This is a genomic window from Streptomyces chrestomyceticus JCM 4735, from assembly GCF_003865135.1.
Taxonomy (GTDB): Bacteria; Actinomycetota; Actinomycetes; order Streptomycetales; family Streptomycetaceae; genus Streptomyces; species Streptomyces chrestomyceticus.
This window is the reverse complement of the sequence record NZ_BHZC01000001.1, coordinates 2,235,287-2,292,957: the sequence shown is the minus strand read 5'-3', so window position 1 is coordinate 2,292,957 and position 57,671 is coordinate 2,235,287. Positions and strand designations below refer to the sequence as shown.

The 57,671-nt window shown below is 73.6% G+C and carries 42 protein-coding genes and 3 pseudogenes (1 of these 45 cut by a window edge); 27 read left to right on the top strand and 18 right to left on the bottom strand.

From position 1 onward, the window contains the following. Window positions 1-326: 326 nt before the first annotated feature. The 3 genes from EJG53_RS09440 (at window position 327) to EJG53_RS09430 (ending at window position 1,622) form a co-directional block, all read left to right on the top strand. Window positions 327-680 (top strand): nucleotide pyrophosphohydrolase, encoded by a 354-nt coding sequence (locus EJG53_RS09440; protein ID WP_030021704.1) that lies wholly within the window; start codon window positions 327-329, stop codon window positions 678-680. Window positions 681-814: 134 nt separating this feature from the next. After that, a complete protein-coding gene (locus tag EJG53_RS09435) occupies window positions 815-1,270 on the top strand; it encodes a DUF6099 family protein (RefSeq protein ID WP_125044490.1) in 456 nt (151 codons plus the stop codon). Between the two features lie 142 nt (window positions 1,271-1,412). After that, window positions 1,413-1,622, top strand: coding sequence for a hypothetical protein (locus EJG53_RS09430; RefSeq protein WP_125044489.1), 210 nt, complete (start codon window positions 1,413-1,415; stop codon window positions 1,620-1,622). 4 nt (window positions 1,623-1,626) lie between these two features. On the opposite strand, the gene EJG53_RS09425 is transcribed toward EJG53_RS09430, so the two are convergent. The 4 genes and pseudogenes from EJG53_RS09425 to EJG53_RS09415 all read right to left on the bottom strand — a co-directional run bounded on the left by EJG53_RS09425 (window position 1,627) and on the right by EJG53_RS09415 (window position 4,884). Next, window positions 1,627-3,198 (bottom strand): FAD-dependent oxidoreductase, encoded by a 1,572-nt coding sequence (locus EJG53_RS09425; protein ID WP_244955069.1) that lies wholly within the window; start codon window positions 3,196-3,198, stop codon window positions 1,627-1,629. An 88-nt stretch (window positions 3,199-3,286) separates the two neighbouring features. After that, window positions 3,287-3,445 (bottom strand): annotated as a pseudogene (locus EJG53_RS43845) (site-specific integrase); the annotation flags it as partial. A 160-nt stretch (window positions 3,446-3,605) separates the two neighbouring features. Then, complete coding sequence (locus tag EJG53_RS09420) at window positions 3,606-4,046, bottom strand: Ig-like domain-containing protein (RefSeq protein WP_125044488.1); 441 nt, start codon at window positions 4,044-4,046, stop codon at window positions 3,606-3,608. Window positions 4,047-4,398: 352 nt separating this feature from the next. After that, window positions 4,399-4,884 carry a MarR family winged helix-turn-helix transcriptional regulator gene (locus tag EJG53_RS09415; RefSeq protein ID WP_125044487.1) on the bottom strand — a complete coding sequence of 162 codons (486 nt, stop codon included), beginning with the start codon at window positions 4,882-4,884 and terminating at the stop codon, window positions 4,399-4,401. Between the two features lie 132 nt (window positions 4,885-5,016). Here EJG53_RS09415 and EJG53_RS09410 point away from each other — a divergent pair, with 132 nt between their 5' ends. Next, entirely contained in the window at window positions 5,017-5,574 is a 558-nt protein-coding gene (locus EJG53_RS09410; RefSeq protein ID WP_125044486.1) for a quercetin 2,3-dioxygenase, read from the top strand. A 129-nt stretch (window positions 5,575-5,703) separates the two neighbouring features. Beyond that, window positions 5,704-6,945, top strand: a complete 1,242-nt coding sequence (locus EJG53_RS09405; protein WP_125044485.1) for a PP2C family protein-serine/threonine phosphatase — start codon at window positions 5,704-5,706, stop codon at window positions 6,943-6,945. Between the two features lie 109 nt (window positions 6,946-7,054). Here the strand turns inward: EJG53_RS09405 and EJG53_RS09400 are convergent, their stop codons facing one another. Then, window positions 7,055-7,978, bottom strand: a complete 924-nt coding sequence (locus tag EJG53_RS09400) for an LLM class F420-dependent oxidoreductase (RefSeq protein ID WP_125049274.1) — start codon at window positions 7,976-7,978, stop codon at window positions 7,055-7,057. Between the two features lie 169 nt (window positions 7,979-8,147). Between EJG53_RS09400 and EJG53_RS09395 the strand changes: the two genes are divergently transcribed. Both EJG53_RS09395 and EJG53_RS09390 read left to right on the top strand, forming a co-directional pair. After that, on the top strand, window positions 8,148-9,656 hold the full coding sequence (locus EJG53_RS09395; protein WP_125044484.1) for a 3' terminal RNA ribose 2'-O-methyltransferase Hen1: 1,509 nt from the start codon (window positions 8,148-8,150) through the stop codon (window positions 9,654-9,656). Next, entirely contained in the window at window positions 9,653-12,256 is a 2,604-nt protein-coding gene (locus EJG53_RS09390) for a polynucleotide kinase-phosphatase (RefSeq protein ID WP_125044483.1), read from the top strand. Before EJG53_RS09395 ends, EJG53_RS09390 begins: the two co-directional genes overlap by 4 nt. Before the next feature lie 64 nt (window positions 12,257-12,320). Here EJG53_RS09390 and EJG53_RS09385 read toward each other — a convergent pair whose 3' ends face one another. Both EJG53_RS09385 and EJG53_RS09380 read right to left on the bottom strand, forming a co-directional pair. Continuing rightward, entirely contained in the window at window positions 12,321-13,457 is a 1,137-nt protein-coding gene (locus EJG53_RS09385; protein WP_125044482.1) for an aminotransferase, read from the bottom strand. After that, window positions 13,457-14,365: an NAD(P)-dependent oxidoreductase gene (locus tag EJG53_RS09380; RefSeq protein WP_125044481.1), complete on the bottom strand. Its 909-nt coding sequence runs from the start codon at window positions 14,363-14,365 to the stop codon at window positions 13,457-13,459. The genes EJG53_RS09385 and EJG53_RS09380 overlap by 1 nt, the downstream gene beginning before the upstream one ends. 62 nt (window positions 14,366-14,427) lie before the next feature. Here EJG53_RS09380 and EJG53_RS09375 point away from each other — a divergent pair, with 62 nt between their 5' ends. The 15 genes from EJG53_RS09375 (at window position 14,428) to EJG53_RS09300 (ending at window position 39,199) form a co-directional block, all read left to right on the top strand. Continuing rightward, complete coding sequence (locus EJG53_RS09375; RefSeq protein WP_125044480.1) at window positions 14,428-15,015, top strand: helix-turn-helix domain-containing protein; 588 nt, start codon at window positions 14,428-14,430, stop codon at window positions 15,013-15,015. A gap of 654 nt (window positions 15,016-15,669) precedes the next feature. Next, window positions 15,670-16,416 carry a Crp/Fnr family transcriptional regulator gene (locus EJG53_RS09370; RefSeq protein WP_125044479.1) on the top strand — a complete coding sequence of 249 codons (747 nt, stop codon included), beginning with the start codon at window positions 15,670-15,672 and terminating at the stop codon, window positions 16,414-16,416. A 66-nt stretch (window positions 16,417-16,482) separates the two neighbouring features. Then, window positions 16,483-17,460, top strand: a complete 978-nt coding sequence (locus EJG53_RS09365; protein WP_174856387.1) for a type III secretion system chaperone family protein — start codon at window positions 16,483-16,485, stop codon at window positions 17,458-17,460. Then, entirely contained in the window at window positions 17,457-19,784 is a 2,328-nt protein-coding gene (locus tag EJG53_RS09360; RefSeq protein ID WP_125044478.1) for a hypothetical protein, read from the top strand. The genes EJG53_RS09365 and EJG53_RS09360 overlap by 4 nt, the downstream gene beginning before the upstream one ends. Further along, window positions 19,781-21,430 (top strand): hypothetical protein, encoded by a 1,650-nt coding sequence (locus EJG53_RS09355; protein ID WP_125044477.1) that lies wholly within the window; start codon window positions 19,781-19,783, stop codon window positions 21,428-21,430. Before EJG53_RS09360 ends, EJG53_RS09355 begins: the two co-directional genes overlap by 4 nt. Before the next feature lie 217 nt (window positions 21,431-21,647). Next, window positions 21,648-22,034: a Pycsar system effector family protein gene (locus tag EJG53_RS09345; RefSeq protein ID WP_244955068.1), complete on the top strand. Its 387-nt coding sequence runs from the start codon at window positions 21,648-21,650 to the stop codon at window positions 22,032-22,034. After that, window positions 22,031-24,499, top strand: a complete 2,469-nt coding sequence (locus EJG53_RS09340; protein WP_167515083.1) for a vWA domain-containing protein — start codon at window positions 22,031-22,033, stop codon at window positions 24,497-24,499. The genes EJG53_RS09345 and EJG53_RS09340 overlap by 4 nt, the downstream gene beginning before the upstream one ends. Window positions 24,500-24,610: 111 nt before the next feature. Continuing rightward, window positions 24,611-28,087, top strand: coding sequence for a tubulin-like doman-containing protein (locus EJG53_RS09335; RefSeq protein ID WP_125044474.1), 3,477 nt, complete (start codon window positions 24,611-24,613; stop codon window positions 28,085-28,087). After that, on the top strand, window positions 28,084-30,744 hold the full coding sequence (locus EJG53_RS09330; protein WP_125044473.1) for a hypothetical protein: 2,661 nt from the start codon (window positions 28,084-28,086) through the stop codon (window positions 30,742-30,744). Before EJG53_RS09335 ends, EJG53_RS09330 begins: the two co-directional genes overlap by 4 nt. A 9-nt stretch (window positions 30,745-30,753) precedes the next feature. Beyond that, complete coding sequence (locus EJG53_RS09325) at window positions 30,754-31,863, top strand: protein kinase family protein (protein ID WP_125044472.1); 1,110 nt, start codon at window positions 30,754-30,756, stop codon at window positions 31,861-31,863. Next, window positions 31,860-32,957: a TRAFAC clade GTPase domain-containing protein gene (locus tag EJG53_RS09320; RefSeq protein WP_125044471.1), complete on the top strand. Its 1,098-nt coding sequence runs from the start codon at window positions 31,860-31,862 to the stop codon at window positions 32,955-32,957. Before EJG53_RS09325 ends, EJG53_RS09320 begins: the two co-directional genes overlap by 4 nt. Then, window positions 32,954-35,017 carry a hypothetical protein gene (locus EJG53_RS09315; protein WP_125044470.1) on the top strand — a complete coding sequence of 688 codons (2,064 nt, stop codon included), beginning with the start codon at window positions 32,954-32,956 and terminating at the stop codon, window positions 35,015-35,017. Before EJG53_RS09320 ends, EJG53_RS09315 begins: the two co-directional genes overlap by 4 nt. Window positions 35,018-35,132: 115 nt before the next feature. Continuing rightward, a complete protein-coding gene (locus tag EJG53_RS09310) occupies window positions 35,133-36,356 on the top strand; it encodes an arginine deiminase (RefSeq protein ID WP_125044469.1) in 1,224 nt (407 codons plus the stop codon). 143 nt (window positions 36,357-36,499) lie between these two features. Continuing rightward, entirely contained in the window at window positions 36,500-37,501 is a 1,002-nt protein-coding gene (gene argF, locus EJG53_RS09305; RefSeq protein WP_125044468.1) for an ornithine carbamoyltransferase, read from the top strand. Between the two features lie 222 nt (window positions 37,502-37,723). Beyond that, window positions 37,724-39,199, top strand: a complete 1,476-nt coding sequence (locus EJG53_RS09300) for an amino acid permease (RefSeq protein ID WP_125044467.1) — start codon at window positions 37,724-37,726, stop codon at window positions 39,197-39,199. Here the strand turns inward: EJG53_RS09300 and rox are convergent. Continuing rightward, window positions 39,192-40,646 (bottom strand): rifampin monooxygenase, encoded by a 1,455-nt coding sequence (gene rox, locus EJG53_RS09295; RefSeq protein ID WP_125044466.1) that lies wholly within the window; start codon window positions 40,644-40,646, stop codon window positions 39,192-39,194. The two genes, EJG53_RS09300 and rox, sit on opposite strands and share 8 nt — an antisense overlap. Before the next feature lie 355 nt (window positions 40,647-41,001). Here rox and EJG53_RS09290 point away from each other — a divergent pair, with 355 nt between their 5' ends. Both EJG53_RS09290 and EJG53_RS09285 read left to right on the top strand, forming a co-directional pair. Next, a complete protein-coding gene (locus EJG53_RS09290) occupies window positions 41,002-41,829 on the top strand; it encodes an enoyl-CoA hydratase family protein (protein WP_125044465.1) in 828 nt (275 codons plus the stop codon). A 2-nt stretch (window positions 41,830-41,831) separates the two neighbouring features. Continuing rightward, entirely contained in the window at window positions 41,832-44,138 is a 2,307-nt protein-coding gene (locus EJG53_RS09285) for a bifunctional salicylyl-CoA 5-hydroxylase/oxidoreductase (protein ID WP_125044464.1), read from the top strand. Window positions 44,139-44,142: 4 nt separating this feature from the next. On the opposite strand, the gene EJG53_RS09280 is transcribed toward EJG53_RS09285, so the two are convergent. Next, entirely contained in the window at window positions 44,143-45,132 is a 990-nt protein-coding gene (locus EJG53_RS09280) for a ScbA/BarX family gamma-butyrolactone biosynthesis protein (protein ID WP_125044463.1), read from the bottom strand. Between the two features lie 213 nt (window positions 45,133-45,345). Continuing rightward, a complete protein-coding gene (locus tag EJG53_RS09275; RefSeq protein ID WP_244955067.1) occupies window positions 45,346-45,942 on the bottom strand; it encodes a ScbR family autoregulator-binding transcription factor in 597 nt (198 codons plus the stop codon). A gap of 209 nt (window positions 45,943-46,151) precedes the next feature. Here EJG53_RS09275 and EJG53_RS09270 point away from each other — a divergent pair, with 209 nt between their 5' ends. Next, on the top strand, window positions 46,152-47,270 hold the full coding sequence (locus EJG53_RS09270; protein WP_244955066.1) for an MDR family NADP-dependent oxidoreductase: 1,119 nt from the start codon (window positions 46,152-46,154) through the stop codon (window positions 47,268-47,270). 22 nt (window positions 47,271-47,292) lie between these two features. Here EJG53_RS09270 and EJG53_RS09265 read toward each other — a convergent pair whose 3' ends face one another. Then, complete coding sequence (locus EJG53_RS09265; protein ID WP_275126406.1) at window positions 47,293-47,946, bottom strand: TetR/AcrR family transcriptional regulator; 654 nt, start codon at window positions 47,944-47,946, stop codon at window positions 47,293-47,295. Between the two features lie 424 nt (window positions 47,947-48,370). On the opposite strand from EJG53_RS09265, the gene EJG53_RS09260 reads away from it, so the two are divergent. After that, window positions 48,371-49,135 carry an HAD family hydrolase gene (locus EJG53_RS09260; RefSeq protein ID WP_125044460.1) on the top strand — a complete coding sequence of 255 codons (765 nt, stop codon included), beginning with the start codon at window positions 48,371-48,373 and terminating at the stop codon, window positions 49,133-49,135. Window positions 49,136-49,148: 13 nt separating this feature from the next. Here the strand turns inward: EJG53_RS09260 and EJG53_RS09255 are convergent, their stop codons facing one another. Next, the gene (locus tag EJG53_RS09255; protein ID WP_125044459.1) at window positions 49,149-50,030 is read right to left on the bottom strand and encodes a PaaX family transcriptional regulator; all 882 of its coding nucleotides are present in this window, start codon (window positions 50,028-50,030) and stop codon (window positions 49,149-49,151) included. A 196-nt stretch (window positions 50,031-50,226) separates the two neighbouring features. Then, entirely contained in the window at window positions 50,227-51,891 is a 1,665-nt protein-coding gene (locus EJG53_RS09250; RefSeq protein WP_244955064.1) for an AMP-binding protein, read from the bottom strand. A gap of 276 nt (window positions 51,892-52,167) precedes the next feature. Between EJG53_RS09250 and EJG53_RS09245 the strand changes: the two genes are divergently transcribed. Then, complete coding sequence (locus EJG53_RS09245) at window positions 52,168-53,307, top strand: acyl-CoA dehydrogenase family protein (protein WP_125044458.1); 1,140 nt, start codon at window positions 52,168-52,170, stop codon at window positions 53,305-53,307. 76 nt (window positions 53,308-53,383) lie between these two features. Here EJG53_RS09245 and EJG53_RS09240 read toward each other — a convergent pair. The 5 genes and pseudogenes from EJG53_RS09240 to EJG53_RS09220 all read right to left on the bottom strand — a co-directional run. Continuing rightward, window positions 53,384-53,635, bottom strand: a pseudogene (locus tag EJG53_RS09240) (hypothetical protein); the annotation flags it as partial. Between the two features lie 285 nt (window positions 53,636-53,920). Further along, window positions 53,921-54,424, bottom strand: a complete 504-nt coding sequence (locus EJG53_RS09235; RefSeq protein WP_174856386.1) for a hypothetical protein — start codon at window positions 54,422-54,424, stop codon at window positions 53,921-53,923. Between the two features lie 170 nt (window positions 54,425-54,594). Then, a pseudogene (locus EJG53_RS09230) lies at window positions 54,595-55,730 on the bottom strand (bifunctional 2-methylcitrate synthase/citrate synthase). A gap of 18 nt (window positions 55,731-55,748) precedes the next feature. Beyond that, window positions 55,749-56,654 (bottom strand): methylisocitrate lyase, encoded by a 906-nt coding sequence (prpB, locus tag EJG53_RS09225; protein ID WP_125044457.1) that lies wholly within the window; start codon window positions 56,652-56,654, stop codon window positions 55,749-55,751. Then, window positions 56,654-57,671, bottom strand: partial view of an MmgE/PrpD family protein gene (locus EJG53_RS09220; RefSeq protein ID WP_125044456.1) — the 3' portion only. 500 nt of this gene lie beyond the right edge of the window; the window shows 1,018 of its 1,518 coding nt (coding positions 501-1,518); its start codon lies beyond the right edge, outside the window — the gene reads right to left on this strand; its stop codon occupies window positions 56,654-56,656. Before EJG53_RS09220 ends, prpB begins: the two co-directional genes overlap by 1 nt.

Sequence of the window (57,671 nt, the reverse complement as noted above, 5' to 3'; positions counted from 1 at the left end):
GCACTGGTCGAGCGCGGCGGGCTGCCGGCGACGCCGCTGGAGCAGCTCGGGGACGGCGAGCTCCGGTACGTCGCGCTCGCGCTGGTGCTCCTCACGGGCCCGGAGGTGCTGGCCATGGACCCGGCGGGCGAGGTGCTCGCCGCGCGTCAGGTGCTGGGGCTGATGGCGGACGGGCTGGACCGGAGCCTCGACGACCGGCAGGCACGGGCGCTGCTGGAACTCGCCGTACGGATGGTCGGGCGCGGGCACGTCCGGCTGCTCGGGACGGTACGGGACGCGTCGGCCGCCGAAGGGCTGCCCGAGGTGCAGGTGCTACACCTAGGAGCATGAGTGAAGATCTCCATGCCTTGCAGAAGCGGCTCGCCGAGTTCGCCGCGGCCCGCGACTGGAAGCAGTACCACACCCCCAAGAACCTGGCCGCGGCGCTCAGCGTCGAGGCCGCCGAACTCGTCGAGATCTTTCAGTGGTTGACGCCGGAGGAGTCGGCACGGGTCATGAGTGACGCGACGGCTGCCGGGCGGGTCGAGGACGAGGTCGCCGACGTACTGGCGTACCTCCTGCAGTTCTGCGACGCCCTGGGCATCGATGTGCTGCAGGCGCTGGCCGCGAAGATCGAACGTAATGAGACACGATTTCCCGTGAAGGGGGCCGAACGAGCCAATCGTCACTCTATGGAGTGAAGGATCTTTCCACATCGTCTTGGTTGTCCACAGATTTGCGAATTCCTCTGGCCTTTTGGGCCTTTCAAGTTCACGCTGGGTAGTGGCAGGTAGGTGCGGCGAAGCTGACAGTGGTCTGAGGGAGGGGGTCGCGGATGGACGCGGTGCGCATCATCGCGGCCAGTCGGCGCGGTCTGGCGCAGGCGCAGACGGTCCAGGAGATCGTCGTCGAGGCGTGGCAGGCACAGGCATTGGCCGAGGCGGTGGGCAGCCATCTCGCGATATCCGGGCCGCACGAAGTGCGGTCCCGGGCGCGGGGATTGGGTGATGCGGGAGGAAGGACGAGCGCGGTACTGCTGATCCCCGCGCCGAGGATCGGCGGGCCGCGGGCGGCCCAGCTCTCCGAAGTACGGGACACCCTGGCGGCCCTGCGAGGGCTGAACTGGCTGCTCGGCGAGGTGTGCGAAGCATTGGTGGGCGTGGTCTGCGCGGCGGACGAGGAGGGGATGTACTGGACCTGCGTGGAGGCGATGGACGTGGCCGACGAGTCCCGCGACCGGGTCACCGGCATACTGAAGCACCTCGCCGTACGCTCCCCGGGCACCCTCTGAGGGCGCACGCACCGGCGCGAGCTACTGCGGGGGCCGGTGCGAGCTGTTCCGGGCGCCGGGGGAGCTGCTCAGGGGCGCGGGGGTGTGTGCTGGAGCAGCTACAGACGGATGCTGCCGTGAGGGTCGCCACGCGCTCGCCCGGATGATCTTCCTCGGCGCGGCTGGGCAACAGCTCCTCTTCGATGCCCGCGACAAGGAGATGGCCCGTCTCGCCCCGTTCGTGCGCCACCGCGTCAACATGCTTGGCCGGTACTTGTTTCAGTTTCCCGAACTGCCGGGCGGCCGCCGCACCGGGCTGGTACGGCGGCCGTGGGTGGGGTCGGCTCGTGGTTCGAGTCCGTCGGCAGAGTGACGGATCAGCCCGGTGTCACCGCGCCCTCTGGCACTCCGAACCATTCCTCCAGTGCCTCCGCCAGCCCGGCCGTCGGCGTCAGTGCGTGTGCCTCCGCGTCGGCTGCCCAGGCCGTGAAGCCGTCCGGACGGACGAGGACCGCCGCCAGTTCCGGGCGGGACGGGCAGCCGGCCGTCAGGATGTCGACGCGGTCGGAATACCCCGCAGCGAGGGCCCGCAGCTCCCGGTCGTCGGTGAGGTCGAGCAGGAGCGCCCGGCCGCCGTGGAGGTGGTCCGCGAGGCGGCTGCCGTTGGTGAGTTCGAGGTCCGGGGTGCTACGGCCGGTCAGCGGGTGGTCGCCGGGCAGCTCGTACCGTACCCCGCCGCCGTTGAGCCGCGAGGTGAGGTACGTGGTGCCCGCGACCGTCTCCGCCAGGTCGCTGACGATCTTGCGCAAGGCCCGGGACTGCGGATCCGGGCGCATGGCCGCGACCTGGGACCGGGTCCAGTCCAGGACCCACGCGCCGACCGGATGCCGCTCGGAGGTGTACGTGTCCAGCAGCCCTTCCGGCGCCCGGCCTGCGATCACCGCGGCGAGCTTCCAGCCGAGGTTCATCGCGTCCCCGATCCCCAGGCTCAGCCCCTGGCTCCCGAACGCGGAGTGCACGTGCGCCGCGTCGCCCGCCAGCAGCACCCGGCCCTTGCGGTACTCGGTGACCTGACGGGCGTGGTCGGTGAAGCGGGTCGCGGTCCGCACCTCGGTGATCGTGACGTCCACGCCGGACACACGGCGCAGCCGCGCCTGGAGGTCCTCGGCTGTGACCGGCGCGTCCCGGTCGGCCGGCGGGCCGTCGAACTCCACGGTGACGATGCGGCCCGGCATCGGCCCGTGGGCGTACACCCCGGTGTCCGTGGCGGCCCAGCCGACCTTCAGGTCCTCGGCGCCGGTCATCTCCACGACCGCCTGGTGACAGGTGATCTCCGGGTCGGTACCGGGAAATGCGAAGCCCGCGAGCTTGCGGACCGTGCTGCGACCGCCGTCGCAGCCCACGAGCCAGCCGGCCCGTACGGCCCCGTGGCTGGTCCGCACGGTGACGCCCCCGTCGTCCGCGGCGAAGCCGGTCAGCTCCACTCCCCGGCGCACGTCGACGCCGAGCTCGTCCGCCCGCCCGCAGAGCAGCCGCTCGATGTCCTGCTGCGCCACAAAAGCGATCTCGGCGGCGGGTCCGGCGTCGCCGAGGCCCGGTTCCGTACGGTCGACCAGGTCGGCGCGCAGCATGATTCCGGCGAAGTGCCCGACGATCCCGAGCCCTTGGCCCTCGGTAACGCCTGCGTCCCCGCCGGCCCGTTCGCGTATGAATGCCTGGAAGCGGTCCATCGCCTGCCGCTGCACCTCGGCCAGCGCGGGGAGCATGCCCCGGCGGTAGAGCGCCTCGGCGCTGGGCGTGGTGATCGCCCCGCCCTTGATCGTCGGGTTCACTTCGGTGAGGCGCTCCAGGACGGCCACTCGCGCGCCCCCGAGGCGGAGCTCGCAGGCCAGCATCAGTCCGACGGGGCCGCCTCCGGCCACCACTACGTCATAGTCCAGATAGTCCATGGCGCTGACTATGACCCACCACCCAAAAAGCCAAAAAGGCGCTGCGGTGTCAAGGGCTTGGCCCATGAGGAAAATGGGGCCGGCACCGTCAACGGACGGAGGCTCTTCGGCTGTTGTCGCCGGGAGCGAGCAGGCTTGTGAGCTCGGCGATCGCCTCTGGGGACGGTTTGACGTAGCGGCGGACATTCTCCGGCTTCTTGTGCCGGGACTTTGCCATGAGTATCAGAAGCGACCTCCGCTGCCGCCCGGACGGTCAACGCCTTCCCGGCCGGCAGCTTTACGACAGTGGGCGCCACTTCCCCTTTGACTTCAGACCGGTCCTGCGGTCGATGCCCCGTTCGCTACCGACCAGGAGCGACGAAGGTATAAGGGACGAGTGTCTTGGCGGTAATGCTCGGCCGGGGTGTTCAGCGCATGTCCACGGCGACGGAATTGTGGGTGGAGACGGGGGCGTACCGGGAGTTGCCGTCGAAAGTGGTGTCGTAACCGCCGGTCAGCAGTTTGACGGCGGACGCGAGGAACGCGGGGAGGCGGGATTTCTTGCACTCGGCGTAACCGTCGGTGTCCGTGACGGCCTCGCAGAGGAGGGCTTTCTCGCCGGCCACGGTGAACTTGACCGGCAGGCCCGCCACCGGTGTGCCGTCGGCTTCGCTGAGCTTCGCCTTCAGTCCGCTGGTCTGGCGGGCCAGTACGTCGAACGACGCGTCGTAGGACCGGGCGTTGAGGCGCTTGGGGGGTGCGGGCTGGTCGTTGTGGTCGAGTGCGGACGCCGCGGTGACGGTGAGGGCGCTGGCCAGGGTCAGCGCCGTGGTGGAGATCGCGGTCGCACGGGAGGTGGGACAGGGCACGTCATACCTCTTTCAGTAAGTCCTATCTCCGACTTACTGATCAACGTTCCGGAGCGCGGGAGGGGTGCGGGGACGCGCGTTGTTGAGCCGAAAGGGTGAGGCGGGGGAATGCGGGCGGTGGGGCGGGGAACCCAGGGGGTGTCGACTTCAGTGGTGGGCGCGCCGGAGAATAAGGGCGTGTTATCGCACCATCGGATTTTCGTTCCGTGTGGGCTGGGAATCCGGGCTGAGGGAGTTTTCCGGCGCGGGCGCGGACTCGGGTGTGGGAGCGGTCGCGGAATGGTGAGGGGCGGCGGAAAATGCGGGCGATGCTGGGCCCGTCGATGCTGGCCCCGGTTTGCCCCGCTGTCTGTCAGGTGGTTGGGGTTGAGGGTGTAGCTGGGGCCGGAACCGGCCCCCAAGGAGCTTCCAAGGCAGCACGGAGGGCGTTGACCGCGTCGTGGCCGATGCGTGCGGCGAGTTGGCGTTCCAGGTCCTGGAGGAGCCGTTCGGCCTGGTGGTGTGCGCGCTCGCCCGCCGGGGTGCGGCGGATCAGCCGTTGCCGGGCGGAGGCGGGGTCGGGTACCTGCTCCAGCAGTCCGGCCGACACCAGGCCGTGTACGGCTTGGTGTGCGGTCTGCCGGGTCACGCCCATGCGCCGGGCGAGTGCGGCGACCGTGGTGCCTTCCGCGTCCAGTACGGCGAAGAGCTGGACCTGTGTCGAGGTCACCGGAGGGCCGTCGGCCGCGTTCATGGCGGTCAGGAGGGCTTCCTCGAACCAGCGCCGGGCGTCGCCGAGCAGTTGGGGGAGGTTGCGGCGGGGGGAGGACGGCGGTGACGGGGGCGGGGAGGTCGGCATGGCTGCGCCTTGGGGGAGGGGGAAGAGGGCGGCGGGGCGGGTGGGGTTGCTTCCTGGACACCCGGGCTGTCAGGGTACCTGACACGCATATGTCAGGCCGCCTGACGTCAGGTGTCCGTGCCAGGAGGGACCATGACCATCGAGTTCGCCACGCGTTACCGCCGGACCTCACGCATCCCGCCGGAACCGGGGCGGCCGTACTTCGTCGAGAAGGGCGAAGGGGACCGTGCCCACCTGTTCGGCGATCTGATCACCGTCTACGCGGGCGGCGAGCAGACCGGGAACGCCTTCAACTTCTTCACCGTCGAGGGCCCCAAGGGCGACCTCATCCCGGCCCACCTGCACACCGACACGTACGAGGTCTTCTACGTCACCCAGGGCGCCGTCCGGCTGTTCGTCGAGGACACCGAGGGCCGACAGCAGGAGAAGCTGCTGACCCCCGGCGACTTCGGCTTCGTCCCCGTGAACTGTCCGCACGCCTACCGCATGGAACGTCACCACAGCCAGGTCGTGGGCGTCGCCGCAGGCCCCGGCGGTACGTTCGAGCGGTTCTTCGAGAACCTCGGCGTCCCCACCGAGCAGCTCGGCCTGCCGCGGGAGCCGGTCGTCCCGGAGGGCGGCAAGTTCGGGACGGTTCCCGGGCAGTACGACGTGCGTTTTCTGCCGGGGCACGAGTGGCGTACGAGCTGAGGCGTACGGACTGATCGCGGGGCGGCCGCAGGTGGCCGCGACCCGAGTGGAGGAACGTCCGGCGCCGCCGGGTCGCCCGGACGGCGGGGGTGCGGGCGCGGTGCGAGACTGCGGTAGGAGGTGATCACGATGGCCGGCGAAGCCTTTGCGGATGCCTATCCGGGCGCCGAGGGCTACGGGATGCTCGAAGCGTTGCTGGAGCAGGCCCAGCGCGCGGCCCCCACGGACATGCCCGACCTGGTGAACCGGCACGCCACGGCCCTGGGCCTGCGGCACGTCGGCCTCTACCTGGTCGACATCCAGCAGCGGCAACTGTGCCCGCTGGGCGTGGGACAGCGTGCGCTCCCCGTCGACTCCACCCTCGCCGGCTGGACCTACCGCACACTGGCCATGCGGGTGGAGGACGCCGACGATCCGGAGGGCGGCATCCGGGTCTGGCTGCCGCTGGTCGACGGGGTGGAGCGGCTCGGCGTCCTGGAGGTACGCACCGATCTGCTGGACGGCGAGCGGATGCGCCGCTGCCGTGCGCTGGCGGCCCTGCTGGCTCCCATCATCACCTCGAAACGGGCCTACAGCGACACGTTCGTACGCCAGGCGCGTACGCAGCCGATGCAGCTCCCCGCGGAAATGGTGCGTGCCTTCCTGCCGCCGCGCACGATCGGCAACGAGCAGGCGGTGTCCACGGCGGTGCTGGAACCCGCCTACGAGCTGGGCGGCGACGCGTTCGACCACTCCATGACGCAGGACACGCTGCACGCCGTCATCATCGACTCGATGGGCCACGACCTGGCCGCCGGCCTGGCGACCTCCGTCGCCCTGGCCGGCTGCCGCAGCGGCCGCCGGGCCGGTGCCGACCTGCGCGAGACGGTGGACACCGTCGACCAGGCGCTGTTCCAGTGGCTGCCGGACCGCTTCGCCACCGGTGTCTTCCTTCAGCTCGACCTCGCCGACGGCCGGCTCCGCTGGATCAACTGCGGCCATCCGCCACCGCTCCTCATCCGGCGGCACGCGGTCCTCGACCGTGCGCTGGAGCGGGCCGGCCAACTGCCGCTGGGCCTGCCCGCGGCGCTGAGCCCGGAGCCGCGTACCGTCCACGTCGCGGACCTGGAGCCGGGCGACCGGGTGCTGCTCTACACGGACGGCGTGACCGAGGCGCGTGACGCCAATGGCGCCCTGTTCGGGCTGGAACGGTTCACGGACACGATCATCCGGGCCACGGCGGGCGGCGAGCTGGCCTTCGAGACGCTGCGCCGCCTGATCCACTTCATCGTCGACGACCAGGCCAACGAGTTGCGGGACGACGCCACGCTGCTGCTCGTGGAGTGGTGCCCGGGGCCGTGGGGGCCGGGCGGGGTGGCGCCGGCGGTGTGAGGCCGGGCGGGCGAGGCCGCGGGGGTACGGAACCCCGTCCCGCCCCGTACCCGTCGCTCCGTACCCCGCCCTCGTACCCCGCCCCCACGCCCCCAGCTCAGGCCCCCGTTCAGGCCACCTGCGGCATGACCTCGGACGCGATCAGTTCCATCTGGTCGAGGTCGGTCAGGTCGAGCATCTGCAGATAGACGCGCTGCGAGCCGACGCCCGCGAAGCGGCCGAGCCGCTCGACGACCTCGGCGGGGGAGCCCGCCAGCCCGTTGGCCTTCAGCTCGTCGACCTCGCGGCCGATGGCGTCGGCGCGGCGCTTGACCTCCGCGTCGTTCCGGCCGACACAGGCGACCAGGGCATTGGAGTAGACGAGTTCGTCGGCGTCCCGGCCGCGCTGCTCGGCTGCCGCCCGTACCCGCTTGAACTGCTGCTCGGTGTCGTCCACCGAGGCGAAGGGGATGTTGAACTCGTCCGCGTACTCGGCGGCGAGCGCGGGGGTGCGCTTGGCGCCGTGCCCGCCGATGAGGACCGGCACCTTCGGCTGGGCCGGCTTGGGCAGCGCGGGCGAGTCCGTGAGCTGGTAGAACTTCCCGTCGAAGGTGAAGCGTTCGCCGGTGGGCGTCTTCCACAGTCCGGTGATGATCGCGAGCTGCTCCTCCAGCCGGCCGAACTTCTCCTTCGGGAAGGGGATGCCGTACGCCTTGTGCTCGTCCTCGTACCAGCCGGAGCCCAGGCCGAAGTCGATCCGGCCGCCCGACATCTGGTCGACCTGGGCGACCTGGATGGCCAGCACGCCGGGGAGGCGGAAGGTGCCCGCGGTCATCAGGGTGCCGAGCCGGATGCTTTTGGTCTCCCGGGCCAGGCCGGCCAGGGTGATCCAGGCGTCCGTCGGGCCGGGCAGCCCGTCGGTGCTGCCCATGTGGAGGTAATGGTCGGAACGGAAGAACGCGCCGTAGTTCAGGTCCTCGGCGGCTCGGGCGACGCGGAGAAGGGTGTCGTAGGTGGCCCCCTGCTGGGGCTCGGTGAAGATCCGGAGTTCCATGCCGACCATCTTGCCCTGCGGGTGCCGGGAGCCGGGAACAGGCACGGCAGCGTACGGGAGGGGCCGGTGCGACGAGGGGCGGGGCAGCGGCCGTCCCTCGGCCCACTCCCGTTCCCACCTGCGAAAACTGGTTCGTCAAACGGGTCGGTACCGGGCGATACTCGTACGCGTGTTCCTGACGATGACGACCACCGGAAGCGCCGGGCGCCCCGCGACCGATCTCGGATTCCTGCTGCACAAGCACCCCGGGAAGGCGCAGGCGTTCTCGACGGCGCACGGCACGGCCCATGTGTTCTACCCCGAGGCGGACGACAGCCGGTGCACGGCCGCGCTGCTGCTGGAGGTGGACCCGGTCGCGCTGGTGCGACGGGCCCGGGGCAAGGGCCGGGGCGGCGCCCCCGACTCGGCGCTCGCGCAGTACGTCAACGACCGCCCGTACGCGGCGTCCTCGCTGCTGGCCGTGGCCCTGAGCACGGTCTTCGCGAGCGCGATGAAGGGGCAGTGCAAGGCGCGCCCCGAGCTGCCCGCGCTGCCGCTGCCGCTGCACGTGGCGCTGCCCGCCGTGCCCGCGCGCGGCGGGGCCGGGCTGGTGCGGCGGCTGTTCGAGCCGCTGGGGTGGACGGTACGGGCCGAGCCGGTGCCGCTGGACGCGACGTTCCCGGAGTGGGGCGATTCGCGGTACGTACGCCTCGATCTGGAGGGCGAGCGTACGGTCGCCGACGCGCTGCGGCACCTGTACGTGCTGCTGCCGGTGCTGGACGACGCCAAGCACTACTGGGTCTCGCCCGACGAGGTCGACAAGCTGCTGCGGGCCGGCGAGGGCTGGCTGGAGGACCACCCCGAGCAGCAGTTGATCGCCGACCGCTACCTCGTCCGCCGCCGGTCGCTGACGCGCGACGCGCTGGAGCGGCTGGAACTGGCCCGGCTCGCGGAGGCGGACGACACCGCCGCCGAGGAGATCGACAACGCGGTGGAGGAGTCGGCCGACACCGAGGAGCGGCCGGTGCCGCTCGCCGTGCAGCGGCGGGCGGCGATCCTCGGCGTGCTGCGGGAGGCGAAGGCGGCGCGGGTCCTGGACCTCGGGTGCGGGCCGGGGCAGTTGCTGGGCGAGCTGCTCAAGGACGGGCAGTTCACCGACATCGTCGGCATGGACGTGTCGATGCGCGCGCTCCAGGAGGCGCGGCGACGGCTGCGGCTGGACCGGATGCCCGAGCGGCAGTCCGAGCGGCTGCGGCTGGTGCAGGGGTCGCTGGCGTACACCGATGCCCGCCTCAAGGGGTACGACGCCGCCGTGCTGAGCGAGGTCGTCGAGCACGTGGACCCGCCGCGGCTGTCCGCGCTGGAGTACGCGGTGTTCGGCGCGGCCCGGCCGCGTACGGTCGTGGTGACCACGCCGAACGTGGAGTACAACGTGCGCTGGGAGACGTTGCCCGCGGGGCACGTACGGCACGGTGACCACCGCTTCGAGTGGACGCGTGCGGAGTTCCGGGCGTGGGCCGGGGAGGTCGCCGGGCGGCACGGGTACGAGGTGGAGTTCCGGCCGGTGGGCCCGGACGACCTCGAGGTCGGGCCGCCGACGCAGCTCGCGTACTTCCGCCAGGCGGAGTCGGCCTCAGCCACGCCGCTCACAGCAACCCCGACCCCCACCGATCCCCCCGCGAAGGAGGCCCAGGCATGACCGGTGCCACCCCCACCCCCGCCCGCCGCCCCCTGGGCGTCCCCGACCTCTGCCTGGTGGTGCTCGTCGGCGCCACCGGCTCCGGCAAGTCCACCTTCGCCGCGCGCCACTTCAAGCCCACCGAGGTGCTCTCCTCGGACTTCTGCCGCGGGCTGGTCAGCGACGACGAGAACGACCAGAGCGCGAGCGGCGACGCCTTCGACGTCCTGCACTACATCGCGGCCAAGCGCCTCGCGGCCGGCCGGCGGACCGTCGTCGACGCCACGAACGTGCAGCCGGAGGCGCGCGCCCAGTTGGTGAAGCTGGCCCGCGAGCACGACGTGCTGCCGGTGGCCGTCGTCCTGGACCTGCCCGAGGAGGTGTGCGCCGAACGCAACGCGGCGCGCGCCGACCGGGCCGGGATGCCGCGCCGCGTCATCCAGCGCCACCAGCGCGAACTCCGGCGCTCGCTGCGGCACTTGGAGCGCGAGGGCTTCCGTAAGGTGCATGTGCTCAAGGGGGTGGAGCAGGTCGAGGCGGCGGAGATCGTCACCGAGCGGCGCTTCAACGACCTGCGGCACCTGACCGGCCCGTTCGACATCGTCGGTGACATCCACGGCTGCCGGTCCGAGCTGGAGACGCTGCTCGCACGGCTGGGGTACGAGGTCGAGCGCGACGCGCTCGGCCGTGCCGTGGACGCCCGGCACCCGCAGGGCCGTACCGCGGTCTTCGTCGGCGACCTGGTGGACCGCGGCCCGGACAGCCCCGGCGTGCTGCGCCTGGTGATGGGTATGGTCGCGGCCGGGCACGCCCTGTGCGTACCGGGCAACCACGAGAACAAGCTCGGCCGCTACCTCAAGGGCCGCAAGGTGCGGCACAGCCACGGGCTCGCCGAGACCGTCGCGCAACTGGAGGGGGAGGACGAGGCGTTCCGCGGCGAGGTCGCCGCGTTCATCGAGGGCCTGGTCAGCCATTACGTGCTCGACGGCGGGGCGCTGGTGGTCTGCCACGCCGGACTGCCGGAGAAGTACCACGGCCGGACGTCCGGCCGGGTGCGGTCCTTCGCGCTGTACGGCGACACGACCGGCGAGACGGACGAGTTCGGGCTGCCGGTGCGCTACCCGTGGGCCGAGGAGTACCGGGGCCGCGCCGCCGTGGTCTACGGGCACACCCCGGCGCCGCGCGCGAGCTGGCTGAACAACACCATCTGCCTGGACACGGGCTGTGTCTTCGGCGGCCGGATGACGGCGCTGCGCTGGCCGGAGCGGGAACTGGTCGACGTACCGGCCGAGCAGGTCTGGTACGAGTCGGTCAAGCCGCTGGCCAGTGAGGCGCCGGGCGGCGCGGACGGGCGTCCGCTGGATCTGGGGGACGTCGCCGGGCGGCGCGTCGTGGAGACGCGCCACATGGGCCGGGTCGCGGTGAAGGAGGAGAACGCGGCGGCGGCGCTGGAAGTGATGAGCCGCTTCGCGGTCGACCCGCGGCTGCTGCCGTACCTGCCGCCGACGATGGCGCCCTGCGCGACGTCCAAGGAGGACGGCTACCTGGAGCACCCGGCCGAGGCGTTCGCGTCGTACCGGGCGGACGGCGTACGCGAGGTCGTGTGCGAGGAGAAGCACATGGGCTCGCGGGCCGTGGTCCTGGTGTGCCGGGACGAGGCGGCGGCGCGGGAACGGTTCGGCGCGGCGGCGGGGGTGAGCGGCGCGGTCTGCACGCGGACCGGACGGCCGTTCTTCGACGACCCGGCCGTCACCGAGCAGGTGCTGAAGTCCGTACGGGAAGCTGTAGAGAGCGCGGGCCTCTGGGAGGAACTGGCGGAGCCCGCCGCGGCCGGCTCCGGGCACTGGCTGCTGCTGGACGCCGAGTTGCTGCCCTGGTCGCTGAAGGCGGCCGGGCTGCTGCGCGGCCAGTACGCGGCGGTCGGCGCGGCGTCCGGCGCCGCGTTCCCCGGGGCGCTGGACGCGCTGGAGGCGGCCGCGGCGCGGGGCATCGAGGTGCCGGAACTGCTGGCGCGCCAGCGCGAACGGGCGGTCGACGCGGCCGCGTTCACCGAGGCGTACCGGCGCTACTGCTGGCCGGTCGACGGCCTGGACGGCGTACGGCTCGCACCGTTCCAGATCCTGGCCGCGCCGGGCCGCAGCCTGGCCGCCGTACCGCACGACGAGCAGTTGGCGTGGCTGGACCGGCTCGTCGAGCACGACGGCACCGGCCTCCTGCGGCGCACCGGCCGGCTGATCGTCGACACCGAGGACGAGGCGTCGGTCGCGGCGGGCGTGCGGTGGTGGCTCGACCTGACCGCCGATGGCGGCGAGGGCATGGTCGTCAAGCCGCTGGGCGCGCTGGTGCGCAAGGGCGACGGGCGGCTGGTGCAGCCGGGCGTCAAGTGCCGCGGCCGGGAGTACCTGCGGATCATCTACGGTCCGGAGTACACCCGCCCGGAGAACCTGGAACGGCTGCGCGTACGCCACCTGGGCCACAAGCGCTCCCTCGCGCTGCGCGAGTACGCCCTCGGCCTGGAGGCACTGGACCGCCTGGCCGACGGCGAACCGCTGTGGCGGGTGCACGAGGCGGTCTTCGCGGTGCTGGCGCTGGAGTCGGAGCCGGTGGATCCGCGGTTGTAGGCGGTACCGGGGCCTGAGTCGAAGGGGGCCGTGTGATGGGCCGTGTGATGGGCCATGCGGCCGGTCACACGGCTGCCGCCTGACCGAGGCGATCGAGGAACCGGCCGGTCAGCCGCAGTCCGGTGCGCAGGGTCCGGGTGTCGTCGGCGAAGCCGATGCGTACGGTGTGTTCGACATCGAAGGCGGCGCCGGGGGTGAACAGGACGCCGGTCTCGTCGAGCAGACGGGTGCAGAACTCGTACGAACCGAGCGGGGCTCGGTAGCGCAGGAGCGCGGTGGTGCCCGAAGCCGGTTTGACGTAGCCGATGTCGTCGCGGCCGGTGACCCACGCGTCGAGGACGGCGAGGTTGGTACGGGTGATCCGACGGGCGCGGGCCAGGATCGCGTCCTTGCTCTCCAGGGCGACGCAGGCCAGCAGGTCGTCGACGCGTCCGACGCTGATCGTGGTGTAGTCGCGGTGGGTGGCGGCGTCGGCCAGGAGCCGGGCGGGGCCGACGATCCAGCCCAGGCGCAGTCCGGCCAGGGAGTAGGGCTTGGACATGCTGCCGGTGGAGATGCCGCGCTCGTACAGGTCGGCGATGGAGGCGGTGAATCCGTCGCCGTGCTGGTCGACGCCCCGGTAGACCTCGTCGCACAGCACCCACGCCCCGGCCCGGCGGGCGATCTCGGCGATGCGGGTGAGGCCGGCTTCGTCGATCAGGGCGCCGGTGGGGTTGTTGGGGTTGTTGAGGGCGATGAGCTTGGTGTCCGCCGTGACCAGCCGGTCGAGCGCGTCGAGGTCGGGCAGCCAGCCGTGCTCCTCGCGCAGCGTCAGACGGTCGACGCGGGCGCCGTAGCTGTCGGGGAGGGCGGAGTGCTGCTGGTAGGTGGGGACGACGGCCACGACGTGGTCGCCGGGCTCCACGAGGGTGGCGTGCACAAGGGCGTTCGCGCCGATCGCGCCGTGGGTGACCAGCACGTTGTCCGGGCCCTGGGCGGCGTACAGGCCCGCCACCAGGCCGCGCAGACGCGGGCTGCCCGGGATCGGCCCGTAGGTGAGCGGGGTGGCGTCCAGCTCGGCGAGGATCTCCTCGCGCCGGCCGGACAGGGCCAGCAGTTCGCCCGTGGTGAGCGAACGGACGCAGGTCTCCGCCAGGTTGTGGCGGCAGGTCTCCTCGTGGTCGTTCATCCAGCGTTCGACCGCGAACTCGCGGATCTTCATCAGGCCCGTCCCTCGGTGGTCGCCGTCTCGTACGCGTAGGCGGCCAGGGCGACGGCCGCGTCCTCGATGCCCAGTCCCACGGAGCGGAAGTACACCGGGCGCTGTCCGCCGGGGCGTGGGGCGGTACCGGCGACCAGGCCGGCCAGATCACCGCGGACCGTGGCGGGGTCCCAGCCGGCCGCGGCGGCCTGGACCAGCTCGGCGGCCACCGTGAGGCTGGTCCGCGCGTCCACGTACACGTCGAGCTCCGGCACCGCCGCGGGCGGGATCTCGCGGGCCCCGGGGGCGTTGGTCGAGATCGAGGTGACGACCGCCCCCGGGGGCAGGTGGCGGGGGTCCAGTACGTCGGTGGCCGCCGAGGTGCACAGCATCACGAGGGCGGCATCCGCCGTCGCCTCGTCCAGGGTGGAGACGGCCCGGACGCCGTCGTCGGCTTCGCCGATGCCCGACGGCGAGAAGGCGCGTACGTCCATGCCGGGACGCACCTGGCGCAGGTAGCGGGCGTGGGCGCGGCCGATGCGGCCGTACCCGACGACGGCCGCGGTGCGGGCGTCGGGCGGCAGCAGGGCGTCGGCGGCGAGTGCGGTGGTGGCCGCGGTGCGTTCCACGGTCAGGTGCGCGGCGTCGAGCAGCGCGACGGGCTGCCCGGTGGACAGGCTGACCAGCAGCGTCCAAGCGGTGACCGCGGCGGGCCCGGTGGTCTGCGGCAGGTACGGGGAGACCTTGACCGCGTAGACGTCGGCGGTCGGCAGTACGGCCGGGAAGTGGAGGACATCACCGCCACCGGGCAGGTCGACGGCGAACTGTCCGGGGAGGGCCGAATCGCCGGAAGCGAGGTCCGTGAAGGCCGCGCGCAGAGCGGCCAGCACGGCCTGCTCGGAGGCGTGGGGAGTGGTTATGACGTGCATGGTGAGCAATATATTGCCCACTCGGCGAACCGGCAAGTTTTTTGTGCACTATAGTGCTCACCATGGGCAGTGAGACGGAGCGTGAGGCCGCCGCCGGCAGCAGTGCGACGCAGGAATTCGTCACCCGCGTCGGCAGCCGCATCCGCGCACTGCGCAAGCAGCGCGGCTGGAGCGTGCAGCAACTCGCCGAGGCCGGCCGGGTCAGCCGCAGGATGCTCACCGACATCGAACTGGGGCAGGCCAACCCGAGCCTCGCCACCGTCGACCGCGTCGCACGCGCCCTGGACACCGACTTCGCAGCCCTCGCCCTGCCCGAGCGCGCCGCGGCCGACGAACAGGTCGACGGGGTCGTGGTGTGGCAGGCCCCCGACGGCAGTCAGGCGCTCCTCCTGGGGGCCACCCAGGCCCCGCGAGCCGAACTGTGGCGCTGGACGCTCGCACCCGGCGGCCACTACGAAGCCGAGCCCGACCGGCCGGGCGCGCAGGAGGTCCACCATGTCCTCTCCGGCCGCCTGACCCTGGCCCTGGAGGCGGGCCCCCAGGTGCTGGCCCCCGGCCAGAGCGCCGTCATCGCCACCGACCAGGAGTACGCCTACCGCAACGACGGCGCCGAACCGGCGGTCTTCGTCCGGGTTGTCACCGGGGCGTGAGGGGTGGGGGCGGGCCGCAAGTCGCGCGGCCACCTCGGCGAGCTCCAGATCGTCCGCTCGTCACCGCAAGGCGAGCGTGCCGTCGCGTACTGCTGACAGGTCGCAGTCGCGTGCGGCGCTGCCGTACTTCTCGATCAGGTGGGGGTCGAGGTATCCGGTGAGCTCGGCGCCGGCGCCGCAACAACACCGTTGCGCGTGAGGCGCGTTGATCGGCCCCGAAGGCGCGCACTGCGCGTGGCGCGCTCTCCTCGGGGTCCCGTGCGCAGCCGGAGAGTGACGGCCGGAGGTGCGGTGCGTCAAGTAACTGCCCCTGTTTCGAGGGGAGTAGCGCGCCATGATCGTATCCGGGCCGAGTGGGGCACACGTGTTCGGCGAGGTCAAAACCCGTGTGTGTGGCGGCAGTTGGGGTCTGGGAAAGCGTTGACGGGGCTCGGTCGCGACCCTAACCTTCTGTAACTCAACCGAGCGCAGCTCGATCAATTTGCGCAAGAACCCCGCCTGTAACGAAAGAAATCAGAGACAAGCCCATTTCTCCGCCAGGCTGAGGAACCGGGCCGGGGCCCTGGGGCGACCAGATGCACAAGAGGCGGAACGTCCGCCGTGCCGACGGGTGCCGGGGCCGGGGTGAGCGAGACCAGCGGGGGGAGGAGGCGGATGAGTCTCTTCGAGGACGGCAGGCCCTTCTTGGCGGCGTTGCCGGCGCAGGACCGGCGGGCGCTGCTCGCGCTCGGCCGGGGCCGGAGCTATGCGCCGGGCGAGGTCGTCCTCAGGGAGAACGACACCACCACCTTCGTGGTGGCGATCGTCCACGGCTGGGCCAGCGTCTCCCTGGAGACGGAGCGCGGCGTACGGCTCATCCTCGCACTGCGCGGCAGCGGCGAGGTCGTCGGTGACCAGGCCGCCGTCGACCACCGGCCGCGCAGCGCCACCGTCACCGCGCTCGGCCCGGTGGACGGGGTGGTCGTCCCCGGCGACCGGTTCCGCGGCTATCTGGCGGCGCGGCCCGTGGCGACCGTACTGATCATGCGGCAGTTCAGTTCCCGGCTGCGCAGCTCGGACGGCGAACGGCGGTCCCTGGCCTCGGAAAAGGTGCTGCAACGGCTCGCCGCGCGACTGACCGAACTGGCCGAGCGCACCGGCACCCCCGGCTCGGGCGGCGTGGACGTCGACCTGCCGCTGCCGCAGCACGACCTGGCCGCGGCCGTCGGCTCCACCCGCGAAGCGGTGGCCAAGGCGCTGCGCCTGCTGCGTGAGCAGGGCGTCGTGCGGACCGGCCCCCGGCGGCTGGCCGTGCTCGACCTCGCGCTGCTGCGGCTGCTCGCCGAGGGGCGCGCGGTCGGCGGCCGTACACCGGCCGGCCCCGTCCCCATACGCCCCGAGCAATCCCCGCCGGCTGTGTAAACGGCTACAGCCCCGTCTTCCCGCCCCGGCCATGCTGCTTCATGTCGGCACGAACCAGGAGGTCCAGTGAGCACGGAAGCCTTGCACCGACTCGTCGTCAACGGAGACGTCTGCGGATCCGGACTGCTGGGCCGGCGGGCGAAGCTGCGGATGCGCGAGGCGATGTACGAGGTCTTCGAGGCCGGGTTCACCGCCGCCGGGATCGCCGAGGGGGCCTGCCACATGGAGGACCGCGGTGACGGTGTGCTGGTCGCGCTCGCCCCCGACGTCCCGTCCGCGCACCTGGTGGGGCCCTGGCTCGAAGGCGTCTACCAGAAGCTGCGCCTGGTCAACGAGGGGCGTCTGGAGCCGCTGCGGATGCGCGTCGCCATGCACGCGGGCTCGGTCGCCCAGGACGCCAAGGGGCTGGCCGGACGTGCCGTGGACCTCGCGTGCCGGCTGTGCGACAGCGCGACCGCCCGCGACGTCATGCAACTGGCCGACCGGGCACCGCTGTTGTTCGTCGTGTCCGACGCGCTGTACCACGACGTCGTGGCGGAAGGCGGCGCCTGCATCGAGCCCGAGCACTACCGCCGGGCGCGGGTGTCGGAGAAGGAGACGGACGTCGAGGCGTGGTTCCACGTCCCCCGGCTGCCGTTCCCGCCCCTTCCGGCGCAGACGACGCACGAGGCGCCGCCGTCACCGGCGGTACCGGCGCGGGACCGGCCGCGCGCGACGGGGGTGCGCGCGGCCCAGGACCCGCCTCCGGAACAGGGCGGCGGGGCGGGGCATGGGGGTACGGTCCCGCCGCCCGCTTCCGGCCCGGCGGGGGAGGGGGCGGCGGCCGGTGCGGCTCCGGCGCCCGCCCCGTACGGGACCACGTACCAGATCCAGCACGTCGGTGGCGATCAGCAGAACTTCCGGGGCAACACCATCAACACCAACGGGGGCTTCGTCGGCATCAACAAGGCCGCCGCCCCGGCCCCGGCCCGTACGCCCGCCTCCGAACCGTCCGCCGACGACGCCCCGCGCACCGGGTCCGTACCGGAAGGCGGCGACAGGTGACCGATGTGGACGAGGGGGCGCCGCCGGCCGGCGAGCAGCCCCCGCCGCAGCCCGACGGCAGGCCGGGTGGCCGGGACGACGACGCGCGGGCGGCCAGGGACGGCCGGACGCCCGACGGCGACGGGCCGCCCGAGGAGAAGCCGCGCCTGGACGCCCCCAAGGGCAGCCCGCTGGGCGGCGCGGGCGAGGCGGGCGGTGCCCGTACCGCCCGCGAGGCCCGCACCAGTCTGCACATCGAGGGCGACAGCCAGATCTTCGACGGCAACACCTTCTACCAGACGCAGGTCCGGATCGGCACCGACGACGTGTTCGTCGACGGGCCGGTGCCGGACGAGGAGATGGAGCGCCTGGAGCGGGTCTACTGCCCGCCGCCCGGGTACGACGCGATGGAGGTCCGGCTGCGGCGTACGCACCTGCTGGCGCTCTGCGGCGAGCACGGCACCGGCCGTACGTCCACGGGGCTCGCCCTCCTCCGGGAAGTCGCCACCGGGGTGTCCCGCCTGGACCCCGCCACCGCGCTCGACAGCGTCGGCCAGGAGAAGTTCGAGACCGGCCGCGGATACCTGCTCGAACTGCCCGCCGAGGACGCCGGCGTGGTCCCGGCCGCCTCCGGGGGCAGCGGCCGGGACGGCGGCGACGGGCCGGGGAACGGCGCCGGGCCGCACCTTTCCGACCTGCACCTGGACCGGCTCAGTGCGCTCCTTGCCCAGCGTGGCGCGTACGGCGTCCTGGTCGTGGGCGCCGGTGACTTCGCCGACCGTCTGGTGCGCGGCCGCTACGGCGCGCAGTGCACGCCGCCGCCCGCCCACGAGGTACTGAAACAGCACGTGGAGGACAGCCTCTCCGACGTCGGTCCGGAGCTGTGCCGGCTGGCCCTGCGCAACGCCGAGCGCCCCGACGTGAAACAGGCGCTGGGCCTGGACGCCCTGCGGCCAGGTGAGGCGGCGCGCTTCGCCGGCCACCTCGCGGCGCACGCCAGGGGCGAGGCCGACGACGCCCAACTCCTCGCCCAGTGCGCCACGTTCGCCCCGCGCCAGGCGCGGGAGTGGCTCGCCGGGGCCGATCGCCCCGGCATGCTGCCCGAGGCGCTGCCCGCCCTGCGCGCCGCGGCCCTGCGGCTGTCGCTCGCGGCCTTCAACGGCTCCGCCGAAAGCCTGGTGACCGAGGCGGCCGAACTCCTCGCCTGGGAGCTGGCGGTCACCCTCGACCCCCAGTACGCGCCGGGCCGCCCGCTGTTCACCGCGAAGACCGAGGCCCGGCTGGCCGCCGCGCGCGCCGTACCGGAGCAGGTCTTCGAGGATCTGGGCGACGCCGCCATTCCCGTACGGGCGATGCGCTTCCAGGGACGCAGGCTGGCCACCGCCGTCCTCTACGAGGCGTGGGACGGTTACCACAACGTACGCGGCCCGCTGACCCGCTGGCTGCGGTCCCTCTGCGACGACCAGCGCCCCCAGGTGTGGGTGCGCGCGGCCGTCGCCGCGGGCATCCTGTGCGCCCGGGACTATCTGTACGGCTTCTCCGAAGTGCTGCTGCCGCTCGCCCGCGCCGACAGCCCGGTGCAGCAGATGGCCGCGGCCACCGCGCTGGCCGAGACGTCCCGCGACCCGCAGGTGCGGCCCGCCGTACGCGGCCTGCTGCGCGAATGGGCGCGCGGCGACGACCGGTCCGCCTGCGAGACAGCGGCATTCACCCACGGCTACGGCATGGCGGCCGGCTCGGTCGCCGAGTCCCTGGACGAACTGGCCCGCATCGGCTGCCGGGAGGACGCCGGCAAGCCGGCCGACGCCGCTTCGTACAGCGTGGTGCGGCTGCTGGCGGGGCCCGAGCCGGAGGTGGTGCTCCGGCGGCTGGCCCGCTGGCTCGGCGACCCGCGGCAGATCCGGCAGAACCTCGCGCTGATGGTGGTGCTGCGCGCGCTGTCCACCCGGACCTCCCACCTGTGGGGACTCCAGGGCGACAGCCGCGTCCAGGAGTCGTACGGCTCCTGGACGCTGGCGGCGGCCCTGGTCGCGGCCCACCCCGACCGGGCGCCCTGGCTGGCCGACCTGGTGCACAGCGCGTTGAACACGGCGCGGGCGGGCGTCGCGGCGCAGGAGCAGATGGGCGGCTGGATGCGGCGCGCGGCCAAGGACCCGCGGCAGCTCGACGTGCTGTGCGGGTTCCTGCCGCGGCTGGTGGAGGGGCGGCGCGACCGGGACCGGTTGCTGCAACTGATCGCCCGGCTGGAGCGGGACAGTGACGAACCGCTCGCCCCCCGGGCGGCCGCGCGGATGCGGGCGGCGGTGCGGACGCAGGCGGAGCTGGAAGGAGAGGGGCGACGATGACGCAAGACGGCCGGGACGGCGCGCGGCAGGGCCACGGACAGGGGCCGGGGCCCGGCGCGCCCGGGGGACACGGCCAGGGGCCAGGAGGGGCGGTGCCGGGGCCGCTGGTGCAGGAGTACGAGTCGTCCGGCCGGTTCCGGCGGCCCAGTGTGCAGGTGGCCGCGGTGCTCATGTACGAGAACGGCGGCCACAGCGTGGTGTGGCCGGACCGCCGCGAGGACCACAACAAGCCGCTCTTCAGGGGCTCGTTCAAGGTGATGGAGGTGCGGATGGGCCGGCACCTGACCGAATTCCGCACCGAACTGCCCGCGGCCGGCGACGCGGAGTCCTTCCGTGCGGAGGTGCAGGTGCGCTGGCACGTCGTGGACGCGTACGCGGCGGTCCGCGCCAACGTCTGGGACCTCGCCCAGTACTTCTCGCCGGTGCTGCTCCGGGGGCTGCGCGGCGTGACGAGGCGCTACCGCATCAGCGAGGCGGAACGGGCCGACCGGGCGGTGGAGAACGAACTGGCGGACCTGCGCCTCGGTCACGAACTCGGCCTGGAGACCGAGGTGTTCGTACGGATCGACCTGAGTGAACGCGGGATCAGCGCGGAGCGGCAGCGCACCGAGATCGACCACGAGGGCGACCTCGCGCGCCGGCAGCACGTGGAGGCACTGAGGAAGGAACGGCAGGAACAGGAATTGATCCGGATGAGGGCCGCCGAGCTGCAGGAGATGCTCAGTGGCGGCGACGACCGGCAGCTCGCGTACTTCATGGCGCGCGACTCCGCCCACGAATGGGACATCCAGCAGGCGTTCCGCCGGGAGCGCCGGGAGGAACGGGTGCTGTCGATCGACACCGTGTTCCGCCTCGTCGACGGCGGCCTGATCGAGCGCCACGACCTCAACGACCAGACCCTGGCCGCCATCGACCTCATGCGGTCGAGCACCCGCGGCCTGGTGGGGCGCGCGGCCGACACCTTCCTGGAGCAGCCGCGGCGGCGCGCGCTGGAGAGCGGCGGGCCCCGCGACGAACAGGAACGGGTGCGCGGACGGCAGCGGATGGACTGGGCGCACGAGCCCGGCCCGGAGGACGATCCGGAGGGTGGGCCGGGCGCCGCAGCGGGGCCCGGGCCAGGCTTCGGGCGGGACTCCGGGCGGGACTTCGAGGGGGACTTCGAGCGGGAACGGGACCGTGATGCCGGCCTTGGCCGGGAGGCGGCGTACGACGTGCACGAGCCGGGGCGGCGCGGCCGTCCGGGCGGTGACGGGTACGGCGGCGACGGGCGCCGCGACGACGACTACGGCGGCGACGGGCCGGACGACGGTACGGCCGACGGCCGGTACGCCGACCGCCACGGTGAGCCGTACGCGGACGAGCCGTACGAGAAGGACGAGCCGTACGAGCAGGACGACCGCGGCCGCGTCTACGAGCCCGACCGCGTCCAGTCGGCCGCCGAGCGCGACGACTACCGCACCGGCCGCCGCGGGGGCCTCCCCGACGACCGGTACGACGACGACCGGTACGGAGAGCGGTTCGACGACCGGTACGACGGCCGCCGGGACGACCGGCGCGACGGGCGACGGGACGACCGGTATGACGACGACCGGGACCGCCCCGCGCCGCGCCGCGGCCGTGGCGAAGGTCTGGATTGGGGAAAGTGATGTCCACCAGCGCTCCACCCGCACCCGCGCCCGCCCGGGGCACCGGCCCCGGCTCCGGTCCTGACCCCGGCCCCTGCCGCTGCGCCAGGGCCTGCCCCTGCACCCGCACCACCCCGGCCCCCGCCCCGCCCCCGGCACCGGCAGCGACTTCGTCGCCGAACGCCTGCTGAAGGTCGTACGGGAGGAGATCAACCGGGCCGACACCAAGGCGTCCGTCATGATGACCGGCGCCACCGCGGCGCTGGTCCTGCTCTTCGGCCGCGACGGGCAGCTCCCGGCGATGCCCGCCGTCCGCGCCGCCCTGCTGATCGCGGGGGCCGCGCTGTGGACGCTGGGCATAGCCATGTTCGTGGTGGCGGTGCTGCCCCGCACCCGTACCGCGGCGGACGGTCACCTGACCTTCTTCCCGCAGTTGACCGGCGGGGCCACCGCCGAGGTCCTGCTGCCCCGGGTGGCCCTCGCGGGCCGGGACACCGGGCAGTGGGCCGTCGAGCAGGCGTGCGCGCTCGGCCGCATCCTCGGCGCCAAGTACCGCTGGCTGCGCTGGGGAGTCGGCTGCCTGGCGGCCGGCGGCTGCTGCGCCCTGACCGGAGGGCTGTGGTGAACGTGCCGTACCGGACCGTACCGGCGGCCGCGCGGACGCGGCGCGGCGCGCGCCGCGCCACCGTCGCCGCCCTCACCGCGCTCTGCGCGACCGCGCCGCTCGGGCCGCCGCCCGCGTGGGCCGCACCCGCCGCACCGTCCGTCGGCCCCCTGCCCGTCGACTTCTCGGTCGTCGTGGACGCCTCGGCCAGCATCGGCAAGGAGGCGCTGGCCCGTGAGGCGGAGGCCGCCGCGCTGATCGGCCAGGGCGAGATCTCCGACCGGTCCCGGGCGAGCGTCATCGGGTTCGGCAGCGCGGAGAAGGAGGGGCAGCAGCCCGTACGGGAAGTCTGCCCGCCCACCGTCGTCGACGCCGCCGGACGGCAGCGCATCAGCGACTGCGCCCGGCGGCTCACCGACCGCGAGGGCGCCGGCCTCGGCCCCGGGACGGACTTCCCGGCCGCCCTCACCCAGGCCCTGACCCGGCTGAAGGAGACCAGCAAGGAGGGCACGCCCAAGGTGGTCTTCCTGCTCACCGACGGCAAGCTGAACGTCGAGGACAGCCCCGCCTACGGAGCCGACCCCGCCGCCCGGAAGCAGGAGGGCGAGAAGCGGCTGCGCGAGGTCCTCGACCGGGCCCGCCGCGAACAGGTGCAGATCTGGCCGCTGGGCTTCGGCAAGGGCATCGACAAGGAGGCCCTCCAGCAGATGGCCGACGGCGGTTACCGCAACGGCTGTGCCGACGTGCCCGGCTCCCGCCCGCGGCCGGAGGTCGTCGACGGCGCCGCCGACGTGGACAAGGCGCTGCAGAGCGCGTTCGCCGCCGCCCGCTGCGCCCGCGTCGAGGAGGGCACCAGCAGCAAGCCGCCCGGCGAGCTGACGGTGGACATCCCGCCCATCGCGACCGACGGCTCGATCACCGTCACCAAGCGCGACCCGAGGGTGACGGCCACCTACTACGACCCCAAGGGCCGCAAGGTGCCCCTGCAAGGGGACTTCGACGGTTCCCGCTTCGAAGTCAGCGGCCAGGACGGGCCGGTCGAGGCGCTGCGGGTCAAGGACCCGCTTCCGGGCACCTGGCGCGTACAGCTCTCGGCGCCGCCGGGGCACCGGGACCAGCCCGCCACCGTACGGGCCATCTGGCAGGGCGTGCTGCGCTCGTCGGTCACCCTGGAGCCGTCCGCGCCCAGGCCCGGCGAGAACGTCGTCGTACGGATGCGCCTCCAGACCCGGCGCGGTGTGGTGATCACTGATCCCGAGCAACTGGCCGGGGTGCGGGCCGCCGCCCAGTTGTCCGGTGACGGCTTCGAGCCGGTGGACGTCCCGCTGCGCGACGACGGCGAGGGCCCCGACGACCGGGCGGGCGACGTGCTGTACGGGGCGTCGGTGACGGTGCCCAAGACGGCCACCGGCGCCCTGCGGCTGGCCGGCGCGATCGCGGCGCCCGGCGTGGTCGGGGACCGGCGGCCCTACGACACCCGGGTCTCCTCGGGTGCCGCGCTCGTGGCAGCCGGTGTGACGCTGGAGAACCACGGCGTGCACCCGGGCGGCTCGGTCACCGGCAAGCTGGTGGCGCGGAACAACGACAGCCGTCCGCACACCCTGCGCCTCGGCCTGGCCGACCAGTCGACGGCGGCGGCGCTGCGGATCAGCCCGGCCACCGTCACCGTCGCGCCCGGCGCGCAGGAGCCGGTGCCGTTCACCGTGTCCTTCGGCGCGGGCGCGCCTCCGGGGGACGCCGGCGGCCGGATCACCGTCACCGACCGGACCGACGGCGGACGCGAGGTCGGCTCCGCCTTCCTGACCGTCACCGTCACCCCGGCGCCCACCTGGTGGGACCGGTGGTGGTGGGCGGTCATCGGAGGCGCCGGGCTGCTGCTGGCCCTCGCCGCCGTCGTCGCGATCCGCATCTGGTACGGCGGTGTCCGCAGCTCGTTGCAGGGCCTGGTCCTCGAACTGCGCCGTGCCGGGCGCTCGCTGGACGAATTGCAGGTGCCCGGTCAGCGCCCGAAGAAGTTCTGGTTCGCGGTGGAGGAGCCTGCCTCGGACCGCCCCGGACTGCAGCTCCGCAACAAGCGCGCGGCGCAGGTGTACCGGCTTCGGCGCAAGGGCGACGGGCTGCGGCTGCGCGGCCCCGACGGCAAGGAGCAGACCGTGTCGCGGGGCGCGCCCGCCCGGCTGGCACACGACCTGGAACTGGCCGTACGCGGCGGAAGCCGGACGGACCGGGAGCCCACGGGCCGCGGGCGTACCGGCCAGGGACGACGACCGGGCACGGTGGCCGGCTCCCGAGGTACGGCCGGCCTGTTCGGCGGACGCATCGGCCGCGGCAGCGCGGCGCCCGGCGGAGTGAACGGCCGGGGAGGGCGCGGTGCCCCGGCCAACGGCACCGGCAGACCGGCCGGGACGAGCGGCTCGGCCGGTCCGGGCGGTTCGGGCGGTTCGGGCGGGGCGGGCGGACCGTCCGGATACGACTCCGCGTTCTGAGGCGCCCGCGCCACCGCGCCGAGGTCCGGGCGGCCACCCGCCCGGACCACCGGCGGCACCACATCTCGCAGCACAGGCCGCCCGCGACGGGCGGACGAGGGGAGCGACGACATGAAGATCTACCAGCCCATGCTGTTCGTGGGGCTGGGCGGCACCGGCGCCCGCATCGGCGCCGAACTGGAGCGGAACCTGCGCCGCGAACTGTGCGGCCCGGACGGTACCGACCTGGTCGGCCGCGGCAAGCAACGGGTCCCCTTCCAACTGCCGGACTGCCTGCAGTTCGTGTACGCCGACTTCAGCGAGGCCGAACTGGACCGGCTGCCGCACCTGAGCGCCCGCGGCCCGGAGGCGGCGGCGTTCGCCCGTACCTCCCGGGCCGTGCACAACCTGCTGCCCACCTACGACAACTCACCCGAGATGACCCGGATGCTGCGCATCGCACAGCACGAAGAGACCGTGGGCTGGCTGCCGCCCCGGGTCGACGAACCCCGGGTCTCCCCGCTGCACACCGGCGCCGGACAACTGCCCACCGTCGGCCGGGCCGCGCTCTTCGCCACCCTGCGCAACGGCCCCGACCAGGTGCTCGGCCCGCTGCGCGCGGCCATCGACGCGCTCAGCAAGTCGGCGGGCGACCTCCAGGAGCTGGGCGGCGGCCAGATCCGCGGCTACGACGTGTTCGTGGCGTTCTCCGTCGCGGGCGGCACCGGCGCCGGCATCTTCTACGACTTCCTGCACCTGCTCGGGCACGCCTTCCACTCGGTGAACCTGCCCGGCGCGAAGATCTACCCGCTGGTCGTGATGCCGTCGGCGTTCCCGCCGGAGGCCGGCGGCGGCCGGGAGGCCGAACTGAACGCCGCGCGCGCCCTGGTGGACCTCTCGCACCTGGTCGACGACCAGAACGCGGCGGACGCCACCGCCGACCTCGGCGACGTGGAGCAGCGCGGCTCGCTGAGCGTGAAGTACCCCGACATGGTGCCGGTCAGCCTGCGCACCTCCACCGTCCAGACGGCGTTCCTCTTCAGCCGTACCGCCGGGATGCGCTCCGACGACCTGCGCCGCTCCATCACCGCCATGGTGACCTCGCTGATCGGCACCGACCTGGGCGAGGAGAACGGCCGCGGGCGCGCCGACGACGCCTACCAGTCCTTCGCCGCCAGCTTCGTCAACCGAGGGGCCAGCCGGTCGGCGGCCGCCGCCACCGGCATCGGCCTGCAGGGCATGTCCACCAGCCTCGCGGCCTCCATGACCGTCCCCGTCGACGAACTCGCCGAGATCGTCGCCGCCCGGATGCTGGCCTGTGCCGTACGCGGTCTGCTGGACCGCGCCCGCCAGGGCGGCGAGGACCACCGCGGCCTCGTCGTCGAGGCGTTCAAGGAGTCCGGCATCGAGGACGTGTGGGTCCGGGAGCCGCGGCCGGTGCAGGAGCCCGACCAGGTGCCCAGGGGCGCACGGGCGATCACCCAGGAGCTGAGCGACCGGCGCGCCAACATGAAGCACCAGTTGCGCGCGCTCGACAAGGACCTCGCCCGCCGCACGGTGGAGAGCGCGGAGCGCTTCAACCCGCGCCGCGGCCTGCTCCATCTGCTCAAGGAGCACGACCCGTTCCGGCTGGAGCGGGTGTTCCTCGGCAACCCCGGCGACCGCGACCGGGTGGCCCGGGAGGGCTTCTCGGGGATGCTGGACAACCGGCGCAACCGCCCCGACCGCCCCGAAGGGGTGGGGGCCGACGCGCCGCAGGTGCCGCGGATCGGCCGCCGGATGGCCGGCGTGGTGCCCGCGCGCTGGGGCGACCCCGAGGTGGAGAACGCCGTCCAGGAGCAGGACGCCTGGTACCGCTGGGCGACCAACCGGACGTGGCACGAGCGGTGGAAGGCGCAGGAGCCCCGCTGGCGGCCGGTCGCCGACCGGACCCTGAAGGAACTCTCCGCGCTGGTCCGGGCCTTCCGCGACCACGAGGAGGGGGAGAACGGGCTGTTCCGCGAGCGGCGCCGGGAGCTGTACCGCGAGGACCGTACGGGCGTCTCGTACCTCCTCCCGCCGCAGAACTCCCTCGACGCGTTCTACGACGACGTACTGACCCGCCTCCTCCAGCGCGAGGGCATCCCGGACAGCCAGGACGAGGCCGCGCTGCTCGTCCGCATCGTCGAACCGCGGCACTGGGAACGCGCCCTGGAAGCCGTCCAGCGCTCGCCGCGCGCCGTCGTCAAGGAGGTCAAGCAGGTCCTGGAGGGCCGGATCAAGAAGCTGTTCGGCGAGGCCGGCGTGCACCACGAGCGACCCCTGCTGCCGTCCCTCGGCGACCTCCTCGCGGCGGCCTCCGGGGACGAGGAGGCCGCCGACGCGGTCGACGAGAAGTGGCTGGAGCAGTTCCGCTCCCAGCTCGCCGGGCTGCTGCCGGCCGGCTTCACCCCGGACGGCACCGGCAAGCTCAAGACGCTCATCGTCCGCCCGCAGACCAAGGCCAAGGGCAGCGTGGACCGCTTCCTGGAACAGTCGCTGCTGCTGCCGCGCGACGAGAACCGGCTGCCGCCCGAATTCCGTGCCGTGGTCACCGAGTCGATCACCGTCGTGCTGTTCCGCAGCGAGATGAGCCTGACCGACATCTCCGAGGTACGGCAGGTACTGCGCCTGTGGGGCCGGGCCAGGGACCGGGAGGGCCGTGAGGACCACCTCCAGTGGCGCCAGCGCACCGGCTACCGCGACTCCTGGCTGGCCAGCACGGAGAGCGACCGGCAACGGGTACTGCAGCGCATGCTGAGCGCCATGTGGAACGGGCGCGTCGAGGTCAACGGCGACCCGCTCTCCCCGGAGAGCGTCTGCTTCCGGCTGCGCGGCGGCGACTCGGCCACCATGACCCTCGCCCTCCAGCCGTACGACCGGGACGTCTCCAGTTGGTCCGACCTGCTGCGGGCGTACGAGCGCTGGGCGCTGCTGGACGCCGGGTCGGCGGTCAAGGACTTCTGCTCGGTGCTGATGGAGGCCCTGCCGGAAGGGCTGAGCACCACCCCCAGGGAGCCGGACCGGCTGTTCTGGACCTTCCTGCGCCGGGTGGCCCCGGCGGAGGCGGCCCGGCTGCGGCAGCGCGCCCAGGACCTGAACGAGGACGAGCAGGACTGGATCGAGCCGCTGCTCCACTTCTGGACCACGACCCTGGACGGCGCCCTGGACCTGCGCTTCCCCAGGAGCCTGCGGGCCAACCGGCCCTCGCTGCGCGCCCTGGCCCAGGCACAGGCCCAGTTGCGGGAGACCGGCAGCGCCGCGTCGCGCCTGCGCCAGGCCAACGGCCACGACCCGGCCGGTGATCCGCGTACCCGGCAGACCCAGCCGTACGAACCGGATCCGCACGAGCCACCGCCCCGCCGGACGCAGGATCCGCAGGACCTGCCGCCCCGCCGTACGCAGGACCCGCACGAGCCCCGCGCGAAGGATCTGCACGGGTCGCGGCCGGGGGACCGGCACGGGGCGCAGGCGAGAGACCCGCACGGGCCGCAGGCGAAGCCCGCCGGCGCGGCCCGCCCGGAGGAGGCCGAGGACGACCTGTGGGCCGACCCGTGGGACGAGGAGCCGAGGGAGGAGGACCTGCTGTGAGCGCCCGCACCGCCGCACCGGTCGTCACCCTCGACCTGCGGACCGGCCACACCGGCCTGGACGGCGCGGACGGCCTGCACCGGGCCGTCCGCACCGCGCTGGGCGGCGGCGCCCCCGCCCAGGAGGCCGAACGCTTCCTGCTCGTGGACACCGCCCCCGGACTCGCCCGCCACCAGCGCGTCTACGAACAGGTCCTCACCTACGGCACCGGCCACGCGCTCTGCGTCGCGGTCGGCGCCCCGCCCGCGGAACCGGGGGACGGCGTCGCGGTGCCGCCCGCGCCGACGCCCTGGGCCCTGGACCGCCCCTCACCGCTGCGCCCGCCCGCCGTCGGCGTGCTGTGGATCCTCGACCCGCACTGCGGCACGGTGGCCGACCCCACCCCGGACGAGGACGACGGCGCGCTGCGCCCGCTGCTCGAACTCCTCGCCGTCCCCGAGGTGTTCGACGCCGTGCTGAACGCGGTGGCGGGACTGCCCGACGGCGTGGCCGTACCCGCCCTGCGCGTCCTGGAGCACGACCTCTCGCACACGGCCCGCGACCGGGTCTGGCGGCAGGCGCTGGCCGGCCTGGTCGGCCAGGACGACCCCGGCGGCCGGATCGCGGTCACCGACCCGGAGGCGGGCGGGGTGCCCGCCGTCCTGGCGCCGCTGGTCGGCGCCGGGACGCCCAAGCCCGTGCACAGCAAGGAGTGGCGGCGGCCGGGCGGCGAGGCCGACGAGCGTTACGTGGCCTGCGAGTCGGCGCTGCTGGAGGCCGAGTACGCGTACGGGCGGCAGCGCGGCGCGGGTGGTCTGCTGCGCGGCGCTGCCGGGGACGTGGACCTCGCCGAGAGCCTCGGCGTGGCCGCGGCGGAACTGACCGCGTACCGCGAGACCGTCGCCGAGACCCTGCGCGACGGGGACGGCGTCGGCCTCCCCCCGGAACAGCGCCGGCGGCTGTACGAGCGTGGCGTCCACCTGCCCCGCGTGCCGGAGGCCGACCGCGAACGCATCGGCCCCGGCCTGCGCGACTACACCCAGGGCCTGCTGGCGCAGCGGCTGCCGCTGCGCTCGACGGCCGCCCGGCTCGGCGCGGTGGCCGACCTGGCCACGCCCACCGGCAGCGCGGCCCGCCTCGGGCGGCTCGACGAGCTGTGCCCGGCCGGTCTGCCCCGGCGGATGGCCGGGCCCCGGCCGTTCGAGGTGCGCGGCGCGGCCGTCGCGGAACTGGCGGGCGGCTGCGCGGTCGCCGCCGCGGCCGGTCTGTGGCCGGGCCCCGGCTGGGTGCTGGGACCGCTGGCGGCGCTGGCCGCCGCCGGACTGACCACGCTCGCCCTGGCCCGCCGTCCCGGGCGCACCGGGGACGGGCACCTCGACGGCGGCGGACAGTCGGGCGCCCTGGCGCAGGCGGGCGCCGGAATGCTCGGCGCGGCCGCCGGTATCACCCTCGGCCAGGTGCTCGCGGTGCCCGCGTGGCTCGGGCTGAGCACCCTGCTGGTGGCGCTGATCGTGCTGCCGCTGCTGGCGGTGCGCCGCTGGACCGAAGCCCTGGACGCGTGGTGGGCGGCGGGCGGCGGCTCCGAGGGGCGGGACGTCCTGGACTCCCTCGACGGGCTGCTGGCCGACGCCGTCACCCACGACTGGCTGCTCGCGGACGCCCGCCTGTACTGCGCCGACGGCGCGCGGGCGGTGGCCGGGATGATCCGCCGGGCGGCGGCCGCCGCGGAGGGCCGCGATCCGGTACCCGTGACGGCGGAGCGCGACGGCGGCCCGGCGCGGAACGCGGGCCCGCCCGCCGACGACCTGCTGGACGACGACTGGTTCGGCCCGTCGTACGACCGGAGCACCGGGGTGTCGGGCTCGTACGACTCCTTCGAGAGCGCCGGCCCCCGGTACGACGACACCACGGTCCAGGGGTGGGACGACTGGGACGACTGGGACGGGGAACCGGAGCCCGGCGGCGGACCGGCCGCGGGCCGCGACACGCCCTGGCGCGACCCGCTCGCCGACACGGTGCCGCCGCCCCGGGAACCGGACAGCGCCCCCGCGGCCCGTCCCGCCGGCCCGGCCGCACCGCCGCCCGACGACGTCCCCGTGCCCTGGCTGGAGCGCGAAGCGGGCGACGGCGGGCCCGAACTGGTCGCCACCCTCGTCGGCGACCTCGCCGACGGCATCGCCGGGCTCCTGGACCCGTACTGGGGCGCCATCGAACGGGACCCCGGCGCGGCCACCGCCCTGCCCCTCGACCGCGAGGTACGGGCCCTGATCGACGACGAGACCGCGCGGCTGGCCCGGGACGGCGTCGCCGCCGCCCCGGCGTTCGCCCGTGACCCGGCGTCCCGGCCGGACCCGGCCGTGCTGCTCGGCCTGGCACCCGACCGGGTCGCGCGCATCCTCCGGGAACACGGCGACGGCACCGGCACCGTGCCGCTCTGCGCGGCCGAACACCGCCGGCTGCTCTCCCGCGACCGGTACGCGGGACGCGGGGTGTGCTTCGCCCCGGACGTGACCCGGCACGCCGAGGACCCGCTGGGCGCCGACGACATGGTGTGGACCCCGGCCGGCCGGTACGCGGGCGTCTTCCGGCTGCTGCCGCTGCGTACCGGCTCGGTGCGCACGGTCCGGCTGCGCGGCGGCACCACCGGGCCGGAACTGCCCGCGAACGCGAACGAATGAGGGGACGTCATGGACGAGTGGGCGGACCGGCGGAACGCGGTACGGGCGCCTGACCGCGCGCCGGACGACGGCACCACGCCCGAGGACGGGGTGCCCGGGCCGGCCGCCGCGCGGGGTGGCCGGCCGGCCCGCGACCGCGTGGAACTGGCCTTCTTCACCGACGAGGGCGCACCCGCCCGGCTGTCGGCGGCCTACTGGGGCGACCTGCCGCCCGGACAGCAGCGGCACGGGCTGCGCGCCCGGCCGATGACGCTGGGCGAGGACTGGCGGGTGATGCAGTACCGCCTCGCGCACACCGTGCGCGGCGACCACCGGGCCCGCGACCGGCTGGAGGCGGAGGTGGGCGTCGGCCTCGCCGTGCGCCGGGCGTTCGGCGACGCCCCGTACCACCAGCTCTTCGCCCGGCTCGGCGGCTACCACCTGGACGTACGGGAGCCGTTCGTCTTCTACGAACCCGCGCGCGGCCGTCCGCTGGCGGCGCTCGCGGGCCGGGCCACGGTCAAGGAGCAGGAGCGCATCCGCAGCGAACTGGTGCTGGCCGTCCGGCTGCTGGAGGCCGTGGACGTCGTGCACCGCGGGCTGACCCCGCACTCCGTACGGTGGGACGGCCGCCACGTCCGGCTGCCCGAGCCCTGTCTGGCCACCCGCGCCGGACACCCCCGCGAGGCGCTGGGCGAGGCGCCCTGGGCCCCTCCGGAGCAGCGCGCCGGGCACGGCACCGCGGACCCGCGCGACGACCTGTGGAGTGTGGCCCAACTGATGTACCACCTGGTCACCGGCCGCGAAGGGGAGCCGGACGGGCCGCCGCGCGACCTGGCGCGGCTGCCCGCGCTCGGCGTGCTGGCCACCGCCTTCGCGCCCAGGGCGGCGGAGCGCGGCCACCCCGTCGAGGTGCTGCGGATGCTCAACCGGCAGGACCCGCTGCAGAGCCGCCCCCTGCCGGCCGACTCCCTGGAGCCGGGACGTCGCGCCTTCGACGAGGAACTCGCGCGCAAGAGAACGGAGTTGGGGTTGAACGGCGACCAGGAGGCGGCGGCAGGACCCGGCGGCCGGGCGCCGGGCCGCGGGCTGCGCGCCCTGTTCGGCACCGGCCGTACGGGCACGGGAGGGCGCCGGTGAGCACGCCAGAAGAAGAGCCCGGCGCCCGGCGCGTGCTGTGCCCGTACTGCCTCGACAAGATCCGCTACGACGAGAAGCAGTTGTTCGTCCGGAACGACGAGAACAAGTTCGTCCCCCTCGGCCTGGAGAAGGAGGGAACCAACAAGCTGCGCCGCGACGACGCCGTGCGCGAGGCGTTCCACAAGTGCGGGAACTCGGCGAAGATGCACGACCACTACCTGCCCGCCCCCTACTTCACCAACGGCGAGCCGCTGACCGTGGCCCTGGTCGGCAGCTCCCGCGCCGGCAAGACCCATCTGCTCGCCTCGATGATCGGCGAGGTGGAGCGCGGCGCGCTGGACGTCCACGGCCTCAAGGCCACCCCGCTGCACACCGAGTCGCACCGCTCCTATCTCGACCAGCGGGTGCTCAAGCTGCGGGCCGGCGAGATGCTGGCGCACACCGAGCAGACGGACTTCGCGGAGTTCGCCGACGGGCTGCTGGTCGGCGGGGGCGGCACGGCCCGCCCCCGGCCCGTGGTCTTCTTCGACCTGTCGGGCGAGGACCTGGAACGCACCGGCCGGGTGACCCGGTTCCTCGCCGCCGTCGACGCGTTCCTCTTCGTGGTCGACCCGCTGCGCGCGCTGCCGCTGCCGTACCTGGACGCGGTACGCGAACGCACCAAGCAGCGCACCGACGACCTCGGCGACCGCTCGTTCGGCACCGTGCTGGACCGGGTGCCGCGCGACGGACGGCCGTACGTGGACAAGGCGGCCGCGGTGGTCGTCGGCAAGAGCGACCTGATCCGCTTCGAGCCGGCCGTGGCGCGCTGGCTGACCGCGCCCGAGAGCGCCCGGCCGACGGCCCGGGCCCTGCGCGAGGAGAGCCGCGACGTGTACGCCTTCCTGCGCCACCACGGCGGGCCCGCCTGGCTCAAGCCGTTCAGCGACTGCGCCCGGTGCACCCTGCACTTCGCGTCGGCCACCGGCGGCCAGGAGGACGCGGGCGGCTTCCCCCAGGGCGTACGGCCGAGGCGGGTGCTCTCCCCGCTGCTGTCGATCTTCGCGATGTGCGGGCTCCTGCCGGGAGCCGATTCCCAGGAGGTGGGACTGTGAGCGGGACCGACGCGCCGGTGCACCAGATCGTCTTCCGCTGGGACGCGGACCTCGCCGTCGGCGGCGCGGGCGTCGGCCCGGTCGCCTGGTCGGGCAACCGGGACGGGCTGGGGCCCATCTACCGCAAGGTCGCCACGCTGCTCAGCGTGCCCGGCGACGGGGCCCGCGAGAGCCTGGCCCGGGTGGAGCTGCGGGGCGAGCGCGGGGCCGAGAGTTCGGTCCTGCTGATCCGCCGCATCCCCGGCCAGGACCACGGCGGCCGCCCCACCACCTGTTCCCACGCGCTGCTGGGCAGCCCGTCCGTGCTGACGCCCGGCCGCTGCCTGGGCCTGCACACCTGGCGCTGGGAGGGCAGCGGCATCGACCTGCTGGCGGTCGAGGGGCGGTCCCTGGAGTGCGTACCCGCCCAGGCGCTGCGGGCGGCCACCGAACGGGCGGCACCGGAACTCACCGAGCGGGCCGGGCAGTTCAGGGACGAACTGACGGCGGTGCTCGCCGGGCGCCTGCGCGAGCCGCGGCAGCGGCTGTCCGTGCTGAACCGCACCGGCGGCGACGCACCGGTCCACGTCCTGTGGGCGCTGCGGAACCTGGCCGGCCGGGCGCTGCCCGGCTGGTCGTTCGCCACCCACGACACCCGGGACAGCGGACCGTTCCGCTACGTCTTCGTCCCGAGCTGGCCCGTGTCGGCCACACAGGACCAGCAGGTGACCCGCCTGGACCCCGCCCGGCCGAGCCGCGGTGACGGCCGGGACGGCCGTTCGCCGGACCACGGCGACCCGGTGGGGGAGGCCGCCGCCCGGCTGGCCGAGCACTACATGGAGATCCGCCACCATCCCGGCGCGCTGCGGGAGACCCGCGGCGCACTGGCCGAGCGGCACGTCTTCGAGGAGGAACGCCTCGACGAGCGGGTGCGCCTGGTGCACGAGGCGCTGAAGTGGCTCAGCCACGCCGGGGACCACCGCCGTACCCGCAAGGGCCGGACGGCCGAGCCCCGGGAGCCGCTGTACGACCGGGCCCGGGAGGAGCAGCGGTACGACAGCGGGGGGTACGGCGGCCAGACGTACGACGCCGCGGTGTTCGACAACATGCGGCAGGATCAGGGCCAGGGCCAGGGGCGCGGGCAGTCCTATGACCCGTCCTACGACTCGCCCGCCTCGCCTGCCTCATCCGCTTCATCCGGCTCCTCCGGCTCCTCCGGCTCCTCTGCCTCCTCCGCCTCACAGGCTGTCCGGGCCGACGAGGGGCTCGCCCGCGGCGTGAGCGCCCAGGTGCTCGACGGCGTCCTGCGCCGCGACGGCACGGAGGCCGGGGAGTACCTGGCCAACAGCTCGGACCGGGTGCTCCTGGAGGTGCTCGGCGGCGGCCTCCCCGCCCAGCAGGCCGACCGCGTGGCCCGGGTGCTGATCCTCCGGGCTCCGCACCGCTCCGCCGCCGACGCCCAGGAGCTGGGCGAACGGGTCCTCCGGGCGCGGCTGTTCCTCGGCCCGTACGGTGATCGCCGTGCCGAGTACCCGCTCACCGGGCCGGACGGCCAGGGGCGGGTGCACACCGCCGTGCGCCTGTACGACGGGCTGGTGCGCCCGTACGGCGACCAGGGCGAGCTTCCGGGCCTGCTGCGGCAGGTTCTGCCGGACCTGTGGCACGGAGACCGCGGGCTGGGACGCGAGGTGCTGGGGCTCCTTCTCGACGACGGCCGGCCCACCGGTTTCGGGGAGCAGGGCTGGCGGGCGCTGTTCGGAGCCGTGACACACACCGGCCCGTCACACACCGGCCCGCCACACACCGGCACGGCGACGATGGCGGCCGCGCCAGCGCGGGAAGAGCCGCGGCGAGGTGTCCGCGGGTTCGCCGCTCGGAGCGGCGGACGTGGTCTCCGGTCCTACGTACCGGGCTTCCGCGGCGGCCGCGCACCGGACGGCGTACGGGACCCGGAGCGGGACCGGGATCGGGACCGGGACCGGGAAGCGGCCCCGGCCGGCCAGATATGGGTCGGCGCACTCCTCATGGTGGTGGCCGTCGCCATGATCATGATCGCCGTCATCGCCGTGACGAGTTCCTAGGCGGTGCGCCCGCCCGGCGCCGCCCCGGGCCCCGGCCGTACGGCGGCAGCGAAAACCCGTGTCGCGGCCGTTCCGTGACCCTCCGCCGGGGGCCTTCAGCGGCGAAGATGGGGACATGGGATTCCATGTCGACTCCGAGGCCGGGCGGCTGCGCCGCGTCATCCTGCACCGCCCCGATCTGGAGCTGAAGCGACTCACCCCGACCAACAAGGACGCCCTGCTCTTCGACGACGTGCTGTGGGTGCGCCGGGCGCGCGCCGAGCACGACGCCTTCGCGGACATCCTCCGGGACCGGGGCGTCGCGGTGCACCTGTTCACGGACCTGCTGGCCGAGACCCTCCATGTTCCCGAGGCCCGGACGCTCGTCCTGGACCGGGTCTTCCACGAGAAGGAGTACGGGCCGCTGGCCACCGACCACCTGCGGGCCGTCTTCGACGCGATGGCCGTCCCCGAGCTGGTGGAGGCGCTGGTCGGCGGGATGACCAAGCGGGAGTACCTGGCGGCGCACCCGGAGCCCACCTCGGTCCGCTTCCACGTGATGGACCTGGACGACTTCGTGCTGCGCCCGCTGCCCAACCACCTGTTCACCCGCGACACCTCGGCGTGGGTCTACGACGGGGTGTCCGTCAACGCGATGCGCTGGCCGGCCCGGCAGCGTGAGACCGTGCACTACGAGGCGATCTACCGGCACCACAAGCTGTTCCGGGGCGGTGGCTTCAACGTCTGGTCGGAGGGGCAGGCGGCCTATCCGTCGACCATCGAGGGCGGCGACGTGCTGGTGCTCGGCAACGGGGCCGTGCTGATCGGGATGAGCGAGCGGACCACCCCGCAGGCGGTGGAGATGCTGGCGCGCGGTCTGTTCGCGGCGGGGTCGGCCCGGACGATCGTGGCGCTGGACATGCCCAAGCGGCGGGCGTTCATGCACCTGGACACGGTGATGACGATGGTGGACGGCGGAACGTTCACGCAGTACGCGGGGCTGGGGATGCTGCGCTCGTACACGATCGAGCCGGGCGCCGGCGACCAGGAGCTGAAGGTCACCGACCACCCGCCGGAGCACATGCACCGGGCCATGGCGGCGGCGCTGGGCCTGGACGACATCCGGGTGCTGACCGCGACGCAGGACGTGCACGCGGCCGAGCGTGAGCAGTGGGACGACGGGTGCAACGTGCTGGCCGTCGAGCCGGGCGTGGTGGTGGCGTACGAGCGCAACGTCACCACCAACACCTTCCTCCGCAAGCGCGGCATCGAGGTCATTACCATTCCGGGCAGTGAGCTGGGGCGCGGCCGGGGCGGCCCGCGCTGCATGAGCTGCCCCGTGGAACGCGACCCGGTGTAGGGGAGGAGCCGCCCGCGGCGGGGAAGAGTAGGGAAGGGTGCGGCGCCGGTACGGGCCGGCACCGACAGGCCGCCCTGAATAGGGATACGGACCGTCGTATACACTTCCAGTGTCCCGATCGCCGCGACCTAGGAGCCCACCCCATGGCGACAGACCTCAAGGGCCGCCACTTCCTCAAGGAGCTGGACTTCGGCGCCGAGGAGTTCCACGGCCTCGTCGACCTGGCGGCCGAGCTGAAGGCCGCCAAACGCGCGGGCGAGGAGGTCGCGCGCCTGCGGGGCCGCAACATCGCCCTGATCTTCGAGAAGACCTCCACCCGCACCCGCTGCGCCTTCGAGGTCGCCGCCGCGGACCAGGGCGCCTCGACCACCTACCTGGACCCCGCCGGTTCGCAGATCGGGCACAAGGAGTCGGTGAAGGACACCGCCCGGGTCCTCGGCCGGATGTACGACGCCATCGAGTACCGGGGCAGCTCGCAGTCGGTCGTCGAGGACCTGGCCGCGCACGCCGGCGTCCCGGTCTTCAACGGCCTGACCGACGAGTGGCACCCCACCCAGATGCTCGCCGACGTGCTCACGATCAAGGAGCACGCGCCCGGCCGCCCGCTGTCGGAGATCACCCTCGCCTACCTCGGCGACGCCCGCTACAACATGGGCAACTCCTACCTGATCACCGGCGCGCTGCTCGGCATGGACGTACGGATCGTCGCGCCCGAGGGCCTGTGGCCGGACGAGGAGGTCGTCACCCGGGCCAAGGAGCTGGCCGCGCACAGCGGCGCCCGCGTCACCATCACCGCGGACGTGGCCGAGGGCGTGCGCGGCGCGGACTTCGTCGCGACCGACGTCTGGGTCTCGATGGGCGAGCCCAAGGAGGTCTGGGACGAGCGGATCGCGCTGCTCGGCGGCTACGCCGTCACGATGGACGTGCTGCGCGCCACCGGCAACCCGGACGTGAAGTTCCTGCACTGCCTGCCCGCCTTCCACGACCTGGGCACCGCCGTGGGCCAGGAGATCTTCGAGCGGCACGGGCTGACCTCCCTGGAGGTCACCGACGAGGTCTTCGAGTCGGCGCACTCCGTCGTCTTCGACGAGGCGGAGAACCGGCTGCACACGATCAAGGCGGTCCTGGTCGCCACCCTGGCCTGAGGGCCGCCGTCCCGGCCGCGCGGCCCGGCGCCGCGCGGCTCCGTACGCCCGTATTGCATGGCTATACGACCCCATGGGCGATCATGCAGGCATACGGGCTACCATCGAACGGCATCACGGGTACGGGCCCACCGGCCCCGGCCCCGCCCTACGCGGCCCACCCCGCCGCGTGCCGCACCCGGCACCACGCACCACGCTCCACCAGAGATGAGAACCACCCCCATGCCTCCGTCAGGTCCGTCCGGACTGCGCATCAAGTCCCCCGACGTCCTCGTCGCCGAATCCGGCGCGGATCTCGAAGGCCACGGCCTCAAGCGCACCATGGGGCTCTTCCAGCTCGTGTGCTTCGGCATCGGCGCCATCGTCGGCACCGGCATCTTCGTCGGCCTGTCCGACACCGTCGCCCGGTCCGGCCCCGCCGTCCTCGTCTCCTTCGTGCTCGCCGCCGTCACCTGCGTCTTCACCGCCTTCTCCTTCGCGGAGCTGGGCGGCGCGATCCCGGTGTCCGGCAGTTCCTACTCCTACGCGTACGCCACGCTCGGCGAGCGCACCGCGTTCCTCGTCGGCTGGTGCCTGCTGCTGGAGTACGGCGTCTCCGTCTCGGCCGTCGCCGTCGGCTGGGGGCAGTACCTGAACGAGCTGCTGAACAGCCTCGTCGGCTGGCAGTTGCCCGCCGCCCTGTCCAGCCCGCCCGGTGACGGCGGCATCGTCAACGTCCCGGCCGTCGTGGTGATGCTGCTGGCCGCGGTGCTGCTGGTGCGCGGCATCCGGGAGAGCGCCCGCGCGACCGCCGCGATGGCCGTGCTGAAGCTGGGCATCCTGGTCCTGTTCTGCGCCATCGCCTTCACCGCCTTCCAGGACGGCAACCTCACGCCGTTCGCCCCCGAGGGCATCGCCGGCATCACCTCCGGCGCCTCGGTCGCCTTCTTCTCCTACATCGGCTTCGACGCGATCACCACGGCGGGCGAAGAGGTGCGGAACCCGCGCCGGAACATCCCCACCGCGATCATGATCTGCATCGGTCTGGTCACCGTCCTGTACTGCGTGGTCGCGCTCTCCGCCATCGGCGCGCTCTCCGCCGACGAGGTCGGCGACAAGCCCGCGGCCCTGTCGCTCGTCGTCAACCAGGTCACCGGCTCCGCCGTCGGCGGCGGCGTCATCGCCTTCGGCGCGGTCGTCGCCATCGCCTCCGTCGTCCTGGCCGTCATGTACGGACAGACCCGCATCCTGATGTCGATGTCCCGCGACGGGCTCGTCCCGAGGGTCTTCGAGCGGATCTCGCCGAAGACCTCCACCCCGGTGGCGGGCACCTGGATCGTCGCCGTGCTCTTCGCGGTCCCCGCCGCGGTGGTCCCGCTGGACGTCGTGATGAATCTGACGACCATCGGCACGCTCGCGGTGATGGCCGTGGTCAACGTCAGCGTCATGGTGCTCCGCCGCACCCGCCCCGACCTGCCGCGCCGCTTCCGGGTGCCGCTCTTCCCGCTCAGCCCGGTGCTCGGCATCGTCTTCTGCGCCTACCTGATCTACGGGACGGGTCCGGCGACCTGGCTCCAGTTCGCCGGGTTCCTGGTGGTCGGCGCGCTCGTCTACGCGCTGTACGGGCGGCGGAACTCCCGGCTGGGCCGGGGCGGCGCGGAACCCGCCGGCGACGGCCGGGAAGCCGCCGCCGCGGGCCCGCGCGGCACGGTTAGCTGACGGGGGCGCCGAACCACCGCGGCAGCCGGGCCAGCAGCTCCTGCTGGTCCGCGCCGGCCCACGCCACATGGCCGTCCGGCCGCAGCAGCACGGCGGGGACGTCGAGTTCCTCGCTGCCGTCCACGACGTGGTCGACCCGGTCCTCCCAGCCGGACACCGAGAGCCGGCCGGTCCCGTCGAGGAGCAGCCCGCGGCCGTCGTGCATCAGCTCGTAGAGACGGCCCCGCTTCAGCCGTACGTCCCGCAGCCGCCGCCCGAGCAGCGGGTGGTGGCCCGCGCCGAGGTCGTAGCGCACCCCGATCGCGGTGATCTTCTCGATGAGGTACCGGTTCACCTCCTCGAAGTCCATCAGCTCCGCCAGCAGCCGGCGCACCGACCGGGGGCCCGGCTCGGTGGACATCAGCGTCATCTGCGCGCGGGTGGTGTCCAGCACGTCGGCGGCCACCGGGTGCCGCTCGGCCTGGTAGCTGTCCAGCAGCCCTTCCGGTGCCCAGCCGTTGACCACGGCGGCCAGCTTCCAGCCCAGGTTGAACGCGTCCTGCACGCCGAGGTTGAGGCCCTGCCCGCCGGCCGGCGGGTGGACGTGCGCCGCGTCACCGGCCAGCAGCACCCGCCCGTCCCGGTAGCGCTCGGCCTGCCGGGTGGCGTCGCCGAACCGGGACAGCCGGCGCGGCGAGTGCACCCCGAAGTCGGTGCCCGCGACGGCCACCATCCGCCGCTTGAACTCCTCGAAGGCGGGCGGGGCCGTGCGGTCCCCGGCCACCCCCTCGGCGGGCACGAGGACGCGGTACCACCCGTCCCCGAGGGGCATCGCGCCGAAGAGCAACTGGGTCCCGCGGACCTCGGCCGTCACTTCGGCGAGCGTCTCCGGCGTCGCGGTCAGCCGCATCTCGCCCAGCAGCGTCTCGACCCTGGCGGGCTCGCCGGGGAAGCCGATACCCAGCAGCTTGCGCACCGTGCTGCGGCCGCCGTCGCAGCCGACGAGGTAGCGCGAGCGCAGCGGTGCGTCTCCGGCCGCTGTGCCCCCGTCGGCAGGGGACAGCTCGACGGTCACCCCCTCCTCGTCCTGGCTCAGCCCGGCCAGGGCACGGCCGCGCCGGATCTCGACGCCCAGCTCGGTGGCGCGCTCGGTCAGCAGACGCTCGGTGACGGGCTGCGGGATGCCCAGGACGTACCCGTGCGCGGTGTCCATCCGGTCGGGCCACATCCGGCCGATGCCCGCGAAGAAACCGCTCGCCTCGCGCCGGGTGCCGACGGCGAGGAAACGGTCCAGCAGACCGCGCTGGGCCAGCACCTCGATGCTGCGCACGTGCAGACCGAGCGCACGGACGACCTGGGACGGCGCGGTCTCCCGCTCCAGCACGACCACGTGCGCCCCGGCCAGCCGCAGCTCGCAGGCGAGCATCAGTCCGGTCGGCCCGCCGCCGGCCACGATCACGTCGATCACCACAACCACCCGTTCCGCGGAAAACTGCTTCGGGCCGGTGATGGTGCGCCATGGAGGGGGTCTTGTGGCAAGGCCCCCGGTGCGCTATAGGTTGAGAGTGGCAAGGAGTGGGTTCACCTCCTGCCTTTTCTTTTTGTCCGCCGTGGTGCGCCGTGCTGCGCCATGGACGGACGATCTCCTGGCGAAGTCGCCGTACCGGAACCGCCTCCGGACCCTCGTGTCTCCCCCCCGTGCCCGCCTCCGACGCCACCGGCCGGATATCGCGCACTCATGACGACAGTCACACAACGGTGATAACTTCGAAGCGCGATTGCGTGTCTGCACCAGCCGTCCGGCTGAAGGGGGCAGTTGCCCGATGAGCCCGTTCACAGGTTCCGCCCGTACCACCGACGCATGGCAGCACATCCGCGTGACCAGGGAAGACGGCATCGTCACCGTCACCCTCGCGCGCCCGGACAAGCTCAACGCGCTCACCTTTGAAGCGTATGCCGACCTGCGGGACCTGCTCGCCGAGCTGTCCAGGGAACGGTCGGCGCGCGCCCTCGTCCTCGGCGGCGAAGGGCGTGGCTTCTGCTCCGGCGGAGACGTCGAGGAGATCATCGGCGCCACGCTCGCCATGGACACCGCGCAGCTCCTCGACTTCAACCGGATGACCGGTCAGGTCGTCCGGGCCGTACGGGACTGCCCGTTCCCCGTGATCGCGGCGGTGCACGGCGTCGCGGCGGGCGCCGGTGCCGTGCTCGCCCTGGCCGCCGACTTCCGCGTCGCCGACCCCTCGGCCCGCTTCGCCTTCCTCTTCACCAAGGTCGGCCTCTCCGGCGGCGACATGGGCGCCGCCTACCTGCTGCCGCGCGTGGTCGGCCTCGGCCACGCGACCCGGCTGCTGATGCTCGGCGAACCGGTCCGCGCCCCCGAGGCCGAACGCATCGGCCTGCTCAGCGAACTGGCCGAGGAGGGCCGCGCGGACGCCGCGTCCCACATCCTCGCCCGGCGGCTCGCCGAGGGGCCCGCGCTCGCCCACGCCCAGACCAAGGCGCTGCTCACCGCCGAACTGGACATGCCGCTGGGCGCCGCCGTCGAGATGGACGCCGCCACCCAGGCGCTGCTGATGAACAGCGCCGACTACGCCGAGTTCCACGCCGCCTTCACCGAGAAGCGGCCCCCGAAGTGGCAGGGGAAATAAGGGTGGCCGCCCGGAAGGTGGCCGTCGTCGGGGGCGGCCCGGGCGGCCTGTACGCCGCCGCCCTCCTCAAGCGCCTGGACCCGGACCGCGACATCACCGTCTGGGAGCGCAACGCCCCCGACGACACCTTCGGCTTCGGCGTCGTGCTGTCCGACGAGACCCTCGGCGGCATCGAGCACGCCGACCCGCAGGTCCACCGCGCCCTCCAGCGCGAGTTCGTCCGCTGGGACGACATCGACATCGTGCACCGAGGGCGCACCCTGACCTCGGGCGGGCACGGCTTCGCCGCCCTCGGCCGCCGTACGCTGCTGCGCATCCTCCACGAACGCTGCCGCTCCCTCGGCGTACGGCTGAACTTCCGTACCCAGGCCCCGCCCGCCGCCGAGCTGGCCGCGAGCCACGACCTGGTGATCGCGGCGGACGGCGTGCACAGCCTCACCCGCGCCGCGCACGCCGACGTCTTCGTCCCGCGCGTCACCCCCCACCGCTGCCGCTACATCTGGCTCGCCGCCGACTTCGCCCTCGACGCGTTCCGCTTCGAGATCGTGGAGACCGAGCACGGCGTCGTCCAACTGCACGGCTATCCGTACGCCCGGCCGGGCGCCGGGCCGGAGCACCCGGACGGCGCCAGCACCGTCATCGTCGAGATGCGCGAGGAGGTCTGGCGCCGGGCCGGCCTGGACCGCTGCGACGAGCGGGAGTCCGCCGAATGGTGCGCCAAGGTCTTCGCCGAGGCGCTGAGCGGCCGCCCGCTGCGTGGCAACAACTCCGCCTGGACCGCGTTCCGTACCGTCGTCAACGAGCGCTGGTCGCACGGCCGTACGGTGCTGCTCGGCGACGCCGCGCACACCGCCCACTTCTCCATCGGCTCCGGCACCAAACTGGCCGTCGAGGACGCCCTCGCGCTGGCCGCCTGCCTTGAGGAGCAGCCCGGCCTCCCCGCCGCGCTGGCCGCGTACGAGGCCGAGCGGCGGCCGGTCGTCGCCTCCACCCAGCGGGCCGCCCGCGCCAGCCTCGCCTGGTTCGAGGAACTGGCGGAGTACGTGGACCAGCCGCCCCGCCGGTTCGCCTTCAACCTGCTCACCCGCAGCCGCCGCGTCACCCACGCCAACCTGCGGCTGCGCGACCCGGACTTCGTCGCGGCGGTCGAGGAGGAGGCCGGCGTCCCGGCCGGCACCCCGCCCATGTTCACACCGTTCCGGCTCGGCGGCCTGACCCTGCGCAACCGGGTCGTGGTCTCCCCGATGGACATGTACTCCGCCGACGGCGACGGCACACCGGGCGACTTCCACCTCGTCCACCTCGGCGCCCGCGCGCTCGGCGGCGCCGGACTGGTGATGACCGAGATGGTCTGCGTCAGCCCCGAGGGCCGGATCACCCCCGGCTGCACGGGCCTGTACGCGCCGGAACACGAGACGGCCTGGCGCCGCGTCACCGACTTCGTGCACGCGCAGTCACCCGGTACCGCCATCGGCGTCCAGCTCGGCCACTCCGGCCGCAAGGGCTCCACCCGCCTCATGTGGGAGGGCATCGACCAGCCGCTGCCCGACGGCAACTGGCCGCTCGTGGCACCCTCCGCGCTGCCGTACCGCCCCGGCGTCAACCAGATACCCCACGCCCTGACCGGGCCCGGGCTGGCAGCGGTCCGCGAGCAGTTCGTACGGTCCGCCCGGTCGGCCGCCCGCGCCGGCTTCGACCTCCTCGAACTGCACTGCGCCCACGGCTACCTGCTCTCCGGCTTCCTCTCCCCGCTCACCAACCGGCGCACCGACGCGTACGGCGGCGACCTCGCCGCCCGGCTGCGCTTCCCGCTGGAGGTCTTCGACGCGGTACGCGCCGTCTGGCCCGCCGACCGCCCCATGACCGTACGGATCTCCGCCACCGACTGGGCCGAGGGCGGCACCACCGCCGAGGACTCGGTGGAGATCGCCCGCGCCTTCGCCGCGCACGGCGCCGCCGCCATCGACGTCTCGACCGGCCAGGTCGTCCCCGACGAACAGCCCGAGTACGGCCGCTCGTACCAGACCCCGTTCGCCGACCGCATCCGCAACCGCCTGGGCGTCCCGGTGATCGCGGTGGGCGCCGTCTCCTCCTGGGACGACGTCAACTCCCTGGTCTTGGCCGGCCGTGCCGACCTGTGCGCGCTGGCGCGCCCCCACCTGTACGACCCGCACTGGACCCTGCACGCGGCCGCCGAACAGGACTACACCGGGCCGGGAGCGCCGTGGCCCCTGCCGTACCGCGCCGGCAGCCGCATCCCGCCCACCGGCCGTACGGACGCGCCGAAGCCGCGGCTGACGCTGGGCTGAGCGGTCAGCCGGCGGACGCGGACCGGCTCGCGGTGCGGGCCGTGAAGACGGACCGGCCGTTCTGCTGGATGTCGATGTCGAGGAGGCGGCGGCCCCGCCCGTCCTGGCCGGGGGTCACCTCGACCCAGCACGGCGCGTCCAGTTCGCCGTAGCGGTGGAAGGAGCACTCCATGTCCGTGGGCAGCGCGAAGCCGGGGCCGGCGGCGGCGTGCGCGGCCTGCCGGGCGGCCTCCACCATCAGCATGCCCGGGGCGTGGTCCACGGGGTGGTCGAAGAGCACCGGGTGCGCGGTGTTCACCCGCAACTGCCAGCGGTTGGCGTGGCCGGTGGGGGAGAGGACCACGTCGCTCGTGCGGTCGCGTGCCACCAGACGGGGCGCGACCGGCTCGGCCAGGTCCAGGGTGCGGGCGTTGGCCCGCTGGAGGTCGCTGTACTCGCCGCGCAGCCGGCGGTAGACGGCGGGGGTCTGACAGGCGAAGTTCAGCTCGGCGGTGGCCAGCTCGGCGCCCTCGCGCAGGACGTGGAACCGCAGTCGCGCGCCCGCCAGCCGCCTGCCGCGGTACAGCAGGGCGTGGTCGGTGATGTGCAGGGCTATCTCGGCGGGCGCGCCGGTGACGCGCAGCGCCTCGGGATTGACGGAGTACCGCAGGTCCTGCCAGATGATCGGGTGGTCGAGCGGTACCCCGTGCGCCACGTGGGCCAGCAGGATGCTCGCCTGCCGCATCGTCTCCACGAGCAGCATCGGGTCGTGCAGACCGTCGACGGGACCGTAGAAACTGTGCGCCCGCGGCCACTGGGCGCTCACCACCCAGGCGCCGGACCCCGCCCGCCGCCAGTCGGTCAGGAACACCTCGGACACGGCGGTCCGGTGCACGTACTGCCGAGGCACGGTCGTCGTCAGCGGCGGCAGGTCCGAGAGGCTGCGGTGCTCCCGTCCGGTGGACGGACGGTGGTCTGCTGCGGTGGACGGCGCGGTGAGCGTGGCGCTGGCCATGCGGGTTCCCTCCCTGGTAGCGGCGCACTCCGCTCGGACGGGGTGCGCCTCGGTGGCGGACCGACGCGGCCCAAGATACAAACCGGATGGTTTGTTTTCTAGTGCTTCCACCGGCTTTCTTACCAAGAGTGGCGGCCGGTACGGGAGAGGGTGACGACGGTCGGAGCGGGACTGAGGGTGGTGGCCGGTGTGGGGGCCCGGCCCGAGGACCCGTCAGGCGGCGGTCCGTACCGAGCGGCCGTGCGGGTCGAGATGGCTCAGCGCGCCCGGCGAGGCCAGCCCGGGAAGGATGTGCTTCCACAGTGCCGTGACGCGTTCGGGCAGGTCGAGGCGGTTGGAAGCGGCGTGCGAGAAGAGCTGCACCCCCATGTAGGCGGAGACGAAGAACTCCGCCGCCCGGTCCGGCGCGATCGCCGGGAGCAGTTCACCCTTCTCCTTGGCGTCGGCGAACATCGTCGTGACGATGTCGATCCACGCCTGGTAGGGGACGAGCGGCTCGTCGGTGAACGTGGTCTCGACGGCGATCCGGGTGCCGGCCTGGAGCAGCGGATCGTCCCGCAGGCCCACCGCCACCTGGTGGGTGAAGTCGATGGCGTCCTGCAGCCGGGAGTCGGTGACCTGCGGAATGAAGGGGTCGGTCTGCTCCGCGATGACGGCGCGGGCGAGAGCGTCCTTGGAGGCGAAGTGGAAGTACAGGGCGCCCTTCGTCACGCCGGCCCGCTGGATGATCTCCGCCATCGTGGCCGCCTCGTACCCGCGCGTGCCGATGACCTGGGCCGCCGCTTCGAGGACGGCACGTCGAGTGCGCACTGCGCGTTCCTGCTTGACCACCGATCGTCCTCCGTATGCTTTTCGAGTGCTCTTCGAGGGGGGTCGTGCTTGGGGGCAACCTTACGAGTCCGGTCCGTCAGTCTATTTTCGGCACGTTAAAAAAGCCAACCATGCGGTATTGAAACTGGCTGGCCGGCGGCCCCACGCCGACGCCCGTCGGAAACCGCCGATCCCACAGGAGTTCCGTCGTGACCGCACCGAACACCGAACCCGAACCACCCGCCACTGCCGCCTCCTTGACCCCCTCCGCCCGGTTAGCCCCGCACGCCTCCTCGGCCCCGGGGGCCCCGGCCGTCCCCGCCGTCCCCGCTGTCCACCGGGAGGTCCGGCTCGCCGCCCGCCTCCGGGGAGCCCTCGGGCCGGAGCACTTCACGCTCGCCGAGGCGCCGGTGCCCGCCGCGGGGCCGGGCCGGCTGCTCGTACGCAACCGGATCATGACGGTGACGGCGGCCATGTGCTCGAAGATGTCCGACGCCGAGCTGCCGATGCCGTCCTTCGTGCCGGGGCAGGCACTGTGGGGGCCGGCCTTGGGTGAGGTCGTGCAGGCGGGCGGCGGCGGGTTCGCGCCCGGTGACCTGGTGGTGCACCCGTACGGCTGGCGGGAGTTCGCGGCGGTGGAGGAGGGCCGCGCCCGGCGCGTCGAGCCGGGGGAACTGCCCGATCCCGCCGCGCATCTGTCCCAGGGCGCCACGGCCTGGGGCGCGTTGACCCGCGCCGCGCAAGTCGGTCCGGGCGACACCGTGTTCGTGACCGGATCTGCGGGCGGTGTCGGGAGCATGGCGGGGCTGATCGCCAAGCGGCTGGGCGCGGCCCGCGTCATCGGGAGCACCGGGTCCGCGCACAAGATCCCGTATCTCCGGGAGGCGCTCGGCTACGACGACGTGGTGCTCCGCGGCGCGGGGCCGGTCGAGGAGCAACTGCGCCGGGCGGCGCCGGACGGCATCGACGTCCTGCTGGACCTGGTCGGCGGCGAACAGTTGGGCGCGGCGCTGGCGGTGGCCCGTACCGGCGCGCGGTTCGCCCTGGTGGGCGCGCTCTCCCAGCAGTTGGGCGGCGGCGCGGGCAGGGCGGTGCCTGCCGAGATGGATTCGCTGCTGATGGTGACACGCAGGGTCACGCTGCGCGGCTTCTCGATGGTCGACCATCCCGACCTGCCCCAGGAGTGGACGGCGGAGTTCGAGCGAGGGCTGCGGGACGGTTCCCTGGTCTTCGCCCACACTCTGGTGCGCGGTCTCGACCAGGCACCGCGGGCCCTGTGTGAACTGACGCGGGGCTGTCATACGGGCGCGGTGCTGGTCGAGTGCTGAAAGGGGTGGACGCGCGGGCCGGTCAGTGGGCCGGTTCCGGGACGGGGCCGGGTACCGTTTCCGCCCCGCTGGGCAGTAACTGTGCCCACAGGTCCGTGACGACGTCCTTCTCCCACCAGGTACGGTCTTCCTGGCCCAGGTGCAGCAGACCGACCACGAGCGCGGTGAGCAGCCGCGCGGAGCGCCGCGGGTCGTCGCCGGACGGCAGCTTCCCGGCCGCCTGGTCGGCCGTGATCTTCTCCAGAAAGAGGGCGAACCATCGCTGTTGGAGTTCCGGTTCGGCGATGCCCGGCGCGGTTTCCGGGCGGAGCTGGAGTCCGGCCCGTACGACGACGTCGGTGTCCACCCGGCCGAGCAGTCCGACGGCGAAGTCCCGTACGGCGGTGGGGGCCGGGTGCGGGGCGCGGGCCAGTTCGTCCTCCAGGATCCGCAGGGCGCCGAGGGCCTCGTCCCGTACCGCGAAGGTGAGGTCTTCCTTGGACGCGAAGTGGAAGTAGAGGGCTCCTTTGCTCAGCCGGGCGCGTCGGCTGATGTCGACCATGCCCGAGGCGGGCACGCCCTTCTCGGTGAAGGCCTCGGCGGCCGATCGGAGGAGAGCCTGGCGGCTTTGTATCGCTCGATGCTGCGTCGGCACAGTGTCCGTCCTGTCTCTAGTCCGGCTGTGAGCGCACCGCATTCTACATACTAAACCAACCATGCGGTTCGAAAACTGAACCAGGGAGTGGCTGTTGTGATTCCAGTGTCCTTCTGATGCTGGTGGTGTGAACGTGTTTGCTGTTTGTGTCACTTCCCCTCAGTTCTGGGGTCACCGCGCCGACATGGGCCGTTGTCCCAGCGTGTGGGAGGCGTAGCAGGGTGCATTGACAAACAGCGCAGACGGTTTTTAAATCTGGCGGAGGCGAGGCAGGGGAGGGGGCCCTGCCGGAGCGGACCGCTCCGGCTCGGGCACGCCGCTCCTGGACACCGGTGTGCACCGGCGCGTCCGCCGCTTGCCGGGTGGGCGCCGTCGGCACGTCTTCCCGCGTCCGGCGCCGTCGTCACGGACGGCGACCGGACCCACAGATGCACAAGGCTCACAGGAAATCGGAAGGTGTCGAGCAATGCGTGATTCAGCGGGAGCCGTGCCACGTCCCGGAGGCGCCGCGCGGGCCGCGGTCGGCGAAACCATCAGGGCCGCCGTCTTCGATCTCGACGGAACCCTCGCCAACACTCTGCCGGCGATCAGCAGGCTGCTGGTCAAGGTCGCCGCCGAGCAGGGCCGTTCGGTCACGTCCCGGCAGGCCGCCGCCGCGATCGGCAAGCCGCCGGGACCGGCCTTCGGCAAGCTGCTCGGCATGCCGGAGGACCACGACGCGGTGGCGGCCGCCATCGGCCGCTACCGCGAACTGTTCGCGTGCGACGTGCTGCGCGAAGGGCCCCGGCTGCTCTTCCCGGGCGTGGCCGCCGGACTGTCCGCGCTGCGCGCGCACGGCATCGAACTGGCCGTGGCGACCTCGAAGGGGACCCGCGGCGCCGAGGCCCTGCTGGACGTGCTGGGCATCCGGGACCTGCTGGGCCCCGTCATCAGCCAGGAGATGGTCCGGCGCGGCAAGCCGCACCCGGAGATGGTGCTGCGGGCCGCCGCCGACCTGGGGGTGGCGCCGTGGGAGAGCGCGTACGTCGGTGACACGGTCAGCGACATGCGGATGGCGGTGACGGCCCGGATGGAACCGGTCGCGGTCACCTACGGGGTGGGCAGCTTCGGCGAGCTGGCCGCGGTGGCCGGTACCCGTATGTGCGGTTCGTTCAAGGAAGTCGTCTCCACCATCGCCGCCGCCCGGCCGCGGCCGATGGCCGGCACCGCCTCCCCGCAGCGGAGGCGCTGACCGTGCACCGGCGTCAGGCGGTGGCCGCCGCCCGGCCCGTCCCGTCGAGCGCCGTCCGTACGAACCGGGCGCCCGCCGCCCGCAGCCGGGTGTGCAGCCGGCCGAAGACGTCCGCCGCGTGGCCGCCCGGCCAGTCCTCGGGCAGGAGCGGCGCAGGCAGGCCGGGGTCCGCGTAGGGGAGGCGGCGCCAGGCGTCGAGCGCCGACAGGTAGTCGCGGTACGCCGCCTCGGGGGGGACGGGGCGGCGGCTGGACCAGTGGCGCAGCACCGGCTCGTGGGCCGCCAGGAAGGCCCGGTGCCGGCCGGCCAGCGACTCCAGGTCCCACCAGCGCGCCACCGCGTCGGCGGTGGGCTCGAAGCCCGCGTGCGCGCCCGTGAACAGGTCGACGTACGGGGAGAGATGCAGCCGGTCCAGGGTGTGCCGGGTCTCGTCGTACAGATGGGACGGCGCGATCCACACCCCGGGCGCCGCCGTGCCGAAACCGAGCCGGGCCAGCCGCGAGCGCAGCAAGTGCCGTTTGTGCCGCTCCTGTTCGGGCACCGAGAAGACGGCCAGGACCCAGCCGTCCGACGGCGCGGGGGACGGCCGTCCGTAGATCCGCCGGTCCCCGTCGTCCAGGAGCTGGTGCGCCGCGTCCGAGAGTCCGTACGCGGCGGCCCCCGACTCCGTACGGGCGGCGACCAGCAGCCCGCGGCGTTTGAGGCGGGAGACCGCCGAGCGCACCGACGGCGGGTCGACGCCGAGCACTCCGAGCAGCCTGATCAGCGCGGCGACGGGCACCGGGCCCGGGGGACCGTCCGGAGCGCCGGGACCGTCCGGCCGGCCGCGCCCGTACGCACCGTAGAAGGTGACGATCAGGGACCCCGGCGTGCCATGCGCGTACACGTCGCTCACGTGGTCGTTTCCCGCCTTGTCGTGCTCCGGTCCGCGGCCCCGGGACGCAGGGGTGCGCGTGAACGGCTGCCGGACCGTGGCCGTTCAGGGCGCGATCGTAGCCGCAGCCGCCGGGACGCGGTACGGCAGGGACGGGACGCGCGGCAAGTACGGCAGGTCCGACGGCATCGCGTACCGGCGCCCCGCACACCAGCGGTCATACGACGGCACCGCCCGCACCCTTGCCCTCCATGGCGCCGCCCACCGAACTCCCGCCCGCGTCCCCGCCCCCGCGCAACCGGAAGCGCTGGAGCTTGCCCGTCGGCGTCCGGGGCAGCGCGTCGTGGAAGACGATCTCGCGCGGGCACTTGTACGGCGCTATGGCCGCCTTGGTGAACGCGCGCAGCCCGGCCACGGTCTCCGGGCCGCGCGGCACCCCCGTACGCAGCACCAGGTGGGCCACCACGACCTGGCCGCGCTCCGCGTCGGCCCGTCCGACGACCGCCGCCTCGGCGACGTCGGGGTGGCGCAGCAGGGCGTCCTCGACCTCGGGTCCGGCGATGTTGTACCCGGCCGAGATGATCATGTCGTCCGCCCGTGCCACGTAGCTGAAGTAGCCGTCCGCGTCCCGGACATAGGTGTCGCCGGTCAGGTTCCACCCGTCGCGTACGTACTCCCGCTGCCGCTCGTCCGCCAGATAGCGGCAGCCCGTCGGGCCGCGCACCGCGAGCAGCCCCGGCGTCCCGTCGGGCACCGTCCGGCCGTCCGCGTCGACCACCCGCGCCTCGAAGCCGGGCACCGGCAGGCCCGTCGTCCCCGGCCGGGCCCGTTCGTCGGCCGCCGAGACGAAGATGTGCAGCAGTTCCGTCGCGCCGATGCCGTTGATGATGCGCAGCCCGGTCGCCCGCTCCCACTCCCGCCAGGTCGCGGCGGGCAGGTTCTCGCCCGCCGACACGCAGCGGCGCAGCGAGGAGACGTCGTGCCCGGGCAGCTTCGGCAGCATGATCCGGTAGGCGGTCGGCGCGGTGAAGAGCACGGACACGCGGTGCCGCCCGATGTCGCGCAGCAGTTGCTCCGGGCCGCCCCAGTCGGCCAGGTACGACGACGCGCCGGCCCGCAGCGGGAAGATCACCAGCCCGCCGAGCCCGAAGGTGAAGCCGAGCGGCGGACTGCCCGCGAACACGTCGTCCGGGGTGGGCCGCAACACCTGCGCGGAGAAGGTGTCGGCGATGGCCAGCACGTCGCGGTGGAAGTGCATACAGCCCTTGGGCCGCCCGGTGGTGCCCGAGGTGAAGGCGATCAGCGCCACGTCGTCGGCCGCGGTCGGCACCGCCTCGTACGGACCCGGGTGCCGCCCGGCGAGCCGCAGCAGGTCGTCGGGGCCTTCCCCGCCGTACGGGGTGATCCGCAGCCCCGGCACCCCGGCCGCCGCCAGGTCCCCGACCACCCGTACGTCGCACAGCGCGTGTTCCACCCGGGCCAGGCCGCACAGGGTCGCCAGCTCGTGCGGGCGCTGCGCGGCCAGCACGGTCACGGCCACCGCGCCCGCCTTCATCACCGCCAGCCAGCAGGCGGCCAGCAGGGGAGTGGTGGGGCCGCGCAGCAGGACCCGGTGGCCGGGCAGCACGCCGAGGTCGTCGGTGAGGGTGTGCGCGATGCGGTCCACCCGGTCGCGCAGCTCCCCGTACGTCCAGACCGTGCCGGACGCGTCCCGGAAGGCGGGGCGGCCGGTGCCCAGCCGTTCGATCGTGGCGTCGAGCAGTTCGGCGCCGCAGTTGAGCCGGCCGGGATACCCGAGGTCTGTGAGGTGCGGCCACTGGCCGGCCGGCGGCAGGTGGTCGCGGGTGAAGGTGTCGATGTGCGCCGAAGGCGTCAGGTCCATGCCGGTGTGCCCCCTTGCGGACGACGGCGGGGACGCTCGGAACCTTGCTCGGGCCTGCCCGGCACCCCGGCCGTGACGTGCTGGGGAAACCGTTCGGGTACTGCCGCGCCGGCCCGCCGTCAGCGTAACGTGTCGGTGACGACAGTCAACAGAGCGCGATACGGTCCGACGGCGCGGGGCCCTACCGCGCAAGCCGCCGCCGCGCCCCGACCCCCGCCGCACACCGCCCCGAGCGACCCGCCCGGCCACCCCGGGCCCGAGACGAGGGAGCCGCCCGTGACCGCATTCGCGCTGGAACCGCAGGACCGGAAGTGGTGCGCCGAACTGCGCGCCCTCGCCGCCGAGCGGCTGCGCCCGCTGGCGGAACGCGGCGAACCCGGCCGCGTCAACCGCCCCTTGGTGACCGCCCTCGGCGAACTCGGCCTGCTGCGCCGGATGTTCCCCGCCGACGGCCCGGTACGCGCCCTCGACCTGTGCCTGCTGCGCGAGTCACTGGCCCAGGAGTCGACCGAGGCCGAGACCGCGCTGGCACTCCAGGGCCTGGGCACGTACCCGGTCGTCCAGTCCGGTACGGCCGCCCAGCGGGACCGCTGGCTGCCCGAGGTGGTCGCGGGCCGCGCGGTGGCCGCCTTCGCACTGAGCGAGCCCGCCGCGGGCTCCGACGCCGCCGCACTCACCCTGTCCGCCGAGCCGGACGGCCCGCCGAGCGCCGGTCGCTGGCGGCTCACCGGCGAGAAGTGCTGGATCTCCAACGCGCCCGAGGCCGACTTCGTCACCGTCTTCGCGCGGACCGGTGGCGGCGCGGGCTCCCGAGGCATCACCGCCTTCCTCGTCCCCGCCGGCCGTCCCGGCCTGTCCGGCACCCCGCTGGACATGCTCAGCCCGCACCCGATCGGCACCCTGGCCTTCGACGGCGTCCCGGTCACCCGCGACGACGTGGTGGGCGAGGTGGACCGCGGCTTCGGCGTCGCGATGCGCACCCTGAACCTCTTCCGTCCGAGCGTCGGCGCCTTCGCGGTGGGCATGGCCCAGGCCGCCCTGGACGCCGCCCTCGCGCACACCGCGGACCGCACCGCGTTCGGCGGCCCGCTCAAGGACCTCCAGTCGGTCTCCCACCAGCTCGCCGAGACGGCCACCCGTATCGAGGCCGCCCGCCTCCTGGTCTACGCGGCCGCCTCCGCGTACGACAGCGGCGCCCCCGACATCGCCAAGCGCTCCGCGATGGCCAAACTCCTGGCCACCGAGACCGCCCAGCACGCCGTGGACACCGCCGTCCAACTGCACGGCGCCCGCGCCCTGCGCCGCGGCCACCTCCTGGAACACCTCTACCGCGAGGTCCGGGCGCCGCGCATCTACGAGGGGGCCACCGAGGTCCAGCGGTCGATCATCGCGCGGGAGTTGTACCGGGAGCGGTGAGCGGCGGCCCAGGCGGTTGCGTTCGGATCAACGTCAGGTGATCGACGCGATCCCCTGCAAGCCCGCGAAGACCGGCCTAGTCACCGTGGTCGTCGTACAGCGCTCTGCGGCGTTCCTGATCGCGCTTGGAGTAGGCGGCTGCCCGGATCGCCTCGTCGCTCTCCAAGCCCGACCCGAGGGCGCCGCCCACGGTGGCGACCGAAGCGACGAACCAGGACAACGTCCAGTACTCCGTGGCGTTGAGCGGGGCTCGCGTCAGGGAAGCGAACACTTGGTCGTTGAGGATGAACAGCGCCCACGCCAAGTTGACGACCATCAGGCCCGCGTAGTCCGGGCCATGCGCTGAGCGATCTCCGTCGGCGCGTCCGGGTCCGCGAGGAGCGCCACGACCGTAACGCCCTGCGACGGCACCGGCATCGCTGGCTCCTTCTCGTCGGCTGCGTCCGCGATCACAAGTGCCCACAGGATGTCTCCTCGGGGCGGCGTCGGCGCCGTGTGACACGCTGGCTCCGCCCCGGAGGGACGGGTTGATCCGCGCCCGCTGCCCGTGAGGCAACGGCACACCCGAATCGCTGATCGCGTGATCCAGGCGAAATGGCCTTACCGTCTTCCCTCAACTCGTCTTGCAACAGCGCCCAGGTACGCGAGTCCAGGACGTCTTCGGGCCGAGACGGGAAAGCTCCGCACCCCGACGCCCGAGAGCCACGAGGAGGGGACGGACCCTGGCGCGGGCGGACCGCCAGACGATGACGATCCTGCGCCGGCCGCACACCTCGATCCGGCGGTCACCGACGAGAAGGTGACGGACCTCCCGCCCCAAGTGGACCTCCGCGTAGCCGATCCAGGACGGAGCGCCGACGGAGTACGGCGGGTCAGGGCGGTGGGCGAGGCCGCGCACGCCCCCGCCCCCGCCGATACCGATCACGCCGACCTCGTCGGCTTCCGCCACCGGGCCGCTGCTTCCGCCCACGTACCTCCACCGTCCTCGACGGCGCTCGACGATCAGGATGTGCTGCCGCGCTCCCGCGGCCTTCGGGCGCCACACGACCCAGGCCGCGCCGACACCGGCGGTGGCGTCGACATCGGCCGACACCACCGTCAGCACACGCCGTGGCACCCACCGAGGCTGCGGCTCCGCCCCTCGCAGCACGCGCCGCACCATGCCGGGGAGAAGGGCTTCCGCCCATCGCCCCACCGCCAGATCGAGCCGCCACGTCCGCATGACCCTGCTGTACCCGTGTACGCCGTACCGGCACGCCCGCCGAAGCCGCCCGCGCGCTGCCCGGCTCACGCCGCCCCCGGCACCGCCCGCTGCCCCGGCCCGTTGTACGCGCCCAGCGGCCGGATCAGCGCGTTGTGGGCGAGCTGTTCGGTGATGTGGGCGGTCCAGCCGGTGATCCGGCTCATCACGAAGATCGGCGTGAAGGCGGGGATGTCGAAGCCCATCAGGTGGTAGGCCAGTCCTGCCGGATAGTCCAGGTTCGGGTGGATGCCCTTGCGCCGCAGCACCGCCTCGCGCAGCGCCGTGTGCGCCGCGGCCAGGCGGGCCGCTCCGGGGTCGCCGCTCAGGGCCACGAGCCGGTCGGTGGCCTCCTGCATCACCGGGACGCGGGAGTCGCCGTGCTTGTAGACGCGGTGCCCGAACCCCATGATCTTGCGCCGGTCCGCCAGGGCCGCCGCCAGCCACGCGTCGGCGTGTTCCGCGTCGCCGATCTCCGCCAGCATGCGCATCACCGCCTCGTTGGCGCCGCCGTGCAGCGGTCCCTTGAGCGCGCCGATGGCGGCGGTCACCGCGCTGTAGAGGTCGGAGAGGGTGGAGGTGACGACGCGCGCGGTGAACGTCGACGCGTTGAAGCTGTGTTCCGCGTACAGGATGAGGGAGATCTCGAAGCAGCGGACCACTTCGGGCTCCGGGACCTGGCCGAAGCACATGTGGAAGAAGTTCTCCGCGAAGCCCAGCCCGGGGTCGGGGGCACCGGCGCGAGACCGCGCCGCCTGCGGTGGTCCGCGGCGACCACCACCGGCAGCTTCGCCAGCAGGGCGAGGGACTTGGCGCGGTGGGCGGCCGTGCTGCCGTCGTCCTCGGCCGGGTCCTCGGCGCCGAAGAAGCTGACGGCGGTGCGCAGCACGTCCATCGGGTGGCAGCTCTCCGGCAGCCGTGCGAGCAGATCGCCGGTGGTGCGGTCCAGCGGTCGCAGAACCCGTTCGCGGGCCTGGAAGGCGCGCAGTTCCGCGGCGTCGGGGAGGTCGCCGTACCAGAGCAGGTACGCGACCTCCTCGAAGGAGCGGCGGGCCGCCAGCTCCTGCACCGGGTAGCCCCGGTAGGTCAGGGAGTTGGTCTCGGCGATCACGGTGGAGACGGCGGTGGTGTCGACGACGACACCGGCCAGGCCGCGGTGGATCTCCGGCGGGGTGGTGGTCATGGAAGCCTCCGGTGCGGGTCAGTCGCCGGGCGGGAGCGTGAAGTCGAAGACGGCCGAGTCGAAGGCCGCGTACTGCTCGTAGCCGAGGAGTTCGTACAGCCGGGAGCGGGTCTGCATCCGGGGCAGCAGCGCCTCCTGCGTGCCGTCGGCGGCGAGGGTGCGCAGGCCGTCCTCGACGGCGCCCATCGCCAGGCGCAGCAGGGTGACGGGGTAGAGGGCGATGTTGTAGCCGAGCCGTTCGAGGGTGGCCGCGCCGAGCAGCGGGCTCTTGCCGAACTCGGTCATGTTGGCGAGCAGCGGCACGTCCACGGCGGCCCGGAACGCGGCGAACTCCGCCTCGTCGCGCAGCGCTTCGGGAAAGATGGCGTCGGCGCCCGCGTCCACGTACGCGCGGGCCCGGTCGACCGCCGCGTCCAGGCCCTCCACCGAGCGGGCGTCCGTACGGGCCATCAACAGGAAGTCCGGATCGCGGCGCGCGTCGGCGGCGGCCCGCAGCCGGCGCACCATCTCCTCGCGCGGCACCACCGCCTTGCCGTCCAGATGACCGCACCGCTTGGGGTTCACCTGGTCCTCCAGATGCAGCCCGGCCAGCCCGGCGTCCTCCATCAACTGGACGGTCCGGGCGGCGTTCATCGGCTCGCCGAAGCCGGTGTCGGCGTCGATGAGGGCGGGCAGGCCGGTGACCCTGGTGAACTGCTGGGCGCGGGCCGCGATCTCGGTGGAGGTGGTCAGCCCGATGTCGGGCAGTCCCAGGTCGGCGGCGAGCACCGCGCCGGACAGGTAGCAGGCGTCGAAACCGGTCTCCTCGATGAGCTTCGCGGAGAGCGGGTTGATCGCGCCGGGGACGCGCAGCAGCCGCCCGGAGGCCAGCTTCTCGCGCAGGTCACGGCGCCGTTCGGCGGCGGTGGTGCGGGTGTGCAGCATCAGAACAGGCCCTTCGGGAGCGTGGCGTCGTACGCGGCGAGGGCGTCGGTGTCCACCACGGGGAAGAGGCCGTCCAGGCCGGGCCCGTCCAGCGCGGGCAGCCCGTGGGCCGCCGCCAGGAACCGGTCCTGCGCAGCGCCCGGCACGACGCCCTCGGCCAGCGCGCGGAACTTGGCCGCGTAGGCGTCCCGGCCGAAGGGCCGTGCCCCGGCCGGGTGCGCGTCGGCCACCGCCAGCTCGTCCTCGATCACCGTGCCGTCGGCCAGCGTCACCACGGCCCGGCCGCCGAACGCGCGCCGCTCCGGGTCCGGGTGGTGGTAGCGGCGTGTCCACTCCGGGTCCTCGACGGTGCTGATCTTCCGCCACAGCTCCACGGTCTCCGGCCGCGCGGCGCGCTCGGGCGCGTACGAGCGTTCGTGGTGCCAGCAGCCGTCCTCCAGTGCCACCGCGAAGATGTACGGCACCGAGTGGTCCAGCGTCTCGCGGCTCGCCTGCGGATCGTACTTCTGCGGGTCGCCGGCCCCGGAGCCGATCACCTGATGCGTGTGCCGGCTGGTGTGCAGCACGATGCCGCGCACCTTTTCCAGCGGCCCGGTCCGCTCCCGCAGCCGCCGCGCCAGGTCGATGACGGCCTGTGCCTGGTACTCGGCCGAGTGCTCCTTCGTGTACGTGTCGAGAATCGCGCGCCGCGCCTCTCCGGGCTCCGGCAGCGGGACGGTGTACGTGGCCTCCGGACCGTCCAGCAGCCATGCCAGGAACCCGTCCTCGCCCTCGTAGACGGGCGACGGCGAGCCCTCACCCCGCATCGCCCGGTCCACCGCCTCGACCGCGGCCTTCCCGGCGAAGGCCGGGGCGAACGCCTTCCAACTGGAGATCTCGCCCTTACGGGACTGCCGCGTCGCGGTCGTCGTGTGCACGGCCTGCTGCACGGCCTGGTACACCACCTCCGTCGGCAGCCGCAGCAGCGCACCGATGCCGCACGCCTGCGCCGCGCTCAGGTGGGCGACATGGTCGATA

What these genes read in the sequence shown, in the direction of transcription:
- EJG53_RS09425 (WP_244955069.1), bottom strand. Translation starts at nt 3,198, where the DNA reads ATGGACTATCTGGACTATGACGTAGTGGTGGCCGGAGGCGGCCCCGTC.
- EJG53_RS09375 (WP_125044480.1), top strand. Translation starts at nt 14,428, where the DNA reads ATGGGCAGTGAGACGGAGCGTGAGGCCGCCGCCGGCAGCAGTGCGACG.
- EJG53_RS09290 (WP_125044465.1), top strand. Translation starts at nt 41,002, where the DNA reads ATGAGCCCGTTCACAGGTTCCGCCCGTACCACCGACGCATGGCAGCAC.
- EJG53_RS09390 (WP_125044483.1), top strand. Translation starts at nt 9,653, where the DNA reads ATGACCGGTGCCACCCCCACCCCCGCCCGCCGCCCCCTGGGCGTCCCC.
- EJG53_RS09400 (WP_125049274.1), bottom strand. Translation starts at nt 7,978, where the DNA reads ATGGAACTCCGGATCTTCACCGAGCCCCAGCAGGGGGCCACCTACGAC.
- EJG53_RS09310 (WP_125044469.1), top strand. Translation starts at nt 35,133, where the DNA reads ATGGGATTCCATGTCGACTCCGAGGCCGGGCGGCTGCGCCGCGTCATC.
- EJG53_RS09335 (WP_125044474.1), top strand. Translation starts at nt 24,611, where the DNA reads ATGAAGATCTACCAGCCCATGCTGTTCGTGGGGCTGGGCGGCACCGGC.
- EJG53_RS09260 (WP_125044460.1), top strand. Translation starts at nt 48,371, where the DNA reads ATGCGTGATTCAGCGGGAGCCGTGCCACGTCCCGGAGGCGCCGCGCGG.
- EJG53_RS09385 (WP_125044482.1), bottom strand. Translation starts at nt 13,457, where the DNA reads ATGAAGATCCGCGAGTTCGCGGTCGAACGCTGGATGAACGACCACGAG.
- EJG53_RS09415 (WP_125044487.1), bottom strand. Translation starts at nt 4,884, where the DNA reads ATGCCGACCTCCCCGCCCCCGTCACCGCCGTCCTCCCCCCGCCGCAAC.
- EJG53_RS09430 (WP_125044489.1), top strand. Translation starts at nt 1,413, where the DNA reads ATGATCTTCCTCGGCGCGGCTGGGCAACAGCTCCTCTTCGATGCCCGC.
- EJG53_RS09265 (WP_275126406.1), bottom strand. Translation starts at nt 47,946, where the DNA reads ATGCGGTGCGCTCACAGCCGGACTAGAGACAGGACGGACACTGTGCCG.
- EJG53_RS09355 (WP_125044477.1), top strand. Translation starts at nt 19,781, where the DNA reads ATGACGCAAGACGGCCGGGACGGCGCGCGGCAGGGCCACGGACAGGGG.
- EJG53_RS09380 (WP_125044481.1), bottom strand. Translation starts at nt 14,365, where the DNA reads ATGCACGTCATAACCACTCCCCACGCCTCCGAGCAGGCCGTGCTGGCC.
- EJG53_RS09300 (WP_125044467.1), top strand. Translation starts at nt 37,724, where the DNA reads ATGCCTCCGTCAGGTCCGTCCGGACTGCGCATCAAGTCCCCCGACGTC.
- EJG53_RS09370 (WP_125044479.1), top strand. Translation starts at nt 15,670, where the DNA reads ATGAGTCTCTTCGAGGACGGCAGGCCCTTCTTGGCGGCGTTGCCGGCG.
- EJG53_RS09280 (WP_125044463.1), bottom strand. Translation starts at nt 45,132, where the DNA reads ATGGCCAGCGCCACGCTCACCGCGCCGTCCACCGCAGCAGACCACCGT.
- argF (WP_125044468.1), top strand. Translation starts at nt 36,500, where the DNA reads ATGGCGACAGACCTCAAGGGCCGCCACTTCCTCAAGGAGCTGGACTTC.
- EJG53_RS09410 (WP_125044486.1), top strand. Translation starts at nt 5,017, where the DNA reads ATGACCATCGAGTTCGCCACGCGTTACCGCCGGACCTCACGCATCCCG.
- EJG53_RS09345 (WP_244955068.1), top strand. Translation starts at nt 21,648, where the DNA reads ATGATGACCGGCGCCACCGCGGCGCTGGTCCTGCTCTTCGGCCGCGAC.
- EJG53_RS09405 (WP_125044485.1), top strand. Translation starts at nt 5,704, where the DNA reads ATGGCCGGCGAAGCCTTTGCGGATGCCTATCCGGGCGCCGAGGGCTAC.
- EJG53_RS09435 (WP_125044490.1), top strand. Translation starts at nt 815, where the DNA reads ATGGACGCGGTGCGCATCATCGCGGCCAGTCGGCGCGGTCTGGCGCAG.
- prpB (WP_125044457.1), bottom strand. Translation starts at nt 56,654, where the DNA reads ATGCTGCACACCCGCACCACCGCCGCCGAACGGCGCCGTGACCTGCGC.
- EJG53_RS09440 (WP_030021704.1), top strand. Translation starts at nt 327, where the DNA reads ATGAGTGAAGATCTCCATGCCTTGCAGAAGCGGCTCGCCGAGTTCGCC.
- EJG53_RS09250 (WP_244955064.1), bottom strand. Translation starts at nt 51,891, where the DNA reads ATGGACCTGACGCCTTCGGCGCACATCGACACCTTCACCCGCGACCAC.
- EJG53_RS09325 (WP_125044472.1), top strand. Translation starts at nt 30,754, where the DNA reads ATGGACGAGTGGGCGGACCGGCGGAACGCGGTACGGGCGCCTGACCGC.